The 57,176-nt window shown below is 56.5% G+C and carries 49 protein-coding genes and 2 tRNA genes (1 of these 51 running past the window's edge); 24 read left to right on the top strand and 27 right to left on the bottom strand.

Features of this window, described 5'->3' with window-relative positions; translation table 11 throughout:
- From FDK21_RS07170 to FDK21_RS07145, 6 genes are all read right to left on the bottom strand, one after another.
- Nucleotides 1-394, bottom strand: the 5' portion of a protein-coding gene (locus FDK21_RS07170; protein ID WP_138148012.1) for a rhomboid family intramembrane serine protease. 296 nt of this gene lie to the left of the window's left edge; 394 of the gene's 690 nt are visible here — the first part of the coding sequence; the start codon lies at nt 392-394; the stop codon falls past the left edge of the window.
- Nucleotides 395-448: 54 nt separating this feature from the next.
- Nucleotides 449-1,027, bottom strand: a complete 579-nt coding sequence (locus FDK21_RS07165) for a cob(I)yrinic acid a,c-diamide adenosyltransferase (RefSeq protein ID WP_138148011.1) — start codon at nt 1,025-1,027, stop codon at nt 449-451.
- A 253-nt stretch (nt 1,028-1,280) separates the two neighbouring features.
- The gene (locus FDK21_RS07160) at nt 1,281-1,469 is read right to left on the bottom strand and encodes a twin transmembrane helix small protein (protein ID WP_114008486.1); all 189 of its coding nucleotides are present in this window, start codon (nt 1,467-1,469) and stop codon (nt 1,281-1,283) included.
- 164 nt (nt 1,470-1,633) lie between these two features.
- Nucleotides 1,634-2,464, bottom strand: a complete 831-nt coding sequence (locus FDK21_RS07155) for an SDR family oxidoreductase (RefSeq protein ID WP_114008487.1) — start codon at nt 2,462-2,464, stop codon at nt 1,634-1,636.
- A 138-nt stretch (nt 2,465-2,602) separates the two neighbouring features.
- A complete protein-coding gene (locus FDK21_RS07150; RefSeq protein ID WP_138148010.1) occupies nt 2,603-4,279 on the bottom strand; it encodes an acyl-CoA dehydrogenase family protein in 1,677 nt (558 codons plus the stop codon).
- Between the two features lie 290 nt (nt 4,280-4,569).
- Complete coding sequence (locus tag FDK21_RS07145) at nt 4,570-5,454, bottom strand: DMT family transporter (protein WP_138148009.1); 885 nt, start codon at nt 5,452-5,454, stop codon at nt 4,570-4,572.
- A gap of 184 nt (nt 5,455-5,638) precedes the next feature.
- Here FDK21_RS07145 and FDK21_RS07140 point away from each other — a divergent pair, with 184 nt between their 5' ends.
- On the top strand, nt 5,639-6,565 hold the full coding sequence (locus FDK21_RS07140; RefSeq protein ID WP_138148008.1) for a YihY/virulence factor BrkB family protein: 927 nt from the start codon (nt 5,639-5,641) through the stop codon (nt 6,563-6,565).
- 108 nt (nt 6,566-6,673) lie between these two features.
- Here FDK21_RS07140 and ccrA read toward each other — a convergent pair whose 3' ends face one another.
- Nucleotides 6,674-7,966, bottom strand: a complete 1,293-nt coding sequence (gene ccrA, locus FDK21_RS07135) for a crotonyl-CoA carboxylase/reductase (protein ID WP_138148007.1) — start codon at nt 7,964-7,966, stop codon at nt 6,674-6,676.
- 404 nt (nt 7,967-8,370) lie between these two features.
- Between ccrA and FDK21_RS07130 the strand changes: the two genes are divergently transcribed.
- The gene (locus FDK21_RS07130; protein ID WP_138148337.1) at nt 8,371-10,326 is read left to right on the top strand and encodes a protein meaA; all 1,956 of its coding nucleotides are present in this window, start codon (nt 8,371-8,373) and stop codon (nt 10,324-10,326) included.
- 166 nt (nt 10,327-10,492) lie between these two features.
- Here FDK21_RS07130 and FDK21_RS07125 read toward each other — a convergent pair whose 3' ends face one another.
- Nucleotides 10,493-11,608: a hybrid sensor histidine kinase/response regulator gene (locus tag FDK21_RS07125; protein ID WP_138148006.1), complete on the bottom strand. Its 1,116-nt coding sequence runs from the start codon at nt 11,606-11,608 to the stop codon at nt 10,493-10,495.
- Between the two features lie 201 nt (nt 11,609-11,809).
- Between FDK21_RS07125 and FDK21_RS07120 the strand changes: the two genes are divergently transcribed.
- Complete coding sequence (locus FDK21_RS07120) at nt 11,810-12,766, top strand: AEC family transporter (protein WP_114008493.1); 957 nt, start codon at nt 11,810-11,812, stop codon at nt 12,764-12,766.
- Here the strand turns inward: FDK21_RS07120 and gluQRS are convergent.
- Nucleotides 12,760-13,653, bottom strand: coding sequence for a tRNA glutamyl-Q(34) synthetase GluQRS (gluQRS, locus tag FDK21_RS07115; protein WP_138148005.1), 894 nt, complete (start codon nt 13,651-13,653; stop codon nt 12,760-12,762). The two genes, FDK21_RS07120 and gluQRS, sit on opposite strands and share 7 nt — an antisense overlap.
- A gap of 96 nt (nt 13,654-13,749) precedes the next feature.
- Between gluQRS and FDK21_RS07110 the strand changes: the two genes are divergently transcribed.
- Entirely contained in the window at nt 13,750-14,391 is a 642-nt protein-coding gene (locus FDK21_RS07110; RefSeq protein WP_114008495.1) for a DNA-3-methyladenine glycosylase, read from the top strand.
- On the opposite strand, the gene FDK21_RS07105 is transcribed toward FDK21_RS07110, so the two are convergent.
- Both FDK21_RS07105 and FDK21_RS07100 read right to left on the bottom strand, forming a co-directional pair.
- A complete protein-coding gene (locus tag FDK21_RS07105) occupies nt 14,392-14,973 on the bottom strand; it encodes a disulfide bond formation protein B (protein WP_138148004.1) in 582 nt (193 codons plus the stop codon).
- Nucleotides 14,974-15,062: 89 nt separating this feature from the next.
- Nucleotides 15,063-15,650, bottom strand: coding sequence for a YqaA family protein (locus tag FDK21_RS07100; protein WP_138148003.1), 588 nt, complete (start codon nt 15,648-15,650; stop codon nt 15,063-15,065).
- Nucleotides 15,651-15,844: 194 nt separating this feature from the next.
- Between FDK21_RS07100 and FDK21_RS07095 the strand changes: the two genes are divergently transcribed.
- Nucleotides 15,845-15,931, top strand: a tRNA-Leu gene (locus FDK21_RS07095).
- A gap of 84 nt (nt 15,932-16,015) precedes the next feature.
- On the opposite strand, the gene FDK21_RS07090 is transcribed toward FDK21_RS07095, so the two are convergent.
- Complete coding sequence (locus FDK21_RS07090; RefSeq protein ID WP_138148002.1) at nt 16,016-16,783, bottom strand: sulfite exporter TauE/SafE family protein; 768 nt, start codon at nt 16,781-16,783, stop codon at nt 16,016-16,018.
- 44 nt (nt 16,784-16,827) lie between these two features.
- Entirely contained in the window at nt 16,828-17,994 is a 1,167-nt protein-coding gene (locus FDK21_RS07085) for a M20 aminoacylase family protein (RefSeq protein WP_138148001.1), read from the bottom strand.
- Nucleotides 17,995-18,279: 285 nt separating this feature from the next.
- Between FDK21_RS07085 and FDK21_RS07080 the strand changes: the two genes are divergently transcribed.
- Nucleotides 18,280-19,524: a D-alanyl-D-alanine carboxypeptidase family protein gene (locus FDK21_RS07080; RefSeq protein WP_246657519.1), complete on the top strand. Its 1,245-nt coding sequence runs from the start codon at nt 18,280-18,282 to the stop codon at nt 19,522-19,524.
- Between the two features lie 5 nt (nt 19,525-19,529).
- Here FDK21_RS07080 and FDK21_RS07075 read toward each other — a convergent pair whose 3' ends face one another.
- The gene (locus FDK21_RS07075; RefSeq protein WP_138148000.1) at nt 19,530-19,751 is read right to left on the bottom strand and encodes a sulfurtransferase TusA family protein; all 222 of its coding nucleotides are present in this window, start codon (nt 19,749-19,751) and stop codon (nt 19,530-19,532) included.
- 119 nt (nt 19,752-19,870) lie between these two features.
- Here FDK21_RS07075 and FDK21_RS07070 point away from each other — a divergent pair, with 119 nt between their 5' ends.
- Together FDK21_RS07070 and FDK21_RS07065 are read left to right on the top strand one after the other, a co-directional pair.
- Complete coding sequence (locus tag FDK21_RS07070) at nt 19,871-20,422, top strand: DUF924 family protein (RefSeq protein WP_138147999.1); 552 nt, start codon at nt 19,871-19,873, stop codon at nt 20,420-20,422.
- A gap of 419 nt (nt 20,423-20,841) precedes the next feature.
- Complete coding sequence (locus FDK21_RS07065) at nt 20,842-21,885, top strand: GNAT family N-acetyltransferase (RefSeq protein ID WP_171021989.1); 1,044 nt, start codon at nt 20,842-20,844, stop codon at nt 21,883-21,885.
- On the opposite strand, the gene FDK21_RS07060 is transcribed toward FDK21_RS07065, so the two are convergent.
- Together FDK21_RS07060 and FDK21_RS07055 are read right to left on the bottom strand one after the other, a co-directional pair.
- On the bottom strand, nt 21,852-22,508 hold the full coding sequence (locus FDK21_RS07060; protein ID WP_246657518.1) for a CAP domain-containing protein: 657 nt from the start codon (nt 22,506-22,508) through the stop codon (nt 21,852-21,854). The genes FDK21_RS07065 and FDK21_RS07060 overlap by 34 nt on opposite strands.
- Nucleotides 22,453-25,017 (bottom strand): DUF3772 domain-containing protein, encoded by a 2,565-nt coding sequence (locus tag FDK21_RS07055; RefSeq protein ID WP_138147997.1) that lies wholly within the window; start codon nt 25,015-25,017, stop codon nt 22,453-22,455. Before FDK21_RS07055 ends, FDK21_RS07060 begins: the two co-directional genes overlap by 56 nt.
- A gap of 224 nt (nt 25,018-25,241) precedes the next feature.
- Here FDK21_RS07055 and ppk2 point away from each other — a divergent pair, with 224 nt between their 5' ends.
- Complete coding sequence (ppk2, locus tag FDK21_RS07050; protein WP_114008504.1) at nt 25,242-26,084, top strand: polyphosphate kinase 2; 843 nt, start codon at nt 25,242-25,244, stop codon at nt 26,082-26,084.
- 72 nt (nt 26,085-26,156) lie between these two features.
- Here the strand turns inward: ppk2 and FDK21_RS07045 are convergent, their stop codons facing one another.
- Nucleotides 26,157-27,248 carry a zinc ABC transporter substrate-binding protein gene (locus tag FDK21_RS07045; protein WP_171021988.1) on the bottom strand — a complete coding sequence of 364 codons (1,092 nt, stop codon included), beginning with the start codon at nt 27,246-27,248 and terminating at the stop codon, nt 26,157-26,159.
- Nucleotides 27,249-27,545: 297 nt separating this feature from the next.
- On the opposite strand from FDK21_RS07045, the gene FDK21_RS07040 reads away from it, so the two are divergent.
- Entirely contained in the window at nt 27,546-29,042 is a 1,497-nt protein-coding gene (locus FDK21_RS07040) for a methyl-accepting chemotaxis protein (RefSeq protein ID WP_138147995.1), read from the top strand.
- 77 nt (nt 29,043-29,119) lie between these two features.
- Here FDK21_RS07040 and FDK21_RS07035 read toward each other — a convergent pair whose 3' ends face one another.
- The 4 genes from FDK21_RS07035 to FDK21_RS07020 form a co-directional block, all read right to left on the bottom strand.
- Complete coding sequence (locus FDK21_RS07035; RefSeq protein WP_138147994.1) at nt 29,120-30,319, bottom strand: murein L,D-transpeptidase family protein; 1,200 nt, start codon at nt 30,317-30,319, stop codon at nt 29,120-29,122.
- 440 nt (nt 30,320-30,759) lie between these two features.
- Nucleotides 30,760-31,713 carry an acetyl-CoA carboxylase carboxyltransferase subunit alpha gene (locus FDK21_RS07030; RefSeq protein WP_114008508.1) on the bottom strand — a complete coding sequence of 318 codons (954 nt, stop codon included), beginning with the start codon at nt 31,711-31,713 and terminating at the stop codon, nt 30,760-30,762.
- A 158-nt stretch (nt 31,714-31,871) separates the two neighbouring features.
- A complete protein-coding gene (locus FDK21_RS07025; protein ID WP_246657517.1) occupies nt 31,872-32,846 on the bottom strand; it encodes a site-specific tyrosine recombinase XerD in 975 nt (324 codons plus the stop codon).
- A 51-nt stretch (nt 32,847-32,897) separates the two neighbouring features.
- Nucleotides 32,898-33,038 (bottom strand): histidine kinase, encoded by a 141-nt coding sequence (locus FDK21_RS07020; RefSeq protein WP_114008509.1) that lies wholly within the window; start codon nt 33,036-33,038, stop codon nt 32,898-32,900.
- 227 nt (nt 33,039-33,265) lie between these two features.
- Between FDK21_RS07020 and FDK21_RS07015 the strand changes: the two genes are divergently transcribed.
- From FDK21_RS07015 to FDK21_RS07005, 3 genes are all read left to right on the top strand, one after another.
- Nucleotides 33,266-33,850, top strand: coding sequence for a shikimate kinase (locus FDK21_RS07015; protein ID WP_114008510.1), 585 nt, complete (start codon nt 33,266-33,268; stop codon nt 33,848-33,850).
- Between the two features lie 97 nt (nt 33,851-33,947).
- Nucleotides 33,948-35,084, top strand: a complete 1,137-nt coding sequence (aroB, locus tag FDK21_RS07010) for a 3-dehydroquinate synthase (protein WP_138147993.1) — start codon at nt 33,948-33,950, stop codon at nt 35,082-35,084.
- Entirely contained in the window at nt 35,084-36,346 is a 1,263-nt protein-coding gene (locus FDK21_RS07005) for an HlyC/CorC family transporter (RefSeq protein ID WP_171021987.1), read from the top strand. The genes aroB and FDK21_RS07005 overlap by 1 nt, the downstream gene beginning before the upstream one ends.
- A 38-nt stretch (nt 36,347-36,384) precedes the next feature.
- Here FDK21_RS07005 and FDK21_RS07000 read toward each other — a convergent pair whose 3' ends face one another.
- A complete protein-coding gene (locus FDK21_RS07000) occupies nt 36,385-36,648 on the bottom strand; it encodes a BolA family protein (RefSeq protein WP_114008513.1) in 264 nt (87 codons plus the stop codon).
- 200 nt (nt 36,649-36,848) lie between these two features.
- Here FDK21_RS07000 and FDK21_RS06995 point away from each other — a divergent pair, with 200 nt between their 5' ends.
- From FDK21_RS06995 to FDK21_RS06980, 4 genes are all read left to right on the top strand, one after another.
- Nucleotides 36,849-37,478: a J domain-containing protein gene (locus FDK21_RS06995; protein WP_157967569.1), complete on the top strand. Its 630-nt coding sequence runs from the start codon at nt 36,849-36,851 to the stop codon at nt 37,476-37,478.
- A gap of 362 nt (nt 37,479-37,840) precedes the next feature.
- The gene (gene cobS / locus FDK21_RS06990) at nt 37,841-38,818 is read left to right on the top strand and encodes a cobaltochelatase subunit CobS (protein ID WP_171021986.1); all 978 of its coding nucleotides are present in this window, start codon (nt 37,841-37,843) and stop codon (nt 38,816-38,818) included.
- Between the two features lie 45 nt (nt 38,819-38,863).
- Nucleotides 38,864-40,768, top strand: a complete 1,905-nt coding sequence (gene cobT / locus FDK21_RS06985; RefSeq protein WP_138147992.1) for a cobaltochelatase subunit CobT — start codon at nt 38,864-38,866, stop codon at nt 40,766-40,768.
- A 1-nt stretch (nt 40,769) separates the two neighbouring features.
- Entirely contained in the window at nt 40,770-41,876 is a 1,107-nt protein-coding gene (locus tag FDK21_RS06980) for an esterase-like activity of phytase family protein (protein ID WP_171021985.1), read from the top strand.
- A gap of 77 nt (nt 41,877-41,953) precedes the next feature.
- Here FDK21_RS06980 and FDK21_RS06975 read toward each other — a convergent pair whose 3' ends face one another.
- Both FDK21_RS06975 and rpmB read right to left on the bottom strand, forming a co-directional pair.
- Nucleotides 41,954-42,604, bottom strand: coding sequence for a queuosine precursor transporter (locus tag FDK21_RS06975; protein ID WP_171021984.1), 651 nt, complete (start codon nt 42,602-42,604; stop codon nt 41,954-41,956).
- 131 nt (nt 42,605-42,735) lie between these two features.
- Nucleotides 42,736-43,026, bottom strand: coding sequence for a 50S ribosomal protein L28 (gene rpmB / locus FDK21_RS06970; RefSeq protein ID WP_114008518.1), 291 nt, complete (start codon nt 43,024-43,026; stop codon nt 42,736-42,738).
- 549 nt (nt 43,027-43,575) lie between these two features.
- Here rpmB and FDK21_RS06965 point away from each other — a divergent pair.
- From FDK21_RS06965 to FDK21_RS06945, 5 genes are all read left to right on the top strand, one after another.
- The gene (locus FDK21_RS06965; protein ID WP_171021983.1) at nt 43,576-44,430 is read left to right on the top strand and encodes a DUF3108 domain-containing protein; all 855 of its coding nucleotides are present in this window, start codon (nt 43,576-43,578) and stop codon (nt 44,428-44,430) included.
- Between the two features lie 1,473 nt (nt 44,431-45,903).
- Nucleotides 45,904-48,780 carry a helicase-related protein gene (locus tag FDK21_RS06960; RefSeq protein ID WP_210238723.1) on the top strand — a complete coding sequence of 959 codons (2,877 nt, stop codon included), beginning with the start codon at nt 45,904-45,906 and terminating at the stop codon, nt 48,778-48,780.
- Nucleotides 48,781-48,808: 28 nt separating this feature from the next.
- Nucleotides 48,809-49,198, top strand: coding sequence for an RNA-binding S4 domain-containing protein (locus FDK21_RS06955; RefSeq protein WP_114008520.1), 390 nt, complete (start codon nt 48,809-48,811; stop codon nt 49,196-49,198).
- A 392-nt stretch (nt 49,199-49,590) separates the two neighbouring features.
- Nucleotides 49,591-49,926 carry a ferredoxin FdxA gene (gene fdxA, locus FDK21_RS06950; RefSeq protein WP_114008521.1) on the top strand — a complete coding sequence of 112 codons (336 nt, stop codon included), beginning with the start codon at nt 49,591-49,593 and terminating at the stop codon, nt 49,924-49,926.
- A 520-nt stretch (nt 49,927-50,446) separates the two neighbouring features.
- A complete protein-coding gene (locus tag FDK21_RS06945; RefSeq protein ID WP_114008522.1) occupies nt 50,447-51,004 on the top strand; it encodes a CarD family transcriptional regulator in 558 nt (185 codons plus the stop codon).
- A gap of 161 nt (nt 51,005-51,165) precedes the next feature.
- On the opposite strand, the gene FDK21_RS06940 is transcribed toward FDK21_RS06945, so the two are convergent.
- Together FDK21_RS06940 and FDK21_RS06935 are read right to left on the bottom strand one after the other, a co-directional pair.
- On the bottom strand, nt 51,166-52,644 hold the full coding sequence (locus FDK21_RS06940) for a M48 family metalloprotease (protein ID WP_210238705.1): 1,479 nt from the start codon (nt 52,642-52,644) through the stop codon (nt 51,166-51,168).
- Between the two features lie 90 nt (nt 52,645-52,734).
- Nucleotides 52,735-53,568 (bottom strand): thermonuclease family protein, encoded by an 834-nt coding sequence (locus FDK21_RS06935; RefSeq protein ID WP_171021982.1) that lies wholly within the window; start codon nt 53,566-53,568, stop codon nt 52,735-52,737.
- 170 nt (nt 53,569-53,738) lie between these two features.
- Between FDK21_RS06935 and FDK21_RS06930 the strand changes: the two genes are divergently transcribed.
- Together FDK21_RS06930 and FDK21_RS06925 are read left to right on the top strand one after the other, a co-directional pair.
- Nucleotides 53,739-53,815, top strand: a tRNA-Arg gene (locus FDK21_RS06930).
- 634 nt (nt 53,816-54,449) lie between these two features.
- Nucleotides 54,450-56,783 carry a nitrate- and nitrite sensing domain-containing protein gene (locus FDK21_RS06925; protein ID WP_171021981.1) on the top strand — a complete coding sequence of 778 codons (2,334 nt, stop codon included), beginning with the start codon at nt 54,450-54,452 and terminating at the stop codon, nt 56,781-56,783.
- A 197-nt stretch (nt 56,784-56,980) separates the two neighbouring features.
- On the opposite strand, the gene FDK21_RS20770 is transcribed toward FDK21_RS06925, so the two are convergent.
- On the bottom strand, nt 56,981-57,176 hold a 196-nt coding region (locus FDK21_RS20770), incomplete at its 5' end, for a hypothetical protein (protein ID WP_210238704.1).

The following is a 57,176-nucleotide window of genomic DNA, read 5'->3' as shown; positions in this document are numbered from 1 at the left end:
AATTGATCATCATGTGCAGGGCAGCAGCGCCCATGGCACACAGGCAATAGAAGAGCAAGAAGCGGCCATGGCCCATGGCGTCCTCGATATTGTCACCAAAGACCCAGAGAAAAGCCATGTTGCCGATCAGATGCATCCAGTCGGCATGAAGGAAGGCGTATGAGATGGGGGCAGTCAGCAGGATTGGCTCGGTGAGCGCAATTGCACTCAGATTTTGGCGGGCAAAGTCGCTGGGGATAAGGCCATAGGCCAGCGCATAATCCTGAAGCACAAGGCCGCCGGAGCCGGATGTGGTGATCACAAAGACCACCACATTGGCAAGGATCAGGCCAAGGGTTGCATACTGCCAGCGGACATGGGTGAGATCATTCTTGTCATGCAGCGGTATGAACATCTGGCGGTTCCATTCTGTCCCGGCCCTCGGGCTGAAGGCTGTTTCGGGATCAGTTTAGCGGTTTTGTCCCGGAACCCAAAGCACATCTTCCTTGCCCATATTGTTCGCCACCCGGGCTGCAACAAAGAAGAAGTCGGACAGACGGTTGACATACTGGATGCAGATGTTGGAAACCGGCTCGTCTTCCATGGCGGCCAAGGCGGTCATCAGACGCTCCGAACGACGTGAGACGGTGCGGGCCAGATGCAGATAGGCCGACGCACGGGAGCCGCCGGGCAGGATGAAGCTTCTGAGTGGTTCGAGATCAGCATTCAGCTGGTCGATCTGCTGTTCCAGACGCTCGACTTGTGCGGCGGTGATGCGCAGAGGCTCATATTTGAATTCCTGCCCCCGGTCCGGGGTGGTGAGGTCGGCGCCAAGATCGAACAGGTCATTCTGGATCTGCGACATCATGGCGTCCATTTCAGGCAGGTCCGCCAGTTCCAGCCGGACAAGACCGACGATGGAGTTGGTTTCGTCAACCGTGCCATAGGTTTCCACACGCAGGTCATGCTTGGCGACGCGGTCGCCACTGCCGAGCATCGTGGTGCCTTTGTCGCCGGTGCGGGTATAGATCTTGTTCAGGCGGACCATGGAGCAACTTTCCGTATTTTGCACCCGGACCCGATGCGGCGTTGGCCAATCCGGCGGGTGAGCAGTCAAGGGATGATGTCAGCCGTCCAGATGCGCGGCTGATGGGGCAAGAAGAATCATGCAATTGCGTTCGCACACCAGTGTAGATGGCACATGCGCGCATGCAACTTGTTCTTTTTACATAGCAAGCGCACGCGCCGATCAAGGCCGGTTGGACAAGCGGGACGGCGGTTTATGCGATCAATGGCAGGGGTCAGGTCATCACATAGAGGCTGGCCATGACCAGAATAATGGCCACGAACTGCAGGATCACCCGCCAGCGCATAAGGGATTGCGAGCGGCTGGGGCTGCCGCCGCGCAGCATATTGTAAAGCCCCAGTCCAAGAACAATGGCGACTGCGATGAGCGCGATCGGGACGAGAGTGGGCAGAAGGGCTGACATTCTTGGTGTTCCTTTTAAGGGAGATGCATCGGGCGATGCGCCGGGCCTGCCGCTATGCGCGATCAAGCGTCGCAGGCGGCTTCCTCCACTCTAGCAGGTTATACGGATAACGGAAAAGACCTCGGGCGCACGACTTTTGTCGATTGCCGCCTTAAGATGTCGGGTCAGTCGCCAGCAGCGCGCAGAAAGGTCTCAAGCGGTTTGCTTGGCAAAAGGCGCTTCAGGCAGGCCATCAGATAGGTCGGCACCGTGACCATGTAATAGGGCTTGGGGGAGGTGCTTTCGATCGCATGGATGAGTTTTTCGAACACCGCTTCAGGGGATTTCTCGAACCGGTCAGGCTGATCGGAATCCATTTTTTCCAGTCTGCTCTGGTAACGCTCCTTGTAAGGCGAGCGATTGATGTTGATCGAATCGATGAAGCGTCTGCGGGCGGTTTCGCGAAACTGGCTGGTGATCGGGCCGGGTTCGATGGTCGAGACATGGATGTTGGAGCCATGAAGCTCAAGGCGCATGGTGTCGGTGAGGCCTTCGAGTGCGTATTTCGAGGCGACATAGGCACCACGGAAAGCCAGCGGCACAAAGCCGAGCACCGAGGAACACTGGACAATGCGGCCATGGCCCTGGGCCCGCATCACCGGAATGATCTGGCGGGTCAGTTCATGCCAGCCAAAGAAGTTGGCTTCAAATTGCTGCCTGAGCACATCGGTGGGCAGATCTTCGACCGCGCCGGGCTGACCATAGGCCCCATTGTTGAACAGGGCATCAAGTTTGCCGCCGGTGTGATTGAGAACGGCTTCCTTGCAGGCGGAAATGGATTGCTGATCGGTATAGTCGAGATAAATGGCCGTCAGACCGGCGTCGCGCAGAGCTTCGAGATCCTCAACCTTGCGTGCGGTGGCAAAAACCTGCCAGCCTTTTTCCTTCAGGCGCAGCGCACAATGGTGTCCGATGCCGGTGGAGCATCCGGTGATGAGTATTGATCTTTGGGCCATTTCTTCCTGTCTCATACTTTTAGCTAATAGTGGTTTACCAGACATTGGCAAAAAGAAAAGGGTGCTTCTTGCCGAAACACCCTTTCTGTCGTCACGTCTTCGAGACATTTTACCAAAGCTTGCTAGGTTTCCTGCATCTTAGCCAAGCAGGCGACGGGCAATGACCTGGGCTTGAATTTCGCCTGCCCCTTCAAAAATATTCAGGATGCGTGCATCACACAGGACACGGGAAATCTCATATTCCAGTGCAAAGCCATTGCCACCGTGAATTTGCAGGGCATTGTCGGCCGCGGCCCAAGCGACGCGCGCGCCAAGCAGCTTGGCCATGCCTGCCTCGACATCGCAGCGTTTGTCATGGTCTTTCTGGCGGGCGGAGAAATAGGTCAACTGGCGGGCAATCATGATTTCAACAGCCATCATCACCAGCTTGTCGACGACGCGCGGGAAATTGATTAGCGATTTGCCGAACTGGGCTCGTTCCTGTGCATAGCGCAAGCCCAGATCCATAGCGCATTGGGCGACGCCAATGGCACGGGCTGCCGTCTGGATGCGGGCGGATTCAAAGGTCTGCATCAATTGCTTGAAGCCTTGCCCTTCGACGCCGCCCAGCAGGGCGTCTTTCTTGACCTCGAAATTGTCGAAGGAAATTTCATATTCCTTCATACCACGATAGCCGAGCACTTCGATCTCGCCGCCATCCATGCCGGCCGCCGGGAAGGGATTGGCATCGTCGCCGCGCGGTTTTTCTGCCAGCAGCATGGACAGGCCCTTATAGCCGGGTTCTTCGGGGTTGGTGCGGACCAACAGCGTCATCAGATCGGCGCGGACCGGATGGGTGATCCATGTTTTGTTGCCGGTCACCTTGTAGCTGTCGCCATCGCGCACGGCGCGGGTCTTCAGGCTGGCCAGATCAGAGCCGGTGTTGGGCTCGGTGAAGACGGCGGTTGGCAGGATTTCGCCCGCCGCGATGCGTGGCAGCCAGCTTTCTTTTTGTTCGTCATTGCCGCCGCAAATGATCAGTTCGGCGGCGATTTCCGAGCGGGTGCCAAGCGAGCCGACGCCGATATAGGCGCGGGACAATTCTTCCGACACCACGCACATGCTTTCCTTGCCAAGGCCCAGTCCGCCAAACTCTTCCGGGATGGTCAGGCCAAAAACACCCATTTCAGCCATCTTGTCGACAATGTCGAGGGGGATATAGGCATTGTCCAGATGCCATTGATGGGCATGGGGTTTGACTTCGCTGTCGGCAAAGCGGCGCATTTCCTCGCGAAACGCTTCCATGGTCTCATCAAGACCGGCATCGCCATAGGAAGCGGCCCCTTCTGCGGCTTCGATCAGCGCGATCAGGCGATTGCGGATGGTTGGTGTGTTGCCTTCTGTGATCAGGCGCACAATTTGCGGGCAATAGGCCTTCTGGATGGCCTCAAAGGGCAGGTTGAAATCTGCCAGACGGACAATTTCACCTTGAGTCATCGGGATGCCGCCAAAGATCTGGGCGAGATATTCGGCAAAGGCGATGCGGGTGATCAACATTTCCATTTCGCCAAAGCGGCCTTCGTCTGAAAGCGTGCTGGCATAGCCGCGCATTTCCTTGAGCGCTTCGACATAGGTGGCGAACCAAGCAAATCCGTGGGTGGCACGCTGTTCAGCCTCGATCCGTTCTGCGCTGATGCGATCCTCGACAACCACCTTGGCCCGCACTTCGGTCTTGATGGCTTCGAGCAGGGTTTCGATGGCGGTCAGGGCGGCACCTGTGTCGTCCATGAAGGTCTCTGGCGTCGGGATGGCTTGGGTCTGAATGGTCAGGGTCATGGATCTTCCTCCTCCTTTAAGACTGCGCGTCGGTCTGAGTGCCGCTTGGGTCGCGCGGTCGAAAATCCGTTTATGCTGCACTGCACAGTGAAGGGCGGGCCGTCACTTGGCAATTGGCCAATGGATTAATGGAAAGTCATGTTGCACTGCCGTTGAAGCGGGAGATGGGACGTGATTTGACGGGCTTGGCAATGGTGCCAAAGGAACCGGTGACTGCGCGCGGCATTTGGATGCAGGCAAGGCTGTGATGGAAAGAAGGAAAAGGTGCTTCTCTTCTATTGCCTGTCGCCTTATCTGGCTTTGCGGCTGGCGATCAATACACCAGTGGCGGTGATGATGATGCCAACGATCTGCATCAAGGTGATCGGCTCGTCGAACAGCAGATAGGAAATGACCGCAGTCACCGCCGGGATCATATAAAAAAGGGCGGCTATGTTGGAGACGGCGCCATGCTCGATGAGCCAGAGCAACAGGAAGATGGCACCGATGGATAGGACCAGAGTGAGCCAGCCAAGGGCAAAGATGAACTCGCCTGACCAGACAATCGTTTGGGTCTCGGTGGCAAAACTCAGTCCGGCACACAGGAGGCAGGCGGCGAGATATTGCCAGATGGTGGCGGCGCGCATGTCGAGATTGGCGGCAAAGCGTTTCTGATAGACGGTGCCAAAGGAAATGGACAGCATGGCAGCGCAAACCACGCCTATCTGGGGCGGGGTGACGGAAAAATCCCCACCGCTCAAGCGCGGATAAAGCACCAGGCAAATGCCGATCAATCCCAGTATGAAACCAAACAGGTGATTGCGCGTCAGGCGCTCGCCCAGAATGCCACGGGCAAAGAAGGCAGTCATGGCCGGTTGCAGACCCATCACGAGAGCCGCGAGCCCGGCAGGCATGCCATTGTCAATGGCCCAGAAGACACAAGGCAGATAGACGCCGTGGATCAGCAAGCCTGTTACAAACGCATGAAAGGCCTGTTTCGGAGTGGGCCATTTGGCACGCAGCATCAGGGAAATGGGCAAGAGAAGCGCAAGGACCAGCGAGAAACGCATGGCCAGAAAAGTCATCGGTTCGGAATAGGGCGCCCCCATCCGTGCGCCGATGAAGCCGGTCGACCACAAGACGACAAACAGGGCAGGGGTTGCTTGCGCAAGGCTTGGCTTTGTCTTGGTTGACATGGAAAGACCCTTTGATGGCAGGCCGAAGCGGGAAACAGAGCGGGCAGGTTTAGGATCCCTATCCGGTCAAACCCTAATTGTCCATCCATCCCTTGCGGTTTCGCGATTTTGTGACGGATTGCTTTTTATGATTGCAGCTTATAAGGATTGCGACGGATAGCGTCTTTGCGTCAGGGTGTCGGGAATGTCTCAGATTTGGGAATGGGTGTTGGTTCCGGTTCGGATCTTCTGGCGGTTTTCGGACAATCATGGTTTCGCGTTGGCCAGCAATATTGCCTTCTCTATTCTGCTATCGCTGTTTCCTTTCCTGCTGATCATCACCGGGGTGACCGTTTGGGCCGGTGGGCAGGAGCTGGGGAATATCCTTCAGGATTTGCTGCCCTTCCTGTTGCCTGATCCGATCGCCCATATCCTGCAACCGGATGTGGATGCGGTGATTGCCGAGCGAACGGGAAGCTTGTTGTCCCTGTCTCTTGTGATCTTTCTTGTGACGCTGACCTCGTTGGTCGAGAGCCTGCGCGAAGGACTGAACCGTGCCTATGGTTATTATGAGCGCCGGTCGATCCTGTCGCGCCGGGCGATGGGGCTGATTGCTGTCATCGGGGCGATTTTGGTGATGGTGTCGGTGGCGGCTGGTCTGTTCATGGCCCCGCTGGCATGGCAGATCGCCAAGCCGCATTTGCCGTGGCTGCAGGACTTTCAGGTGACGTTTGATGTGGTGCGCCTGAGTATTGCCCTGCCGATCCTGACGGCCTTTCTTGTCGCCAGCCATCGCTGGTTGCCGATGCGGGTAATCGAGTGGGATGATCTGTGGCCCGGGGTTTTGACCACGCTGGTTCTGTGGTGGATCACCGCAGAGGCCTACTCCTACTATTTGTCCCATTTTGCACAATATGCCAAGGTCTATGCGGGGCTTGCCGGGGTGGTGGCGACCCTCATCTTCCTGCACATTATTTCAATGATCTTTTTGTTCGGTGCAGAGGTGAATGCCTGGCGGATTCGCTGGCAGCGGCTCAATCGCAACCGAGTGACAAAAGCGGATCTTGAGCATCCCGACCCGAAGCAGCATGCGGAGGGCGTGACGGAAAAAGAAGATGACGAGCATGTCTGAGGATCTGCGCTATCAGACAAGCAATGCGTGACATGGGAAATGCGTGACATGGGATATGAAAAAGGCCGGTGTGACCGGCCTTTTTCCTGCGCTTTTGACAGGTAGAAATCAGATTTCTTCGCCACGGCTGGCCAGAATCACCTCTTCGGCGGAGCGCAAGCCGGTCCGGCTGGTGTTGACCAGACAGGACATGTTGCCCGGCTGATGGCGGTTGTTGAGCATCAGATCGTGGGCCTTGGGGATCTGGTCCCAAGTGAAGACCTCTGACATGCAAGGATCCACATGGCGGTCAATGACCATCTGGTTGGCGGCCATGGCCTGTTTGAGATGGGCAAAGTGTGAGCCCTGAACCCGCTTCTGGTGCATCCAGAGATAACGGGCATCCATGGTCAGGTTGAAGCCTGATGTGCCTGCGCAAATGACCACCATGCCGCCGCGTTTGACGATGAAGGTGGATACCGGCATGGTCGCTTCACCGGGATGCTCGAACACCATATCAACATTGTTGCCTTTGCCGGTAATGTCCCAGATGGCCTTGCCGAAATTGCGCACTTCCTTGAACCATTCGGCATATTCGGGCGAATTGACCTTGGGCAACTGGCCCCAGCACTTGAAATCCTTGCGGTTCAGCACGCCACGGGCACCCAGGCTCATGACGAAATCGCGCTTGGATTCGTCCGAGATCACACCGATGGCATTGGCTCCGGCGGCCGCTGCAATCTGGACGCCGAAAACGCCAAGACCGCCCGAGGCGCCCCAGATCAGCACATTCTGACCGGGTTTCAGCTCGTGGGGATTGTGGCCGAACATCATGCGGTAGGCGGTGGCCAGGGTCAGCACATAGCAGGCGCTTTCTTCCCAAGTCAGGTGTTTCGGACGAGGCAGCAACTGTTGCGCCTGAACGCGGGAAAATTGCGCAAAGGAGCCGTCCGGGGTCTCATAGCCCCAGATCCGCTGGGTGGGCGAGAACATCGGATCGCCGCCATTGCATTCCGCGTCGTCGCCATCATCCTGATTGCAGTGAATGACCACTTCGTCGCCGACCTTCCAGCTCTTCACCTTCGAGCCGACGGCCCAAACGATGCCCGAGGCATCGGAGCCGGCAATATGATAGGGATTTTTATGCACGTCGAGCGGCGAAATTGGCTCGCCAAGGCCTGCCCAGACGCCATTATAATTGACACCAGCGGCCATGTTGAGGACCAGCACTTCGTGACTGTCCAGCTCCCAGGTCGGGACGACCTCGATCTGGAAGGATTGTTCCGGTGGGCCGTGACGGTCCTGACGGATCGCCCAGGCATACATCTCTTTGGGCACATGTCCCAGTGGCGGGATTTCACCGATCTCATATAGATCTTTTTTTTCACCGGTGGTGCCCTGAGCAAGCAGTTCTTCAGCCATTTATGCTCCTCCTGACATAGAAAGCCATTGCATTGGTCATATTGCGCCGCAGCAACTTTGGACTGCGAACTGCGCTTTATGACGCACTTGCGAAACTATCCGAAATTATTTTGCGCAAAGATATACGTCTTATTGCCAATTTGCTTTTTGCGTGTGCGAAGAGACACTCTTGTTTGAACAAAAAGAAGTGACCAAGGGGAAGGGTGTGGAACGACGCCTATTGCCCTATGGAACAAAAGCTGAAGTGCCGTAGGGGGTTGCGGGTCCATCTGCCTTGCCATCGCGTTCGAAGGTGGATCAGAGAGACACGACCCTTGGCGGGTGATCGGGAGGAACCAGAGATGACCCATCAACACAGTGTGAACGAAAGTATGAAGGCTGACACCGGGCACGCGGCAAGCGAGATGCGGCAAAAGGACCGGCCCTGGCTGTTTCGGACCTATGCGGGCCATTCCACGGCCAAGGATTCCAATGCCCTTTATCGCACCAATCTGTCCAAGGGTCAGACCGGCCTGTCGGTGGCGTTCGATCTGCCAACCCAGACAGGGTATGACCCGGACCATGCGCTGGCGCGCGGCGAGGTGGGAAAGGTGGGGGTGCCAATTGCCCATATTGGTGACATGCGGGCCCTGTTCGATCAGATTCCGCTTGAGCAGATGAACACTTCGATGACCATCAATGCGACGGCGGCATGGCTGTTGGCGCTTTACATCGCGGTTGCTGATGAGCAGGGTGCGGATCGGGCCAAACTGGCTGGCACCACCCAGAATGATCTGATCAAGGAATATCTCTCGCGCGGCACCTATGTCTTTCCGCCCAAGCCATCCTTGCGGCTGACCACCGACATTATCGGCTTCACCTATCGCGAAATGCCGAAATTCAACCCGATGAATGTCTGCTCTTATCATTTGCAGGAAGCAGGCGCGACGCCTGTGCAGGAGTTGGCCTATGCCCTGTCGACGGCGATTGCCGTGCTGGATGCGGTCAAGGAAAGCGGCGTGATGAGCGAAGCTGACTTTCCGGAAGCGGTCGGGCGGATCTCCTTCTTTGTCAATGCGGGCATGCGGTTCGTGACCGAAATCTGCAAGATGCGGGCCTTTGTCGATCTGTGGGACGAGATTTGTCTTGAGCGGTATGGGGTCAAGGAAGAGAAATATCGTCGCTTCCGCTATGGGGTGCAGGTCAATTCCCTCGGCCTCACCGAGCAGCAGCCGGAGAATAATGTCTACCGCATCCTGATCGAGATGCTGGCGGTGGTTTTGTCGAAAAAGGCGCGGGCGCGGGCGGTGCAGTTGCCTGCCTGGAATGAGGCCCTTGGCTTGCCGCGTTCGTGGGATCAGCAATGGTCGCTGAGGATGCAGCAGATCATGGCGTATGAAACGGACTTGCTTGAATTTGGTGATCTGTTTGATGGCTCCAAGGAAGTCGATGCCAAGGTCGAAGCGCTGAAGGCAGAAGCGCGCGAGGAGATGGTTCGCATTCAGGAAATGGGCGGCGCGATCTCGGCGATTGAATCAAGCTATATGAAACAGAAGCTGGTGGAATCAAACGCCAAGCGGCTTGAAGGCATCGAGCGCGGCGATCAGACCCTTGTCGGGGTGAACCAGTTTCAGCAAAGCGAACCGTCGCCGCTATCTTCTGGCGATGGTGGTTCGATTCTGACCGTTGATCCTGCCGTTGAGCAGGAAGCGGTCGAGAAGATCAAGGCATGGCGCGAGGGCCGCGACAACGGGGCTGTTGAAGCGGCGCTGGCCGCGTTGAAGGATGCCGCTGTGAGCGGGACCAATATCATGGAGCCTTCCATTGCTTGCGCCAAGGCGGGGGTGACCACCGGTGAATGGGGTCAGGTCTTGCGCTCGGTCTTTGGCGAATATCGCGCCCCGACCGGGGTTGGCAAGGCGGCTTTGGCCACCAGCGAAGAGCTGGCTGGCGTGCGCGAGAAAGTGGATGCAGTGTCCGAGACGTTGGGGCGGCGCTTGAAAATTCTGGTCGGCAAGCCGGGCCTTGATGGCCATTCCAACGGAGCGGAGCAGATTGCCGTGCGGGCACGGGATTGCGGCATGGAGGTGGTCTATCAGGGCATTCGTCTGACACCGGAGCAGATCGTCAATACTGCGCTCGAAGAAGGGGTGCATGTGGTGGGGCTGTCGATCCTGTCCGGTTCGCATCTGGCGCTGGTTGACGATGTGATGGACCTGATGCGGGCATCCGGGCTGGATGATGTGCCCGTGGTGGTTGGCGGCATTATTCCGCCCGTAGACGCGGCGCATCTGTTGGAGCATGGGGTTGCCGCTGTCTATACGCCGAAAGACTTCCAGCTGAATGAAATCATGAAGAATATTGCCGAACTGGTTGCCTAACCAAACAGACTTGATCAGGCTTTGCGGTAGGTGCCCGACCGCATTCCTCTGTGCCCGCTGGTGGCTGAAACTCGTTGGTCGGTGGGCTAACTGGAAGCCCGCAATCTTACACGATTGCGGGCTTTTTTTCTTTCCACATTGGATGGAGAGGCGACGGCCAAGGCCATTAGCTCTTGACCAGATCGCTCAGCATGGATTGGAGCCTTTCGGGATCAATCGGCCGCTGCATCCAGCCATCAAAGGGAGCCAACGCTGCCGGGGTCGGGTCGGAGGAGACCGCGATCAGAGGCATCGCATCCCATGCCTTGTTGTCGCGGATGCGCCCGGCCAGTTCCCAACCATCCATGCCTTCCATACGGATGTCGAGCAGCATGAAGTCCGGCAGATCGGTTGCCTGTTCAGATGCCAAGCGTGTTAGCGCTTCTTCGCCGGAAGAGGCATGGCTGGTGGCGCAGCCCATGGCTTTGAGCAATTCGGAGATGATCAGCTGATTGGTGGCATTGTCGTCGACAATCAGCCCGGCAAAACCGAGGCCGTCTTCTGTTGTCGCTTTGGTGTCGCTGTCGTCTTTATCCTCTGGTAGTGGAGCGGTTGCGACCACATCAAGCGGCAGACGGACAAAGAAGACGGCACCCGTGGGCTTGTTGGCAGCCGCCCAGATCTTGCCATGCATCATTTCGACAATCGTCTTGACGCTCCACAGACCAAGACCTGACCCGGCGACCCCTTCGGAACTGGTGCCGCGCTGATAGGGTTCGAACAGCAGGCTTGGGTCTGCAACGCCAAAGCCGGGGCCATTGTCGGCGAAATCCAGCGCCAGCTCGTTGCCTTCCTTGATGGTGGCCGACAGGGTGATGGTCGAGTCGGGGGCATATTTGATGGCATTGTCGAGCAGCAGGGTGAAAAGCCGGTTGAAATAGGTCGGATCGGGGCTGGCAAAGGCGGTGGATTTGAGGGCCGGATCAAGCACCAGCCTGAAATGGGCACCGCGTGCCTCGGCAAGACCTGATGCCACTTGCTCAAAATCCTTAAGCAGTTTGACCAGCTGCATGCTGTCTGTCGGCAGGGCTTCATGCATGGCAGCGCCGTCTTCCATCATTGCCATGGCATTGTTGGCGGCCAGATGCAAAGCCTCAAGCAAAGCAGTGCAGTTGGCCGGATTTCGGGATTTCCGGATCAATGTGCTCAGGGAGACGATGGCGCTCAACTGGGTGCGCAGGTCATGGTGAAAGCTGTCGACTTCACGAGTCTGGTCAACATTTTCTTGATTCTTGTATTCCATTTTATGCTATAGGCACCCTTAGATGTGCATTTTCAAGAGGTTGTCGATCCGCATGATGCCTCTTTCCCTGCCAACTTGCCATCCTCAATTCGATTGAGACAGGTGTCAGTTTAATTGCCAAAGCATTGGCATCACAAGGACTTTGCTTCCTTGCGTCCGTGACCTGCCTCATGTCCCCGCCTGCCTGCCCCGGAGGTCTCCATGGCCGATATTCTCTTGATTGTTTTTCCCATCTTTGCGCTGATCGGTCTTGGTTATGGCGTGGTGATCATTGGCCTTGTGCCGCAGGATGTCGGGGCGGCCCTGTCGAAATTCGTTTTCACCATCCCACTGCCCTTGCTGTTGTTCCGAAATCTGGCGACCAATGATCTGGCCGGACAGGCGCCGTGGCCCTTGTGGGGGGCTTATTTCCCCTGTCTGTTTGCGGTTTGGATTTTGGGGATGATTTTGCTGGCGGTGGTCTTCAAGCGCGAGGGCAAGGCACTGGCCGTGGCCGGGATTTCCGCTGGCTTCTCCAATCTGGTGCTGCTTGGCATTCCAATGATCACCGGGGTCTATGGCGAAGAGGCGCTGTTTCCCTTGCTGATGCTGCTGACGGTGCATTTGCCTGCTGCGATGCTGGTCAGTTCCATTCTGGTGGAATGGTATGATCGGGAAGAGGGAAAGGCGCTGAATGTCGGCGCTGCTCTGCTCAATGTGGCCAAGGGGCTTGCGGCCAATCCGATCGTCGTTGGCATCGTGGCCGGGGGGCTGTGGAGCCTCACCGGTTTTGGCATCCCACAGGTGGCTTCGGTGGTGATTGACAAGATCGTGCCCGTGACCGTGCCTCTGGCCTTGATGTCGATGGGCATGGGGATGCGCAAATACGGGCTGAGTGGCGACATCCTGTCGGGCTTCCTGCTGGCGCTGATGAAGACTATGCTGCTGCCCGCTCTGTTCCTGCTGATCACCAGCACACTGATTCCGTTGCCAACTGAATGGGTGGCTGTGATCCTGATTGGTGCGGCCTGTCCGACCGGGGTTAATGCCTATTTGCTGGCCGAGCATTTTGGTGTCGGGCACCGGGTGGCGGCCAACACCATCACCCTGTCGGTGCTCTTGGGGCTGGTGACCCTGCCCTTCTGGATTTCCGTCTCGCACCAGATTCTGGGTCAATAGAGAAACGCAGCCAGATCGTCGTCGGAAAACGCAATCATGGTGCGGATGTCGGCGGGTGTCGCACCTTGCGCGCGCAACGTCTTCAAGCTCAGATCCCCACGGGATTTGGAGAGCTTTTGCCCTGCAATGTCAGTCAGCAACCGATGGTGATGATAGAGTGGGGCGGGTAGAGCGAGAAGTTGTTGCAACAGCCGGTGCAGGCCGGTGGCGTGGTAGAGATCTTGCCCTCGCACCACATGGGAAATCTTTTGCACGGCATCATCCACCACCACCGACAAATGATAGCTGGTCGGGCAGTCCTTGCGCGCCAATATCACATCGCCCCATGCCTTTGGCTGAGCAGGAATGGCGGACACTTGCGGATAGGATGGGCTGCGAGGGCCATTTTCCTGCCAGTTGAGGGGGGCGGACGCCACCAATTTCATTGCCTTTTCCATGTCGAGCCGCCAGGCACAGTCACCATTCGCATGCTCTTTCTCCTTGAGCAAATGGCGGGGGAACAGCGGTGCTCCATCCGGATCGCACGGATGCGGGTGCCCTGTTTGTTCTTCTGAGCGGGCGATGGCCTGCCGGATCTCTTTGCGGCTGGCGATGGAAGGATAGAGCAGGCCTCGCTGTTTCAATTGATCAATGCTTGCCGCATAGACGTCAAAACGGCTGGATTGCTGCACGACCGGTTCAGGCCAGTCGAGGCCCAGCCATCGCAGGTCATCGGTCATCTGGTTGACCTGGTTCGGGGTGCAGCGGATGGTGTCGATGTCCTCGATGCGGAGCAGAAACTGTCCCTGCATGCATTGTGCCGCTTCGAAATTGATCAGAGCCGAGAGGGCGTGGCCCAGATGAAGAGCGCCATTGGGGCTGGGGGCAAAGCGGAAAATCGGGCACATCGGGTCTTGTCCGGTTGCGGGAGGAGGCAATCTGGTGATTGATAGCCCCTTCGGGCAGGGAGTGTCTATAGGGACGCCAAGTGAGAAAGATCGATTATGGAACGCTTTAAGGATCAGTCAGATCTCGATGCGGCTTTGGTGCGGCTCGGTCAGTTGGACCGGCGCTGTGTGCCTTTCATCGAACTGTGCCAGCCGATCCCTTTGCGGCAACGGCCCGGAGGCCTTGGGGGTTTGTTGCGGATCCTGTTGGGGCAACAGGTCTCGGTTGCGTCGGCCAATGCCATTTGGCAGCGCTTTGAGGCGGCCTATCCGGGCATGGAGGCCAAAGCGTTGGCCGAGGCGAGCGAAGAGGATTTGCGTGCCTGCTCTCTGTCACGGCCGAAAATCAAGGCGGTGACAAGGATCGCCCAAGCCTTTGCAGATGGCTTTGATCCCGATGGGTTGCTGGAACAAGGCCTGTCTGTGGTGCGCACGGAATTGCTTGCGTTGCATGGGGTGGGACCATGGACAGCCGATATCTATCTGCTGTTCTGTCTTGGGGGGCGTGATGTGATGCCGTCCGGTGATCTGGCCTTGCAGGTGGCCGCCGCCCATCTGGTGGGGGCGGACGAGCGGCTCAGCGCCAAGCAATTGGAGGAGTTGGCGGCAAGCGCGTGGCAACCAGAGCGCAGCGCGGCTGCGCATTTGCTCTGGGCGATCTATCGCGACCTGAAAGCAGGGCGCGACGGAGTGATCTGATCAGGCCTGACCATAGAGCTTGTCGAGCCAGCCCTTGAGGAAGGGCAGCAGACGGAACACAAAGCCGAAGACACCATCCCGGCCAAATGCGCCGACGAGGCCAATGGCGCCGAGAATGCTGGACAGCACGGCATTCCAGCCGCCAAAGGAAAGACCGAGAATGCGCATCTGGGCGACCGAGCAACTGATCAGTTCGGTTTGTTGAAGTTGCTGCAGCAGATTGGCGGCATTGTTGGTGATTTCAACGGTGTTTGTGCAGTCGCTGGGACCCATCCAGAATTCCCACTCGGCACCGGCCTGATAGACGCCCACGCCCGCGCTGTAGAACATCAGGCCCGACAAGGCCAAAAGCATCAGCCGGACAAAAGGTGCGGGGGCCTTTAGACGGATCGCAAGCACCAAAATGGCTGCGAGCGGTACCATGGCGTAATGGGTGTGACGCTGGATGTAGCACAATTGGCACGGCTGGAAACCGCCAATATGTTCGAAGCCAAGGGAACATAGGGAAATGAAGGCAGATCCCAGAAAGAGCAGGAGGGCGCTCATGCGTTGGGTGTCGGAAAGCGGGGTCGTCAATGTCATTGTCTGTCATCCAAGGGACGGGATGCGGGCCGGGAGGGCCAAGCTTGGCAGGTGTCAGAGCTTTAGGGGGCAACCATGTCGAAAATTTGTCAGTGTGGAACCAGATATTTCGCCACAACGAAACCGCCGATCAAGACGATCAGCGACACGGTGAAAACCAGACCGAGCCTTTTCTCGATGAAATCGCGAATAGGAGGGCCGAGCCAATAGAGCAACGCTGCGACGGCTAAGAAGCGAATGCCCCGGGCGATGACGGAAGCGACCAGAAAGACCGGCATGGCCAGCCCTGTGGCGCCCGACGCAATGGTGATGACCTTGTAGGGAAAGGGTGTAAGACCGGCAATCAGCACGATCCAGACGCCCCATTCATTGTAGCGTTCTGTGAAAGAAGCGAATTTGTCCGCATAGCCATAGAAGCTGAGGATCGGCTGAGCCAACTGGTCAAACAGAAAGGCACCGATGATATAGCCCAGCAACCCACCGAGCACGGAAGCCGCCGTGCAAATGGCAGCGTAGAGCCATGCTTTTTCGCGCTTGGCGATGACCATCGGGATCAATAGCGCGTCTGGCGGGATGGGGAAGACCGAGCTTTCGATGAAGGAAACCGACCCGAGCGCCCAAGGGGCGCGGGGGCCTGATGCCAGACCCATTGTCCAATCATACAATTTGCGCAGCATCGGGGATCATCTCTCTCTTGTCTCTGCCGGAGGCGGAATGTCTCAGTTCAGATAGGGCACCTTTGTGCCTTGTTCCAGTGGCGCGAGCATAGGGGCCACTGGTTAAGGGGGTGTCAAATCGTGTTGACTATGGAAGAATTGTGACGCTTGTCTGTTGACGGGAGAATTTTTGCTTCTATATTCCCACCTCACGTGCCCCTGTGGCGGAACTGGTAGACGCGACGGATTCAAAATCCGTTTCCTTCACCGGAGTGCCCGTTCGAGTCGGGCCAGGGGCACCATTTCTCTTCCTGGTAAAATGTTCACATCCTTTCGCACGCACGGCCATCATTGCGCTTTGGCGCCCATTTGATGCGTCTTGTTGGCTATAGAAGCGTGCGGACGGCATTCAACAGCATCAGCAGTGCCAGACCGGTCAGCAGATATTTGAAGATTTTGCGGAACAGGCTTTCATCCATCATATGCAAGATCTTGCCGCCGGTGATGGTCCCCAGATAGCCGGACGCGATCATTGCCAGCAGCAAACCGATCCAAGCTTTAAACGCAAAGCCGACAAAGCCGAAGGCAATGATCTTCAAGCCATGTTGAAGGGTCATGGCGGTTGCATGGGTTGCAACGACCCCCTGACGGTCCGGGGCCTTGCCGGCCACGATGGCAGCGACAAGGGGGCCGGTTGCACCGACAAACATGCCGACAAGTGAGGAAAAGGCACCGCCAAATCCGATGGTTGCCGCGCCGCCTTGCATGAATTTGGGTCGCGGAGCCCAGACCAGAAACAACACGAACAGAGCAAGGATGATCTTCAACAGGGCATCGGGCAAGGCGATCACGATTTGCGATCCGACCGCCGTACCAAGGATCGCGCCGATGGCAAAGGCCAGCATGAAGGTCCATCGAATATGGGAACGCAAGTGCCATGCCCGCCCTGCATTGGAACCCATCTGGACGATGCCGTGGGCTGGAATGAGGGTTGCGACGGGAATGACCATGCTCATGATTGCCAACAACGCAACTCCGCCACCAATGCCAAAGGCGGCAGTCATGGCGGAGGTGGCATAAGCAGCGACAATCAGACCCCACAGAGCGAGCTCACTAAGGCCGGTGTCGGCAAAGATTGGCAGAGATTCTAACATGATCGCCCCCTTGCATCGGGCTTGCGGGATTGGGTTGTCTGGCCTCAGGCTGGCAGGGCAGCCTCGACAATCTTCACCCAATAGGATGCCCCGACCGGGATGAGGTCATCATTGAAGTCATAATCGGGATGATGCAGCGAGGCGCTGTCGCCATTGCCGACAAAAACAAACGCGCCGGGTCGTTCCTGTAGCATGAAGGAGAAATCCTCCGAGCCCATGGATGGCGTCATGGTGGCATCGACCTGGTCCTCACCGGCCAGTTCCTTGGCTACCTTTTCGGCGACTGCCACTGGTGCGCCATGATTGACAGTGACGGGGTAATCGCGCTGATAGGCCAATGTGGCCTTGGCACCATAAAGAGCTGCCGTGCCCTCGACAATTTCTTGCAAGCGCTGTTCGGCCATATCGCGGACTGCGGGGTCGAGGGTGCGGACCGTGCCTTCGATGAAACCGGTCTGGGGGACCACATTGTCCGTGAAACCAGCATGGATGTGGCAAAGAGAGACGACAATCGAGCTCTGCGGGTTGGTGTTGCGGCTGGCGATGGTCTGCACCGCCTGAATAATGGCGGCCATCACCACGACAGTGTCAATGCCTTCATGGGGCTTGGCGGCATGGCAGCCTTTGCCCTCGACATTGATCATGATGCGATCGGCTGAGGCCATGATCGGGCCATCCTTCATACAAAAGGCCCCGAGCGGCACACCGGGCCAGTTGTGCATGCCATAGACTTCATCGATCGACCAGCGATCCATCAGGCCGTCTGCGACCATTTCGCGCGCGCCGCCCCCGCCTTCTTCAGCTGGTTGGAAGATCAGCGCGACGCGACCATCAAAATTGCGGGTTTCCTGAAGATACTTGGCCGCTGCCAGAAGCATGGTGGTGTGGCCATCATGACCGCAGGCATGCATTTTGCCTTCGACCTTGGAGGCATAGGGCTTGCCGGATGTCTCAACCAGCGGCAGAGCGTCCATGTCGGCGCGCAGCCCTACAGTCTTGCCGGATATGTTGCTCTTGCCTTCGATCACGGCGACGACGCCGGTTCTGCCAATGCCAGTGGTGATGTCCGTGATGCCATAGGCTGTCAGTTCCTTGACGACCCGCTTGGCGGTTTCATGGACGTCGAACTGAAGCTCTGGTTGTTGGTGCAAATCGCGCCGGACTTGAGTGAGTTCGTCGTGAAAGTCGGCAATACGATTGATGATTGGCATGAATGGAGGCCTTGCTTGGAAAGGTTTGTTTGAACAGGACGGGCTCTGTTGAGCTTCCATCGCACGAGACCGTGCTGTCTCGTGATTGCGTTGAGATTAGTGGGGGCATCAAGCAAGGGCAAGGGCTTTGTCTCTGCGGCCCATGTTGGAATGCGCCTTCTCGCGATTGGGGCTTGTTCGCCGTCGGTGCATCCGCTAGAGAGGGGTGGGTCTTTAAGGTCAGAACCCTACCCGACTGATCTGAGAATCAGTCTCGAACTGCCTATCTTCGGAGAGTTTCGGATCATGCGTCCAGCCTTTGTCGTCAAAGCCAGTCACACCAAACAAGACCGTCTGGTCAAATCCAGCAGACGTTTGACGGCGCTATCGTTGGTCGGTCTTGGCCTTGTCGCGCTGATGGGATCAATGCTGGCGACGGGCGGGTCGGCGCAGGCGGCGCAAAAGGCCAAACCTGCGGAAAAGCAGGATCTGGTTCTGTCTGCCAATCCGCTGTTGCTGATGGATGTGGCGAGCGGCAAGGTGCTGTATCATCAAAAAGCCAACCAGAAATGGTATCCGGCATCGCTGACCAAGCTGATGACGGCCTATGTCACCTTTCGGGCGATCGCGTCTGGCGAATTGTCCGAAGATAGTGTGGTGACCATTTCCGAGCATGCACTGGCCTATCCTGCATCTAAAATGGGGTTCAAGGTCGGCACACGGCTGACGGTCGACAATGCACTGAAGATGGTGTTGGTCAAATCGGCCAACGACATTGCCGCCGCTTTGGGTGAACGGGTTGCGGGCAGTGAACCTGCCTTTGCCGAGCGGATGAACCGGGAGGCGGCGCGTCTGGGTATGACTGCGACCCATTTTGTCAATGCCAATGGTCTTTTCCATCCGGATCAAACCAGCTCGGCCCGTGACATGGCTGTGCTGACCCGGCAGATCCTGCTGGAATTTCCGCAATATCGCCCGTTGTTCCAGATCCCGGCCATTCGCCATGGCAAGCGGGTCCTTCGCTCCTACAACAAGCTGCTCGAAACCTTTCGCGGTGCCAACGGTATGAAAACCGGGTTTGTTTGTTCCTCCGGTTACAACATCGTTTCGTCTGCAACGCGCAATGGCCGGCAACTGGTGGCGGTGGTGCTGGGGGCTTCCAACACACAAGTGCGTTCCGAGACAGCCGCTTTCCTGCTGACCCAAGGCTTCGTGCGGCAGGATATGGCGCCGGGCGCCGGGGCATCGATTGCCAATGGGACCCAGTTTGGAGCGATCACTCGACCCCATGACATGCGGCCGGAAATCTGCCCCAATGGCGGGCCGAAATGGACGCCACATGTGGCCTACAAGGTCAGCTTTCTTGAGCCGCGCTTCAAGGTAATGGAGCCGGTGCGGGTGTATGCCGGGGTGAAAAAAAGGCCGATCAAGCTGCCGCTGAAAATGGCGCAATTGCCCCTAGCCAGCCCGTTCGAAAAGCCGGTCCAGCCGCTAAAGGCGCAGAAGGGTGATGTGGTTCGTCTGGCCTATTTGCCACGCCCGAAGCCCTGAGGCGCTCACGCTTTTTCAATCAGAAAACGCATCTTACCGTCTTGGTGCTGGTCGCTTGCCAGCAGTCGGTGACCATGCTCGTTGCAATAATGAGGCAAGTCGATCATCGACATCGGATCGGTGGTGGTGACCTCTATGCAGTCGCCTGCCTTCATGGTCGACAATGCCTTTTGGGTCCGCAGGACGGGCAGGGGACATTTGAGGCCGCTTAAGTCCATCTCTTGCATGAGGCGCGTTCCGTCTTACGTTAAATCCAGTATAAATCAGTATATGGGGTGATCTCGGTTTCTAACGGTTCGCTGACAATGTCGCAAGCGGGGAAACCGGACAATAAGGGGAGATGATGATGCAAGCCAATCACGTACAGCCACAAGAAGTGTTGGATTTCTGGTTCGGGGCCGATCCGAAATACTGGTTTGCCAAGGATGACGGGTTCGATGCGGAGATCCGCGAAAGATTCGGTCCTGTGCTTGAGGCGGCCCGTGCCGGTCAGCTCAGCGCTTGGCGGGAAAGCCTGCACGGAACATTGGCTCTGATCATCGTGCTGGATCAGTTTTCTCGCAATCTCTATCGCGACTCGGCCGAAGCTTTTGCCCATGATGATGAAGCTTTACGGCTCTCTTCAATGCTGGTCGCGCATCCGGACTGGAATCAGCTCAGCTATGATGAAAAGACCTTTGCGGTGATGCCGATGATGCATGCGGAAGATTTGCAGGCACAAGAGGATTGCATCGCCTGGATGAAGCGGATCGGCAACGACAATTCCGAGCGCTTTGCGATCATCCATCGCGATATCATTGCCCGCTTCGGTCGCTTCCCGCACCGCAATGCGGTTCTGGGTCGTGAGACAACACCAGAGGAGCAGGCCTTTCTTGATGAAGGTGGCTTTGCCGGGTGAGACTTGAGGTGAGACTTGAGGTGAGACTTGAGGTGAGACTTGGCCTTCGATGGGGGCGTTGAAGGCCGCTCGGAAGCACGCGATACTGGAATTCTGTTGTCAGGGTTAATGATCCGTTAAAACGTGCAAGCTGGTAATTTTGCTTCGTTTCTTGATCAAATCGTTCAATTTTTAGCGATTCTAGCGTAGCGCGGCGCTCAATCCCTTGAAGGTGAAGGGAAAAGGTGATGGAAATCGCGTGCTGCTTGCGCGATCGATTAACCTAAAGCTGAAACTATGCCGTCTTGTATCGGAAAAACTGCTTATACTGGATGCAGTGCACCGAAACCGCATTGCGCGGTCTGATGGGCAGGGCAACGGATATGGGACCGGGCAGGATGTTGTTGAAAGCAGACAGGATGTTGAATGTGGAGGACAGAATGGATCTGTTTGACAGCCCATTCGTGCACCCTGCTTTCATTGAGGCTGCCGACGGGCGCATTTGTGCCGGACCGGTTCAGCAAGTCCATCAGGGTGGCTACCGGTTTCACTATGAAAACAAGCGCTCCGCTCCGTCTCTGGGGGCCAGTTACGCAACCCTTTGGGGGCATGGCTACGGTCCGATCGGTGGCTGTTTCCTTGATCTGGATGGCAGGCATCAGCGCAATGAGGCGGATTTTAGATCCGGGCTTAAGGCGTTGATCGACAAAGCCGGCGCGGACTTTCTGATATGGCCCTATTTCCCGATTGAAGCGCGAGAATTTCAGTGGCTTCGCGCTTTTTTGGTCGATCACTTTGGTCCCTCTGCCTCGATGCTGATGCGTCGCGCGCACCAACGGGGCTTTCTTGATTGTCGCACTGCACAGGATGCCGGTCTGACCTTGAGTCGGAACAAACGCAAACTGATGGGCCGTCAAAGGCGTCGGCTTGAGGAAATGGGCGCGGTGCGTTTCGTTTCAACCCGGGATGGTCTAGATGATGGGGAAGCCCTGGAGGCTTTTCTGAAGGTCGAGGCCTCGGGCTGGAAGGCCCGTAAAGGCACGGCCTTGTCGGTGGTGCCTGCGCTCAATGCGTTTGCCCATGACTTTCTGCCGCCACTGCTGGCAGAAGGGCGTGCCCGGATCGATCTGATGATGCTTGATGATCATTGCATCGCGGGACTGGTGTCTTTGCAAGCGGGGCGTGGTCTTTTCTCTTGGAAAACCGGGATGGATGAAGTCTATAAACGCTTTTCTCCCGGCGTGCATATCCTGCATCATCTCAGCCTTCAGGCCTTGGCAGATCCCGATATCGATTATGTCGACAGCTTGGCGGATGCGGGCCACCCGGTGGCCGAGCACATCTGGGGCGGACATCGGGCCTATGCGCAGCTATTTGTTCCGCTCAGTGCTTATGGCAGAGTGGGTTCCCTCAGCCACAGTGCGGCGGCAGATGGTAAGCAGCAGGCTCGTTATTGGGCGAAGAGGCTGTTGGGCCGCATCTGAGACATCGTGTCCGGCTCTTTGATTTCTGACGGCTTGGCCAGAATAAGGGTCCAGAAAACCTTGTATTTGGCATCCGGACGATAGCTCGTCGCAATCCCCATTTCCGTGACACCCTTGCGCAGCATATTGGCATTGTGGCCGCGCGAATCGCGCCAACCGGAAAAGGCCTCGGCCAGAGTCCAATAGCCGGCGCTGATATTCTCTACTGCAATATCTGGCTCATAACTGGCCTTGTTGAGGCGCTTGATCAGGGTTCGATCGCGTCCCAATGTGTGGCTGACCTTGTCGGCCGCCGCCATGGCGTTGGCCTGCTCCTGCGCAGCCATCGTGAGCTTGTCACTCAGAACCAACTGGCTCAGTCCCTGTCGGCTGCGATAGGCATTGAGCATGCTGAGCGCTTCCTGCGGGTTAACCGAGGCTCCGGTGCGGTTGAGATTGTCATACATGACCGGCTGGTCAAAGCCTGGCCCCTGACTGCAGCTGGCAAGGCCAAATGGCAATGCAGTGGCAAGCCCCATTGCCAGAAGGCGTGCCAAGCGGGTTTTTCGACCCGCCCATGTTCCGATATTATGCGGTTGCCGCGGCATCGCCGTCCCCTTCTCCAGAATCATTGTCATTGCCATCGTTCAACTCATATTCGGCATTTTGATGACCGTCGGACTTGGGACTTGTCTGTTCGGTTTGTTGGGTGGGCGGTGTTTCCGGCGGCAGTTCTGGTGGTATCGGCTTGTTCGGGGCTGCCATCGAGCGGATATAGACATCCTGCTGCGGGAATGGAATTTCGATATTGGCTTCTTTCAAAGCCTTAAAGATGGCAAAGCGCAGGTCGCTCTTGGCGCTTAGCGAGCTGTTGATGTCGTGAATGAAGCAACGCAGTTCGAAATCCAGGGAGGATGCGCCAAATTCCATGAAATAGACACTCGGGCTGGGGTAGGAGGACACCTGATCGGACTGACTGGCCACGCGCATCAGAATGTCGCGGACCTGTTCCGGGTCGGAATCGTAGGAAACCCCGACAGGCACAATGATCCGCCCCATGGAGCCGTTATGCATCCAGTTCATCACCCGGTTGGAGATCAGGTCCGAGTTGGGAACGATGACGGTGGCGCGGTCGAAGGTTTCGATCTTGGTGGCGCGGACGGAAATCTTGCTGACATAGCCCTGATCGTTGCCCACCACGACCCAGTCACCGGTCTTGATGGGGCGTTCGACGAGCAGAATGAGGCCGGAGACGAAGTTGTTGACAATGCTCTGAAGGCCAAAACCGATACCGACTGAAAGCGCACCAGCCACCAGCGCGATGTTGGAGAGATTGACGCCCATATAGGAGAAGGCCAGCATCGCGGCAAGGATGAAACCGACATACCCAATGCTGGTCTGAATGGAATTTTTGAGGCCCGTATCAAGGTCAGTTGCAGGCATCAGGCGCTGTTCCATCCAGCGCTGGATGCTCTTGACCAGCACCAGAGTGACGATGAAGACCGCCAGTGCCCCGACAATGTTGATCGGGGAAATGCTCAGATCACCGATCTGGATATTGAAGATGGCCTTTTCGAGCGAAGAGAAGAAGCCGGTCGATTCCACACCCCATGGCGTGAAAATCAGCAGGGCTGCGCCAACATAGAGCAGGATACGCATCAGGCCATTGAACAGCACGCTGAACTGATTGACCGTCTTTGGCGTGATGCCCATAGCGCGCGAGATTTTCTGGGCTGCGGTGTTGCCGGTTTCGAGCTCTTCATTGAGGAAATTGTCGATCAGGGCCGAGAAAATGCCAAGCAGGCCAAGGATGATGAAGGTGCGTCCCAGCTGCATGGCAAGGAAGCTGCCAAGTGATACAAATCCAAGGATCGGGGCAAGGCCGATCACAAGACAGGCAATCCAGATGAAGGGCTGCAACAGACGCAGGAAGCCGGGCAGATTGAAACCGGATGGCAGTGTCAGGGACTCATCGACCGGGGTCTCGTGCTGTGGCGTGGTGTTGATCATCACGCGTTGACCGGTCCAGATCAGGATGGCCGTCAGGATCGAGGCGATGCCGCTGAGCAGGATCGTGGTTTCAAGCGGGGTCAACAGGGTCTGGTCTGTTTCGTCAAGGGTGATTTCAAAGCCATAGATGGCCAGCAGGGTCAGCGCGATGCCATAGAGTTTGTTGGCGTCGGAATCTGAGATATTGAGCAGTCGATAGGTGGGACGGCTTGGGGCCAGCAGAACCCTGATCAAGCCATAGCTCAAGGACAGGGTGAAGACCACGGAGCCGAGTTCGGACATCAGGGCTTCAACGCGGCGTGGCATCAGGTCGGCATTGTCGAGGATGAGGATGACCGCAAGGAAGATCAGAACAGGCACGATGGTATAGACAAACACGGCCCAGCAGGCATAGAGGCTGCGTTGCAGTGCCGTGGGGTCTTCCAGATTGGACAGGCGTCGCAAGCCGGAGAAGAGCAGGAACCGCAAGGGACCAACGATCACCACCGCGACAATCAGGATCACTCCGATCACCTGCCAGATGTGATCGGCGGCGCGGGTTATCAGATAGCGCCCCCAATCGGAAAAGAGCGTGGTGACCGCTTGCCACGTGGTGACGCTGCCGGACAGGCCATTGAGCCACAGGGCCGGGTTGAGGATGGTGCCACTGCGCTCGAACAATTGCCGGGTGAACCGGTCCTGACGGGCAAGGGTGATGCGGTTGTTCAACTGCTCGGCACGAACAAGACTGGAGGAGATCAGCTTGAGCTGGGCGTCGATCTGGGTAACTTGTTCCTGAAGTTCCTCACGCCGTGTCTTAAGGCTGTCGGCTTCGGTTGCAGCTTCCTCACCTTCCTTTGTTTCTGCCGGTTTCAGCGCTTCGAGGCGCGCCTTGGCTTCCTGTAGCAGAGGTTGGACCTGACTTTTCTGCGCTGTCGCCTTGGCCTCAATGTCGCTGAGGCTGCTGCGTAGTTCGGAGAAGGTGTCTTCGGACAGGCCGTCACGGTTGAGTGTGGCTTCGATCTGATCGAGCTGCACAAGCAGGGTATCCGCAACATTCGGGGCTTCGGTTGTCTGCGCCCGAGCGCCTGAAACCGCACCTGCTGCAAGCGTGGTGATCAGAAGCAAGACAAGGCCAAAAGAGCGGAGGGCTTTGTGCAACATTGAAGAGAATTTCCTTGTTCGAGCGACAATCAGCAAAGTGTTTGACAGGGATAGGTCTAATCGAATTGCAACCTGAAAACAATTCCTTGCTACACCATCTTGCTCAAAGGGCTGCGGCTGGGATGGCGTTTCAGGGTGTCCAGAGCGGGAGTGGCTGGCCTTCCCTTCGAATTGGCGTTAGCATCGCCATCACCCGTTTGACATAGAAGCCGGAGCAAATTGTGATGCCTGTCCCATTTGATATCAACAATCCCGATTTTCCAGACGCTCTGAATGACGTTGCCATGCGCAGTGGCAACTATCCCCATGGTAAGAAATTGAAGCGGTCAAAATATGAAGAGGAGCTTGAAAAGCTTCAGATCGAACTGGTCAAGGTTCAGGAATGGGTGCGCCAGACTGACCAGCGGATTGTTGTTGTTTTCGAGGGACGGGATGCCGCTGGCAAGGGCGGCTCGATCAAGCGACTGACTGAATATACCAATCCGCGTCATGTCCGGGTCGTCGCCTTGTCCAAGCCAAGCGATGTGGAGCAGGGGCAATGGTATTTCCAACGCTATGCGGCCCAATTGCCGACGCAAGGGGAGATCGTGCTGTTTGACCGTTCCTGGTACAACCGGGCCGGGGTCGAGCCGGTGATGGGCTTCTGCACGCCGGAGCAGGCTGACAAATTTCTCGATGATGCACCACGGTTCGAAAAGATGATTCAGGATAGCGGCACGCGGCTGTTCAAATTTTGGCTCAATGTGGGACGTGAAATGCAGCTCAAGCGCTTTCATGATCGCCGCCACAGTCTGCTCAAGCATTGGAAATTGTCGCCGATCGATTTGAAGTCGCTGGATCTGTGGGATGCCTATACGGATGCGCGCAACCGGATGATGGAGGCAACCCATACCAAACATGCGCCGTGGGTGGTGATCCGCTATAATGACAAACGACGCGGACGGCTGAACATGCTGCGCTATCTGCTGGCCAATCTGCACTATCCGGGCAAGGATGCTTCGGTCATTGCGCCAACCGATCCCCAAATTCTGGGGCTTGGGCCATCCATTCTGGATGATACTGAGTAAGAAAAAAGCGGGCCTTTGCGCCCGCTTTTTCATGTGTTGTTGGCAAGGCTAAGATCGCTGCCTCACCCCTGATCATGCGCCCTTCAGGCAACCGGCCAGTTGGCGGGCATTGTAGCGGATCAGCTCTGGATAGAGGGTGGGGCCCTCGGTTAGCTCCTTGCCGATCGGGTCGAGCAGGCCCTGTCTGGTCTTGGTGCCCTCAACCAGAATCGTGGTGATTCTGGAGGAGAATTGCGGTTCGGACATCAGGCAGGCTACGCCCAGATGGTCGAGCTTTTCCTTTATTTCCTTGATCCGAGCGGCGCCGGGATTGACGCCGGGCGTGAGGGTGATGGAGCCGATGGCTGACACATCAAACGCTGCTTCGAAATATTGATAGGCATCGTGAAAGACCATGAAGGGGGCCGTTTTGTGGTCGGCGAGCAGGCTCTTGGCTTCCTCTGATGCCGCTTTGATCTCTGCGGTCAAAGCCTTGCTGTTGGCGGCATAGATCTGGGCATTGTCAGGGTCGGCTTCGGACAGGGCTTTGGTTATGGCAGCTGCCATCGCCAGTCCGTTGTCCGGGGAGAGCCAGATGTGATTGTCCATGACGCTGGCTTCGTCATGGTCGTGATCATGGGCGTCATGGTCATGCTCTTCGGCCGCATGTTCATGACCCTCCTTGTCATGATCTTCATGCTCGTGACCTTCATGCTCGTGACCTTCATGCTCGTGATCATCATGATCCTCATGCTCATGCTCATGCTCATGTTCGTGATCATCATCATGGGCGTGGGTGTGTTTTTCCCAGTTGCTGCCAGAGCGGACCGGCAGCAATGTCATGCCTTCGGCATCGATCATCGGGATGGCTTTTGCGTTCGCTGCCAGTGTGTTCAGGGGTTTGACAAGGAAGGCCTCAATGCGTGGGCCAACCCAGAAGACCAAATCCGCATCCTGCAGCGCCCGTGCACCGGATGGGCGAAGATCTGCGCTGTGTGGAGACGCGGAAGAGGGTATGAGCAGGTGAGGCGTCCCAACGCCCTTCATGATGGCTGCAGCGATTGAATGAACCGGTGCAACGGATGCCACCACGTCAGGGGCGGCCAGAGCGGGAAGGGTGGAAACCAAAGAAAATACGGAGAGGGCGGCCAAGTGCCGGGATAGGTTTTTCACAGTAGAAGCCATGGTGAAACTTTTTGCCATTTCTTGGGTGGGGTCGGGGAGTGTACAGAAAAATCCGATGATTTAAGTTACGTTATAACATAACAAAAATCAAAAACAAGAGGTCAACGGAAGCCGGCTTAATCCGGGCTGACACGTATGTCTTTGTTTACGCTTTGCCGAGAATATCGGCAAAGTGACCCGGAAACAGGCCAAAACAGGCCAAAAATAGCGCAAAACGGGCGCTTCTTTTGTCTTTGTTAACCCGCACTATCAAATGATAGACCGATCACAGATTCTAACGCTAGTGACGAGTGGGACATGTTCAAATTTTCAAAATCTTCGCGTGCTGTGCATATGGACACAGACCACGAAGCGTTCGATCGCGGTTCGGGGGACACCGAGAGCGAACTTGACAATCCTGACAGCTCAGTATCTCCGATTGATCAACAATTGATCAGCGATGTTGTCCATGATCTTGGCGATCTAGGGCAGGATATGGCCGAGTTGGCCGGTGAGATTGAACTGATCAACAAGGAAACATCTGATTGCTTCCAGTCCCTGTCCGATTTGGTGAAAGCCTCTGGCGAGGTCAAGGCTTCGAATGACCAGATCATGAATGCGGCCAGCCGGTCGTTTGAAATTGCCCAGACAACATCGCAGGAAGTGGTGCAAAGCCGCGAGATGATCGATGTCACATTGGGCAAGGTCAGCGAGCTGGTGGAGTCGGTGACAGGCATCAACTCCCAGCTTCAAGGGCTTCAGAGCGCCTTTTCTTCCGTGCGCGATGTGGCTGCCGCGATTGATGCCATTGCGCGGCAGACCAATCTGTTGGCGCTGAATGCGACGATTGAGGCGGCACGGGCCGGGGAAGCCGGCAAAGGGTTTGCGGTGGTTGCTGCGGAAGTCAAGGAACTGGCCGCCCAGACCAGCAAGGCCACCGAGACCATCGGGTCCACATTGTCCGATCTGGATCAGGAAGCCGAAGCCCTGATCGATCTCAGCGGTCGAGCAACGGGCTACATGGATGAGGTCGAGAAAAGCACCGCGTCGGTGCACGGGCTGATTACCGGTCTGGACGAAGCTTTTCAGACGATCCGGGAATCGTCGGAGTCCATTGAAGGGCAGGTATCTGAAGCCAATGGTACGATCGAGACGCTGGTTGGTGATGTGGATTCGGTGCACAAGGCATTTGATGCCACCCATTCCGGGCTCAACAGGGCCAGCGAGCGGATGATTAAATCGGTCGCTGCAGCAGACCGCATGGTAGCGCGGTCCTCGATCAGCGGCATCGAGACGGATGATACCTTCTGTATCAAGACCATACAGACGCTGGCCAATCAGGTGGCGGACGCCTTTGAGGCAGAGGTGCAGGCCGGGCGGATCAGTGAGACCGATCTGTTCGACATGACCTATACACCGATTGTCGGGACGGATCCGGAACAGGTGATGGCACCTTTCACCACCATGACGGATCGCGTCATGCCAGCCATTCAGGAACCTGTTGTGGCTGAGAATGACGTCATTGTCTTTGTTGCCGCGATCGATCGGAACGGGTATCTGCCAACCCACAACAAGATCTTCTCGAAGCCACAAGGCGATGACCCGATCTGGAATGCTGCCAATTGCCGTAACCGGCGGATTTTCAATGATCGTGTCGGTCTGTCGGCCGGGCAGAATACCGAGCCTTTCCTGTTGCAGACCTACCGTCGGGATATGGGTGGCGGCACCTTTGTGTTGATGAAGGATGTGTCTGCACCGGTTTATGTCCGGGGGCGCCACTGGGGTGGTGTTCGGATGGGCTATCGGGTGACCTAGGGCACAATCGATCCCAGGATTATCAAAAGGCAATCAGGATAAGCAGAAGGCCCGGTCACAAGCCGGGCCTTTGTGCATTACTGGCGGGCCTTTGGCAGGGTCAGCAGGCTTGGCTCTGACGTTTGCTGTGGCTGAGTGGGCTCTGATGCCGAGCGCTTGAAGGGGCTTGCGACAGCGCTGCGCAGACGGGAGAAGAAACTGCCAGACTGTTCCGTCTGGGGCCGGTTGATCTCGGATTGGGCCAGAGCCTGCTGCTGCGAGGCTTGGCCTTGGCCTTGGGCTTGGGTTGGGGCTGGGGCTGGGGCCGCGCTTGGTGCGTTTGCGGATGGCGTGGTCGGATTGCCATTGATCAGACCTGCAAGGAAGCCATCCGGATTTTTGCCCTCCGCGATGCGTTGCTTGCGTTTGAGCAGATCGAGCTGGGAATCAACCATCGCGTCGGCGGTTTTGATTTCTTTTTCCTTGGCCTGTTGTTCAAGCTCCAGCACGGCTTGCTGGAAGCGGACATTTTCCTTGGCTCTGAGTTTTTTCAGCGAGGCCAGCAAAGACGGCTCGAGGGCGTAATCCGGGCAGGGGCCCGTGGCATCGAAATGGCCACCACCAACGGGATCGAAGATGTAGGTTCGGTTACAGACCTCGACCTTGGGTGGCTTCCGGGTGATCTGGAAATGGTCGTAACCATTCTTGAGATTCTGCCAGAAGGCGAAATGTTCGCTGTCCCGGTATCTGGCCATATTTTCCGGCGTCATGCGGAAAGGAAAGGCATGCACTTCAAAAGTTCGCTGGCCACCGGCAAAAGACTCGCGCCCCAGAGCATAAATTTCGGCAATCGGGGCGTCTTCCATGGCATAGCATCCACGGGATGAACAGGAGCCGTGGACCATCAAATGCTTGCCAGTGCGCCCATAGGCCCGGTCGAACTTGTTCGGATAGCCCAGATTGAAGGAAAGATAATAGCTTGAACGCGGATTCATCTGACCACGGGTGATGGAGTAAAAGCCCTCGGGGGCCTGCCGGTCGCCTTCGCGTTTTTTCGGGCCGAATTCACCGGAATAGGCGCAGATCGGATAGGTCTTGAGCAGCGCATAGGTGCCGTCCTTGCGCTGCTTCCATGCCTCAAGCACCGATTCCTTCTTGAAAATACGAATATAGAGCGGGGCCTGCTCTGTGGAATCAAGCTTGCGAATCTCGTCCTTCAGTTTGGCCGAAATGGGCTGCAAATGCTTGCCATCTTCAAGAAGTTCAGGATTGCAGCCGGTCAGCATAAGCACTGCCATGGATGCCGCCAAGAAATGTGAAGCTTTGATCATTTGCTGTTACTTGCCTGTTCGCGCGTGCCAATCTGACCCCATCCTACCGTCGGTATGGTCAACGATCCGTAACCAGAACTGGTTGACAGATGGTTACCGGACAAGTCTCTTGGCAAGCCCCGGAAATGGACACGCTATTGGCGGGCCATCGAGGCTGGCTGTTTTCAGTCGTTGCTGCTTTGCGCCCTGTCTTCCTTAAGTCAAATATCGGGAAACGGGCCCAGAATGCAATTCAAAAAAATAGGAGGATTGGTGCGGCAAGAATAGGGCAGCTTGCCGTCTTCAAGAAAAAATGAACCAGATGGTTGGTCTGGATGGCTCAAGGCGCGATCAAACGGCCATGAAAAAGGGAGGGGCGAGCCCTCCCTTCATACGTGTCGCAATCCTGGGCATAAGAGCCAGACAAGTCAGAGGCTTCTGCCGATGGCGAGGAACTTTTCACGCCGGGCCTTGCGCACTTCTTCTGGTGTCATGCCGTCAAACTCGGACAGGCAATCGGCAATCATGTTGCCAGCGCGTTCAAGCACGGTGTCCGGTGCACGATGCGCACCGCCCACAGGCTCGGACACGATCCGGTCGATGACGCCGAGCTGCAACAGATCCTGCGCGGTGATTTTCATGTTGGTCGCCGCGTCTTTGGCCCGGGTGGAATCACGCCACAGGATCGAGGCTGCCCCTTCAGGCGAGATCACGCTGTAGATGGAATGTTCGAGCATCAGAACCCGGTTGGCTGCCGCAATTGCGATGGCGCCACCAGACCCTCCTTCGCCGATGATCAGCGCGACATTGGGCATGCCCATGGCAAGGCAGGCGTCGGTGGAGCGGGCAATGGCTTCCGACTGGCCGCGCTCTTCCGCGCCAATGCCGGGATAGGCCCCTGCCGTGTCCACAAAGGTGATCAGAGGCATCTTGAAGCGCTCGGCCAGTTCCATGATGCGGACGGCTTTGCGGTAGCCTTCCGGACGGGCCATGCCAAAATTATGCTTGATGCGGCTTTCGGTGTCCGAGCCCTTTTCCTGACCGATCACCGCGACGGGACGACCACGGAATCGGCCGAAACCGGCCTGAATGGCTTCATCGTCGGCAAACTTGCGGTCACCGCTCAGAGGGGTAAATTCATCGATCAGGGCGCCGACATAATCGACGAAATGTGGCCGGTCCGGATGCCGGGCGACCATGGTCTTGTGCCATGGTGTCAGGTTGGCATAGATATCCTTCAGTGCGCTATCGGCCTTGCTCTGCAAGCGGGCAATTTCGTCACCCACATCGACCGCTTCGCCCTTGTCCTGCATGACGAGCAGTTCCTGCACCTTGCCCTCAAGGTCGGCAACCGGTTTTTCAAATTCCAGATAACTATGCATAAGTGGTTCGATCCGCGTTTTCTTGTGTTTCTGGTCTATCTGACAAGTTGGCGGCACGTTGGACGCATAAAGCAAGCGTGTCAAGCAATGGCGCACTTATCGCTGAGCGCATGGGGTTTTTCCCAAGCTTCTCTTAAATGGGGTGTCCCTAGGGAAGGTCAATTGCCCCTTTTGGATGTGTTTTTGTTCGCCAGATCGGACAGGGGGTGATGCTGTTCAACCAGTTCGATCAGTCGCTCATCCAGAATATGGGTATAAATCTGGGTGGTTGAAATATCGCTATGGCCGAGCAGCTTCTGAACGGCCCGCAAATGGGCACCATTTTGCAGCAGATGCGAGGCGAAAGCATGGCGCAGCACATGAGGGGAGATGGATGCGGCATCCAGCTCGACATCATCGGCCAATGACTTCAAATCCCGTCCAAAGGCCTGACGGGTGAAATGTCCCGATTGGCCCGATGAGGGAAACAGCCATTGGCGGTTCTTGAGCTGGTTGCGGGTGGGATCTTCACCCAGCATCGTTCGATAGGCCTGCATGGCTTCCTTGGCCCGGTCTGACAGGGGTACCAGCCGTTCTTTGCTGCCTTTGCCGACCACTGCGAGGAACTGTCCATCCTGATGGGCCGCCGAGGCTGGCAATGACACCAGTTCAGACACGCGCAAGCCCGTGGCGTACAGCAATTCGAGCAGCACATAAAGCCGCATTGCACGGATCTGACGTTTCGGGGTCGGGCCTTGAAGGCTGGCATTGAAACGGGCTGCTTCGATCAGCCGGTCGACTTCCTGCTCGGTCAGGATCCGGGGCAAGGGGCGCTGGCGCTTGGGGGCTTTCAAGGTGGTCGAGGGGTCATCGTTGCGAAAGCCGTCGCGATAAAGAAAGCGGAACAATTGCCGGATCGAAGATATTTTGCGCGCGATGGACGAGGCGGCGAGGCCCTGATCGGACAGATCGGCGACATAACTGCGCAATGCATCGACGTCGATTTGTTCAAAGCGCATCTTCTGACGGCTGCAGGCACTATCGAGATCGTCCAGATCCCGGCGATAAGCCTCCAGTGTGTTGGCAGACGCCCCTTTTTCTGCGCTGAGGGAATCAAGAAAGAGGTCGATTGCTCGGGGGTTGCTCAGGGCCACAATATGCTCTTTGTCGCGGGGCGGATGGATGGGGCTGGTGAGGATGAAGGGCTAGCGCAGATCCTTGGACGGGATGCGAATGACGGTTTCCTTCGGGGTCGGCTCAACGAAATTGGCGAGATAGAACATGCCACCCGCAGCAAGGCCGCCCAGAATAAGAAGAAATACCAAGGCTTTGATCAAACTAGGCATAATGGTTCCGATTGCTTGTCAGTCTGGTTTTGTATCAATGCGAGCTAACCTAGCACCGATTTCCGACCGTTGTCATTTGCGGCTGTGTCTTTTCCAGTCAATTTGTCAGCCTTTGCGGGCATTTGGGGACGGGATGCCGGGTTTTTTGGGCAAAATGCAAAGCTGGCTTGACAGCTCGTGCCAATCGCGGTCAAACGAGAAACAGACAAAAAGAGATTAGGAAATCCATGGCGAAGTCTGAAAAAAGTGATGGTGGCGAACGCGAAAAGCGTCTGGTGTCGGCTCTCAATGGGCGGCCCATCATCATGGTGGGCCTGATGGGTGCAGGCAAGACGACCATTGGTCGTCGACTGGCCAACCGGCTTTCCATCCCGTTTCGTGATGCGGACCACGAGATTGAGGCCGCTGCCAACATGTCGGTCGCCGACATTTTTGCCGAACATGGGGAAACTCACTTTCGCGAAGGCGAGAAACGGGTAATTGCCCGATTGATGGAGCAAGGCGATCAGGTGCTCGCCACCGGTGGTGGCGCCTGGATGAATGAGGAAACCCGGGCGCTGGTCAATGGCAAGGGGATTTCGGTCTGGTTGAAGGCCGAGTTTGATATTCTGATGTCGCGGGTGCGCAGGCGCTCCCATCGACCCTTGCTGAAGGATCCAGATCCCGAAGGGGTCATGCGTCGCCTGATGGACGAACGTTATCCGGTCTATGCGCAAGCCGATGTGACGGTGGACTCCATTGACGTGCCCCATGAGAAGATCGTGACTTTTGTGATTGAGGCCTTGGAAGACTATCTCGGTCTCCCCCGTTGATCGGGCAAGCTGACTTGAAACGCGGGTCCAGCGTGATGCCCGGTCTGCCTTTCGGCCTTTGTTTGGCAGACTGCATAACAAGAAAAGTGAGATGAGGATGGCTCCGCAAGCTTCTGAACAAATGGCCGACGAGACCAAGGTCCGCGTTGCGCTCGGAGATCGCTCTTATGACATTGTGATCGGTCGCTCGGTCCTGGGGTCACTTGGGGGGCGGTTTGCAGCGCAGTTTCCCGGTGCTCGTGCTGTCATTATCACTGATCGGACAGTGGCGGGTTTGCATCTGGCAGCCGCCGAAGAGAGCCTTTCCGCCCATGGCATTGAGCATCATGTGCTGGTGATGGAACCGGGCGAGAAGACCAAGAGCTATGACGGACTGATCAAGGCGTGTGACGGGGTGCTGGACACACGGCTTGAACGTGGTGATCTGGTGATTGCGCTGGGTGGTGGCGTGATTGGTGATTTGGCGGGCTTTGTTGCCGGGGTCGTGCGGCGGGGCATGCGGTTTGTGCAGGTTCCGACCACTCTGCTCTCGCAGGTGGATTCCTCGGTCGGTGGCAAGACCGGCATCAACACGGCGCACGGCAAGAATTTGCTCGGCCTGTTCAATCAACCGCATCTGGTGCTGGCGGATACGGCGGTGCTTGATACGCTTAGCCCACGGGAGTTCCGGGCCGGTTATGCGGAAGTGGCCAAATATGGTCTGATCAACCAACCGGATTTCTTTGAATGGCTGGAGCGGAACTGGCAGGGCATCTTTGCCGGAGGTCCTGAGCGCGAAGAAGCTGTTGCGCGCTCCTGTCAGGCCAAGGCCGATGTGGTGGCCGCCGATGAGAAAGAGGCCGACCAGCGGGCGCTGCTCAATCTTGGCCATACCTTTGGTCATGCCCTTGAAGGGATGGCGGAATATGACGCCGAACGACTGGTGCACGGGGAAGGGGTGGCAATCGGCATGGTGCTGGCCCATGAATTCTCCGCTCGTCTTGGCCTGTGTGATCCGGCTGTGACCGATCGTGTGGTTGCCCACTTGCAAGCGGTTGGGTTGCCTACCCATATAGGAGCTATCCCCGGTCAGTTGCCCAAAGTGGATCTGCTGATGGATTTCATCGCGCAAGACAAGAAAGTCTCGCGCGGCAATCTGACCTTCATTCTGACGCGCGGGTTGGGTCAGTCCTTTGTTGAAAAGGGTGTTGATCCGGTTCAACTGCGCGCCTTTCTTGAGGAGAAAGTGGCCTGATGCTTGGTTCGCTCTGGTTGACCGCTCTGGCGATTTTTTGCCTGATCGCCCTGTCTGGCTTCTTTTCCGGCTCGGAAACCGCGCTGACGGCGGCGTCGCGCGCCCGTATGTTGCAAAAGGAAAAGAATGGCGAGCCGGGTGCTTTGGCCGTCAATGAGCTGTTGCAGATTCGCGAGCGCCTGATCGGGTCGCTGCTGCTGGGCAACAATCTGGTCAATATTCTGGCGTCGGCGCTGGCAACCAGCCTGTTCATCACCCTGTTTGGCGAAGCGGGTGTTGTTTATGCCACGCTGGTCATGACGCTGGTGGTGCTGGTCTTTGCCGAAGTGTTCCCAAAGACATGGGCGATTTCCAACCCGGACAGCTTTGCCTTGCGGGTTGGACCCTATGTGCGGGTGATTACCAAATTGTTCGGACCATTCGTTGTGGCGGTGGAATGGTTGGTGGTTGGCCTGTTGCGTCTGGTCGGGGTCGACACCAAGGGGGCTCAGATCCTGTCTGGTCAGGATGAATTGCGTGGCGCGGTTGATCTGCTGCATATGGAAGGCAGTGTGGTCAAAGCGGACCGTGACCGGTTCGGTGGCCTGTTGGATCTGGGGGAGCTTGATGTCTCTGACGTGATGGTTCACCGCACCAATGTCAGCTCTTTCAATATTGATGACGGCCCGGTCGCGATTGTCGAGCAGGCGCTCGAAAGCCCCTATACCCGTATTCCTTTGTGGCAGGGCGAGCAGGACAATTTCATTGGCATTCTGCATGCCAAGGATTTGCTCAGGGCTCTGGCAGGCGTCAAGGGGGATCCGGACAAGCTTGATTTGATGTCGGTGGTCAATGAGCCGTGGTTTGTGCCCGATACAACCAGCCTCAAGGCCCAGCTCAATGCCTTCCTCAAGCGCAAGAGCCATTTTGCGCTGGTGGTGGATGAATATGGCGAAGTGATGGGACTGGTGACGCTTGAAGATATTCTCGAGGAGATCGTCGGCGACATTTCGGACGAGCATGATATTGACGTCAAGGGTGTCAAGGTCGAGCCGGACGGGTCCGTTCTGGTGGATGGTTCCGTGCCGATCCGTGACCTTAATCGGGCGTTTGACTGGTCCTTGCCGGATGATGAGGCAACGACCATAGCCGGTCTGGTCATCCATGAAGCCCGACAAATTCCCGAGCCGGGACAGGGTTTCACCTTCTATGATTTCCGTTTCCGCGTGTTGCGCAAGGAGCGTAACCGGATCACGTCGCTGAGAATCACTCCGGTTCGATAGGTCCGGATATTGGCTGGGGTTGACAGCTCGTTTTCAGCTCAGGCCGGCTTGATTGTCTCAAGGGCCAAAGCATGGATTGGACCTGCGAGCTCTTCTTTGATAATATCATGCACCATTCTGTGTGCATCGATCCGGGACAGCTCGGCAAAAGCCGGGCTGGAGACGCGAATCCGAAAGTGGGTTTCGCCTTCCGGGCGAGCGCCAGCATGGCCGGCATGCCGATCGGAGTCATCAAAGACCTCCAACAATGTGGGTTGAAGGTGTTTGTTCAGTTTTTTCTCAATCGTGTTCTTGACGGTCATGGCGAAGAATGTTGAATTGTTGCACTTCAAATTTAGGGGTGATTTGAGCAGATCTGCTTTTCCATTGTCCCGCAGGTAGGGTTTTTACCCTGTCTGTGCAAGGGGTGATGTCGAATAGCATGACCAAAGGCTTACAGCAATCGATCTGTTCTGCGCCATGTAAGAGCGATAACCAAGCGTTCGGAGACAAACAAAAATCAATGAAACTCGACTCGAAACTTTTTGATTCCATTCGCATCAAACCAGATGTTGACCGCAAGAAGAAGAAGCAGCAGCAAGAGCAGTGCGAATGGCCTGGCTGCGAGAAGGTTGGGGGCTGCAAGGCGCCCAAGCGTGGTACGGCGCGTCGTGAGTATCACAATTTCTGTGAAGTGCATGCCCGTGAGTTCAATCAGAACTACAATTACTTCACTGGTATGGATGACGACGAGGCGGACAGCGTCAAGGCCAGCACCGCGACCGGCGACCGTCCGACCTGGGCAATGGGCGTCAATGCCTGGGGTGACGCCACCCATAAGGCTGGTGAAGCGCGGGGACGGAGCTGGGAAGGCAGCGGCTTTTCCGATGGGCGGTCCCAGCGTGCGGCCGAACGGGCCAAACGTCGCTCACGCCACCAGAACCAGACCCGCAAGTTGCGGCCTCTGGAAGCAAAGGCGTTCGAGACCCTCGGGTTGAGCCTGCCAGCGACCGCAGATGACGTGAAACGCGCCTATAAACGGCTGTTGAAAGAAAACCATCCTGACCTCAATAAGGGGGATCGGGCCTGCGAGGAGCGTCTGCAGGACGTTATCGCCGCCTACAATACCTTGCGCGCCGGTGGCTATTGCTGATCGCGTGCCTATCGGTGAGGGCGCGAGCGTTGCCGCGCCAAGAAAAGAATGTTGCAGGCGGCTTGGCCGCCTGTTTTTCTGAGGGGATTGCCAACCCGTTGCCGACGGTCCCTTTGCACCTCTAATGCCCGTCTTATGACGGGCCAGAGATGCAGGCCGTCACGTTAGAGTGATCCGCTCTCTCCCTCCTGACATAAAAAAGCGCAAATCTACCTTTTCTTTTCGGTCTCGATTGCTTTAAGTTGCGATTTCGAATGACCGAGCTTTCAATCGGGCCCCTGTCCCATAGGGAACGCGTTTCCCAGACGCCCCTGCGGCCAAGGCAAGTGATGGGCCCCATCCTGAGCAGTGCAGTGAATGATATGAGCAACGAACTTTCCCAATTGCCGGATACCGAAGTATCCGTGCGCGAAACCTTTGGCATCGACGCGGACTGGATGGTGCCAGCCTTCAGTGAAGCGAATGAATATGTGCCGGATCTGGATCCGGACTATCTGTTCGACAAGCAGACAACGCTCGCCATTCTTGCCGGCTTTGCTCACAATCGTCGGGTGATGATTTCGGGCTATCATGGCACGGGCAAGTCTTCTCATATCGAACAGGTCGCAGCCCGGCTGAACTGGCCTTGTGTGCGCGTCAACCTCGATAGTCATATTTCGCGTATCGATCTGATCGGCAAGGACGCCATCGTGCTCAAAGAAGGCAAGCAGATCACCGAATTCCGCGATGGCATCCTGCCATGGGCGCTGCAAAACAATGTGGCGCTGGTGTTTGACGAATATGATGCGGGTCGTCCGGATGTGATGTTTGTCATTCAGCGCGTGCTGGAAGTGGCCGGTCGCCTGACTCTGCTTGACCAGAACCGCGTCATCCGTCCGCATCCATCCTTCCGCCTGTTTGCCACCGCCAACACGGTTGGTCTTGGGGATACGTCGGGCCTGTATCACGGCACCCAGCAGATCAACCAGGGCCAGATGGACCGCTGGTCGATTGTCACTACGCTCAACTATTTGCCGCATGACAATGAAGTGGGCATCGTTTGCGCCAAAGTGAAATCGCTCAAGGGCGATGAAGGCAAGGTGACCGCCGGCAAGATGGTGCGTGTTGCCGATCTGACCCGCAATGCTTTCATGAATGGCGATCTGTCGACCGTCATGAGCCCGCGTTCGGTGATCACCTGGGCCGAAAATGCCGACATTTTCGCGGATATTGGCTTTGCCTTCCGGGTAACCTTCCTCAACAAATGCGATGAGCTGGAGCAGCCGCTTGTGGCAGAGTTCTACCAGCGTTGCTTTGGCGAGGAACTGCCGGAAAGCTCCGTGAATGTCGCTGTGAGCTAAGGCTCACAGCATCCTGTTGCAAGTTGGTGGACGAAGAAGAAGCCCATGTCGAGCAAGTCACCCTCAAAGCTGCACGGTCATGTTGACCCGAATGAACGGTTCAAGCATTCGGTCAGCGGCACCCTGAAAGCCATTGCCGGTCATGTGGAGCTGGATGTGCATTTCTCTGCCGATCGACCCATGCTGGTGTCCGGTCAGGCGCGTCTGCCGGAACCGCCGCGTGCGCTCACTGCTGAGAAAGCCGCGATTCTGCGCGGGCAGGCCGACAGTCTTGCTTTGCGGGTAGCCTGTCATGATCCGCGTGTTCACGCAAAGCATGCGCCGGACGGCGCGCGGGCGCGTGGGGTCTTTGATGCGGTCGAGCAGGCACGGGTGGAAGCCATTGGCGCACGCCAGATGGAAGGTCTGGCGGGCAACCTCTCGGCGATGCTCGAAGATCGCTATAGCCGCTATGTGGCAGGGGATTCGAGCCGCATTGAAGAAGCGCCGCTTGATCATGTGCTATCTCTTATCGTGCGCGAGAAACTGACCGGCAAACCGATCCCCGACAGCGCTCATGCGCTGGTCGAGCAATGGCGCGGCTGGGTCGAGCAGACCGCCGAAGGCAGTCTTGACGGTCTGGCCGAGGATATTCAGGATCAGGCGAAATTTGCCCGCCGCTTGCGTCGGGTGCTGGCGGATCTCGACGTTGCCGATGACATGGGCGGAGAAGCCGAAGACAGCGAAGAAAATGCTGACGATAGCGAATCCGGCAATAATGACGATGTCGAGAATGATCGCGAAACCGAGGAATCTTCCGAGGGCGAGCAGCAGCAGGATCAGGAAGCCCAAGCAAGCGCTGAAGAGCAGGATGAGGGCGATTCCGAGGCTGATGAACAGACCAGTCAGGACATGGTCGATTATGAGGATTTCGATGGTGAGGAATCCGGCGAGACCATGTCCCAGAAGGATTATGGCCGCAACGAGCCGGACACCCGCTATCGCGTCTTCACCCAGAGCTTTGACGAAATCATCCATGCCGAGGATTTGTGCGAGACGGCCGAGCTTGATCGGTTGCGGGCCCAACTCGACAAGCAGCTGCAGAACTTGCATCAGGTCGTGGCCCGTCTGGCCAACCGGCTGCAACGTCGCCTGTTGGCGCAGCAGAATCGTGGCTGGGATTTCGATCTCGAAGAAGGATTGCTTGATACCGCCCGCCTGACCCGCGTGGTGACGGATCCAATGCGGCCGCTGTCTTTCAAATGGGAGCAGGACACTGAATTCCGCGATACGGTCGTCACGTTGCTGATTGACAATTCCGGCTCGATGCGCGGGCGACCGATTTCCATTGCCGCGACCTGTGCCGACATTCTGGCCCGGACGCTGGAGCGGTGCAACGTCAAGGTCGAGATTCTTGGCTTTACCACCAAGGCCTGGAAGGGCGGTCAGTCGCGCGAAGCGTGGCTGAAGGCTGAAAAGCCACTCAACCCGGGACGCCTGAACGACCTTCGGCATATCATTTATAAATCTGCAGATAGTCCGTGGCGTCGGGCCCGGCGCAATCTTGGCTTGATGATGCGCGAAGGACTGCTGAAAGAGAATATCGATGGGGAGGCGCTCGATTGGGCGCATAAGCGCCTGTTGGCGCGGCCCGAACAGCGCAAGATCCTGATGATGATTTCGGATGGTGCGCCGGTTGATGACAGCACCTTGTCGGTCAATCCGGGCAATTATCTTGAAAAGCACCTGCGCGAAGTGATCGAGGAGATCGAAACCCGTTCACCGGTCAATCTGCTGGCCATCGGCATCGGCCATGATGTGACGCGCTATTATCAGCGGGCCCTGACGATCATTGATGCGGAAGAGTTGGGTGGGGCGATGACCGAGAAGCTGGCCGAACTGTTTGATGAGAATGCCCAGCCAACCATTGACCCCCGCAAGGCGGCGCGGCGCAAGATGCGGAGACGCTAGCATGCCTGCGCACGACCCTTTGAGAGGCCGGACTATCCGGCCTTTTGGTCGTTTGCTGGCCTGCACCGCCCTGCTGGGCTTTTCCCTGTTTGTTTCGCCGCAAGGCTTGCCCCTCGCTGTTGTGCCTGTGAAGGCGGCTGAGCCTGTTCGCTTGCCACCCGTGCGGTTGCCGATGGCGGCACCGAAATTTGAATCTCTCTCCATTCAGGCGACCCCCATCCGTTCCTTTGGCGGTTATGGCACCGATGACAATGTCTATGGCAAGCTTCATTGGCTGGGCGGGCTGGAGCTTGAAAGCGATCATGACAGGTTTGGTGGCTTCTCCGGGCTGGCCTTTCTTGATTCGCAAACCTTTCTGGCTGTTGGTGACAAGGGAACGGTGTTGAAAGCGCGTTTGCTGCTCAAGGATGGCAGGCCAGATGGTGTGGAGGCGGGGCAGATGCGCCACTTGCCGCAGCTGTCGGAGCGGATGGAAGGCTGGCAGCGGGATAGCGAAGGCTTGGCGCTGCACGATAAGGCTGCTTATGTCAGCTTTGAAGGGGATGCGCGGGTCGTACGCTACGGGCTCACCAAGGAGGGAACCTTTACCCGCCAGAGCCGCTCTTTGCCATTGCCACGCTCTGTGTTGCGCGGGGCCAAGGCCAATACAGGCTTTGAGGCGATTGCCTTTTCACCGGAAGGCACGCGCCACGACGGTTCGTTCATTCTGATCAGCGAGCGTTTTGCGGGGGATCAGATACAGGGCTGGATTGTGCGCAATGGCAAGGCGCAGGCCTTTACCGTGCCGGAGCAGGGCGGGTTGGCGGTCACCGACGCCGCCTTCACAAGGGCGGGGGATTTGCTGATTCTGGAGCGGAAAGTCTCGCTGTTTGGCGGCTTGCAGATTCGCATCCGTCGGGTGCGGGCTGCGGATTTTGGTGCGGGGGCGATCGAGCGCACGGATATCCTGCTGACAGGCAATCTGTCCCATGCGCTTGACAATATGGAAGGCATGGCGGTCCAGCCGCAGCCGGATGGCTCTCACCTGATCACGCTGATCTCTGACGACAATTTCAATCCCCTGCAACGTACCTTACTGTTGCAGTTCCTGTTGCCTGCGGGGCAATGAAAAACCGGCCAGATCGGGTCTGGCCGGTTTCTTCTATTCTTTGCAATTCTGGCTTTGGATGATCGAGTGCCAATCCCTCAGGCAGACGGGGCCAGCGCGTCAACGCGACCGCGCAGGACTTTGTAGGGGGCCAGCATGATCAGCGAAACCAGCATTTTCACCAGATAGTCGCCAATGGCCCAACTGATCCAGCGTGGGGCTTCAGCCGTGGCTACACCCAGCAGCGGCGCATGGTCGGTCGGGAAACCATCGGGCGTCATGCCAAAGCCGGTGTCGAGTATGGCGAACTGAACCGAGAAGGCGATGCCGAAAAAGATGATCGTATCGAGGGTCGAGCCGAGGAAGGAGGATGTCAGCGGGGCTTTCCACCATGCATCCTGACGCAGACGGTTGAAGATGAAGACATCCAGCATCTGGGCAACCATGAAGGCAGTGCCAGAGGCAATGGCAATGCGTGGGGTGGCGAGCCAGATTGACAGGACCACAGCCAGCGCAAAACCGACCAGCACGATCAGGCGGGCCACTTTGGGGCCAAATTTGCGATTGGTCAGGTCGGTAACAAGGAAAGCCATCGGATAGGTGAAGGCGCCCCAGGTCAGGAGATCCTGCAGACCGAATGGATGGAAGGGAAACTGAACCAGATAGTTCGAGGCGGCGACAACGCCAACCATAGCCAGAATGGCGAGGCCCAGAGCAGCTGAGCCAGCTTTTTCATGAGTAGCAACCATGTGTCACTCTCCTATGTTGGCCGCAAATGGGAGAATAGCCCAAAGCGGATTAAGATACAAAAACAGCGCCCGTGAGGCGCTGCTTTCTTGTCGTGTCAAAGGCAGCCTGCGCTTGGCAGACCTACCGCTGCTTAGGAAGCAACAGTCTGTGCCTTCTGGATCTTGCGTTTGATCTGCAGAGCGTTGCTCGACAGTTCAGAGTCTTTGGCTTTAGCCAAGAAAGCATCAAGGCCGCCACGATGCTCAACAGACCGCAGGGCGTGAGCGCTAACGCGCATCTTAACGCCGGTGCCGAGGGTTTCGCTCAGCAGAGTCACATTCACCAGGTTTGGCAAAAAGCGACGACGGGTTCTGTTTTTTGCGTGGCTGACATTGTTACCGGACTGAACGCCTTTACCGGTCAGTTCACAGCGACGTGCCATGGAAAATCCCTCACAAATTATTAGGACGCCACCGGGCGCCCGCTCATTTCATATTCTGTGTTCGGCCAGTCTGACAGAGCAGATTGGCTGAAAAGTCGCCCCGGTATAGTGATCCTGAAAGGCTACGTCAAGCATTTCTGAGCCTTTGCGCCGTTTCTTTTCCCATTTCCTGCCTGAAGCCATGAGAAAGAGGGGGCGCTTTTCCACGCGACTGGATGAATTGTGAAGAATCTGTCGACTGAAGGCCTGTTTTGCAACTCTGTTTTCAGCCCCAGGCCGCCAAGAGCCTTCAATTTGCCTCAATTGTTTCGGACTACGGGTTTGTCGCAATTTGTTAACCATATTCAGAGACAGTGATAGTCTAGTGGTCGTGCTGGTTGGGATGTGGCCACGCATGGCACGCATGGAATGTGTCACAGTTCTGTGGAACTCACTGTGCGCTGTTTGGGAAATTGCACTTCCTTTTGCCAATCTGTTGCCGTTTACATCAGGCCACTCGTTTGCGTTTTGGGGATTAGAATGCTGAGCGCGATGCAAGATATCTTGAAAATGCCCATTGTCCGCACCTGCGGGGGCGCAGTCCAGACCCGCTCTGTAAGGGCCGGTTTGCTGGGGGCATGTTTTTGTGCGGGCCTGACGGGTGGGGTTGTCCTCACCCCGGTTTTGGCCGATGCCACGGAAATCGAGGCCACCTTTGGTATTTCGATTGCCGGAATTCCGGTTGGTAAGGGGTCGGCAAAAGCCAGCGTCAACGGGCGCAAATATGAAATTGATGCTTTCGCCAAGACATCCGGGGTGTCCAAACTGTTTATCGACAGCAAGGGACGTGCGATCAGCAAGGGGCGCTTTAACAGCAAGACCATGCTGCCAACGATGTATGCCCTGAATTCCAAGGAAGACAAAATCCACAATGTGGTTCAGATCGCCATGCGGTCGGGCAATGTCAGTGATTTTTCGGCCTCCCCACCGGTTTCAAAGCACAAAGACCGGATTCCGCTGAAACGGGTGCATACCCGGGGTATCATTGACCCGCTATCCAGTCTGTTGATGTCCGTCCGTTCCCCCAAGGATCGCGTTGGCAAGACGGTCTGCGATCGGACGATCCGGATGTTTGATGGGCGCTGGCGCTACAATATCGAGCTTTATTACAAGAGCACCGACACGGTGAAGGGCAGCTATCATGGGGCCTATAGCGGACCGGTCACCAAATGCGGGGCGCGATTCCGATTCGTCGCCGGTCATCGGCCCAACAAGGCCAGCACCAAGTTTATGGAGAGCAACAAGGATCTGGAGGCCTGGTTTATTCCCGTGGCGGATGAACCCGTGGTCGCGGTCTATCGCATCCAAATGGGAACGAATATCGGCCGTTTCGTGTTGCAGGCCAGAGAGATCCAATTCAACTGATCCTGTGGTCATGAACTGATTACTTACCGGAAAAAGGGGGCATGTGCCCCCTTTTTGTTTGTCTTGTCTGGTCAACAGGACAGGCGGGGTCAAACGCCTTGGCTGCGCTTGAGACGCTCACCGATTGGTTGTCCAGCGCCTGCCTCCTGTCCCTACTGCCTTCCCTTTCGATATATGAGATGGATCTGTCTCCATGCACACCAGATGGGGAAGTGTGCCGCTTGCGTGATGTGTCAAATCGGGACGGTTCGTTAATGATCAAAGTTTGAGCATCAGTAGGGATTTGGTTCGTTATACTTATATCACCTAGATATTGATGGTGGGGGTAAATTTATGGGTATATCTGGCGGGAACATTTTGAGAACATGGCGAAAGAAGCGATTCGTGCAGAGTTTGTTCTCTCTGCGTTCAAAGGGTTAACGCGAAGCGCTCTGTTGTGGGGAAATTGTTAACCAATTGAAAATATGGCTTTGTTTCGAATTGATGCGAAGTGATTAAAAAATAAACAGGCCGCGCTGCGATTTTGGGCAGATTGTTTCCAAATGGTTTATGAGCTGCCACGAGATCTTGTGTCTGTCACGCTATTGTCATCTATATCGAGATAGAACAATATAGGAACATGTGAAAGTCATCGATTCGGGCATGATTCGTTCCAGACTCGTTCTTTTCGTTAATACTGGTGCGGTTGCGCGGCTTTGGGTTGAATGTTGCAAGGATGTCGTGGCCGACGGGAAAAAGAGCAAGTGGTCCGATTGTTGCTTGCAAGCATGGAGCCGCTTTTGAGATAAGGAGGGCACGAACAGGCATCCGCCATTGTGTGAAAGATTTCGCACATTCGAAGAAAGACACCAGAGACGAGCCGACCTTGATGAGATGCCGGCTCTCAGACAGGCCATCGGCACGTCCATGACCAAGAAGAAACATACCGATTCCCCTTTTGCCTCGCTGGCCGGGTTGGCGGACAGCCTGAAGGGTGAGGCCGAGGCGAAGGCGCGCGCCGAGGCTGAAGACCGTTTGCGGGTCAAGCGGGCCGAGACTATCGCCGCAGGGCGGCCCGATGCCTTTGCGGGAATTGAAGCAGAGCTGATGCGCCGTGCGCAAGATCAAGGTCTGCCGGATGAGCGTGCATCGCGGCCCAAAACCGATCAGCCTTTTGCGGGCGCGCATCTCAAAGACAAGCCTTCTGCCGATGAGCCTTCCATGGAAGCGCAAATGGCCGCGCTGCTGAGCGCCAGCGATCCTGTTGTTGAGGATCGTCAGGCAGCCCCACGCACAAAACCGAAAGCCAAGTTCAAATCCAAGGCGGCCCCGAAAGCCAAAAGGTCTGCGGACCAAGGTGCGCGGGCGCATATCCATCGTCTGAGCGAACAGGCGCCCGGCTGGGCGGACAATGTGGGTTTTGAGAGACGGGGCAATCCGGCTCTCGGGCATGTTCATGCGATTCTGGGGCCAACCAATACGGGCAAGACCCATATGGCGATTGAGCGGATGGTGGCCCATTCGTCGGGTATCATCGGTCTGCCGTTGCGGCTTTTGGCGCGGGAGGTCTATGGCAAGCTGGTGGCCAAGGTCGGGCCTGAGGCCGTCGCGCTGCATACGGGAGAAGAGCGGATCGTGCCGCAAGGGGCGCGCTATCATGTCTGCACGGTGGAAGCGATGCCTGCGCATGCCGATGTCGCCTTTGTCGCCATCGACGAGGTGCAGTTGGCGTCCGATTTCGAGCGCGGTCATGTCTTCACCGACCGGATGCTGCATTTGCGCGGCCGTGAAGAAACCCTGTTGCTCGGCGCGGCGACGATGCAGCCGATGGTCGAGCAGTTGCTGCCCGGAGCGACGATCACCAGCCGCCCGCGGATGTCGCAGCTGACCTATGAGGGACAGAAGAAGCTGTCGCGTCTGCCGCGCCGGTCTGCGGTGGTGACTTTCTCGGTCAACGATGTCTATGCGATTGCCGAATTGGTTCGCCGCCAGAAGGGCGGCGCAGCGGTGGTGATGGGCAGTCTGTCTCCCCGCACCCGCAATGCGCAGGTCGAGCTGTTCCAGAATGGCGATGTGGACCATCTGATCGCGACGGATGCGATCGGCATGGGGCTCAATCTCGATGTGGATCATGTGGCCTTTGCGGCGGAGAAAAAGTTTGACGGCTTTCAGCATCGCCGCCTGACGGCTGCCGAGCTGGCGCAGATTGCCGGGCGCGCCGGGCGTCACACCCGCGACGGGACCTTCGGGGTCACGGGGCGGGTCAGCCCGTTCGAAGATGAACTGGTTGAGCAGCTTGAATGCCACGTCTTCCAGCCTGTCAAAATGCTGCAATGGCGCAATCGTATGCTGGATTTTTCCAGCTATGGCGATCTGATTGCCTCGCTGGAGGTCGCACCCAGCCAGCCGGGCCTGACCAAGGCCTTGCCCGCAAGTGATGTGCAGGCTCTTGAATTGCTCTACAAGGATCGCGACATTCAGCGACGGGCGGACAGCTCGGACTGTTTGCGATTGTTATGGGATGTCTGTCAGGTGCCGGACTATCGCAAGATTGCCCCGGCCAACCATGCAGAACTGATTGGCGTGCTGTTTCAGCAGCTCGAAGAACGGGGGACTTTGTCCAATGACTGGCTAACGGCACAGATTGCCTACGCGGATAGGATTGATGGCGATATTGACACACTCGCCAATAGAATTGCACATATCCGCACATGGACCTTTGTTGCCAATAAAAAGGGGTGGCTAGATGAACCCCTTTTGTGGCAAGAGAAAACCAGAGCCGTTGAGGACCGCTTGTCGGATGCCTTGCATGAGCGGCTCACCAAGCGCTTCATTGATAGGCGCACAAGTGTACTGATGAAACGTCTGAGAGAAAAAGCAATGCTCGAAGCGGAAATTACTCCTGCCGGTGACGTGCTGGTGGAAGGCCAGCATGTTGGTCAATTGCAAGGATTTCGCTTTGCGCCCGATGTGAGTGCTGAAGGCAATGATGCCAAAGCTATTCATGCCGCCGCGCAGAAAGTCCTTTCTGTCGAATTCGAAAACAGATCGGAGAAAATCGCTGGCGCAGCCAATGATCAGTTCTTGTTATCCGGGGATGGAATCCTTCGGTGGCAGGGTGCGCCGATTGCCAAGCTGGTGGCTGGCGATGTGGTCCTGAAGCCGCGCCTGATGGTGTTGGCTGATGAGGGTCTGAGCGGTGTCGCGCTGGAGAATGTCCAGTCGCGAATCAATCTTTGGTTGAGCAATCACATCAATCTGCTTTTGCAGCCTTTGGTGGATCTCTCGACAGTCGAAGAACTGGAAGGCATCGCCAAAGGGCTTGCGTTCCAACTCGTTGAAAATCTTGGTATTCTAGATCGTCGATCGGTCTCGGAAGATGTGCGTTCGCTCGATCAGGATGCCCGTGCCTCGTTGCGCAAGTTCGGTGTCCGGTTCGGTGCCTATCACATCTATATTCCGGCTCTTTTGAAGCCGGCACCAAGCACGATGCTGGTGATGATGTGGGCCCTTCACAATGGTGGTCTGGATCAGGAAGGCATTCAGGATGTGCCGGCTCTGTCGGCTTCCGGCCGTACCTCTATTCCGATCAATGAGGCGATTGCACCGCAGCTCTACAAGACCGTCGGCTTCGGTGTTTATGGCAAGCGCGCGGTGCGAATCGACATTCTCGAGCGTCTGGCCGATCTCATTCGCCCGCTGCTCAGCTGGCGTCCAACCGAGGAAGCGCCCGAGCCGCCGGAAGGGGCTGTCGAGCGCGGTTTCACCGTGACGGTGGCCATGACCTCGCTGCTGGGATGTGCCGGGGAAGACTTCTCAACGATTCTCAAATCGCTTGGCTATCGGGTCGAGCGGCGCCGAATCGAGCCGGAGCAGCCAGCCGAAAAACCTGCCGAGACAGAGGCTGCCGCCCCGGTTGAAGGGGAAACCGCAGTCGCTGAAGCGGTGGATGCAGAGGACAAATCCGGGGACGCTTCTGCTGATGCAGACACTTCTCCACAGGAAGCTGCACCTGCTGACGCCGTTGTTGAAGCAGGGGCGGAAGAGGCGAAGGCTGAAGCCGATAGCGAGCCGGAAGAACAGTGGCTTGAAATCTGGCGTCCGGGTGGGCGTGGGGATCGCCGTCCACAACGCTCTGGTCAGCGCAACGCCAAGCCGGGTCAGAAAGACGCCCGTGGCAAAGGCGGCAAACGCGGTGGTCCGCGCAATCAGGATGGTGGCCATAAAGGTCAGGATCGGTCGCGCAACAATGACAAGGGTCGCGGCAAGCCTCGCGATCAGGCCTCGCGCAAACCGGAAAAAGTTGCGGATCCTGATTCCCCATTCGCGGCACTTGCTGCTCTGAAAGCAAATCTGGACAAGGGCAAATAGCCCTTGTTCGCGACTGCCATGGTGCCGCATGAGTGAGGCGACCTCCAAGCTCCGGATTGACAAGTGGCTGTGGTTTGCGCGTGTTGCCAAGACGCGCAGTCTGGCTGCTAAGCTTGTTACATCCGGTGCCGTGCGGCTCAACAAGGACAAGGTCAGTGCAGCCAGCCAGGCCGTCAAGGTGGGTGACGTGCTGACCATTGTTCGGGGCAATCTGGTGCTGGTCTACAAGGTTGAGGCGCTCGGTTCGCGTCGCGGCCCTGCCAGCGAAGCCCAGTTGCTGTTTGAAGACCTCTCTCCCAAACCCGTCAAATCGGATCAATCCGCAATGGATGTTGCCCCCGGTGCTGGTCAGCCGCGTCCGTCCAAGAAAGACAGGCGTGAATTGATGCGGCTCAAACGCAGTTACGGCGATGAGTGACGGGCGTATCTAGAACTTTCGATAATAGGTATATTTTTTACCTGTTTTTTTCTGGCGATTTGTGTTTGATCAAGGAACCTGAATTCCAACGATTGTTTTCTCTTTTGGGCAGTCCATTTGCCGTGGGGGAAAATATGGCCCCGAAAGCAGCGGCTGTCGCAAAATGGTTCTGGTTTGCGGGCTCCATTTGCAATGAATAGCGCTTGAATCCCCGGGGTAAAAGCGATAGCAAATTGGGAATGAATTTATGGTCTGGTCGGCGTTGACCGATGGCTTGATCAGGCTTGCGGAAAAGGACTGGCGCTCGCGCCATATGTAAGCAAAAGGGATGTCTGCCCGTATCATCGCATGATGAATGGGCCTGAGATCGGCATCCAAATGCGGAGAAGGCAATGACCTATATCGTCCTGGATAATTGCATCAAGTGCAAATATACCGATTGTGTTGAAGTCTGTCCGGTCGATTGTTTTTACGAGGGTGAAAACTTCCTCGTTATTCATCCCGACGAGTGCATTGACTGTGGCGTATGCGAGCCGGAATGCCCGGCGGAAGCGATTAAGCCGGATACCGAACCGGGCCTTGAAGACTGGCTCAAGATCAATGCGGAATATGCCGAGAAGTGGCCCAACATCACCGCCTCCAAGCCGCCGATGGCAGATGCGAAGAAGTGGGATGGTGTCGAGAACAAGCTGCAATATCTCTCCCCGAACCCGGGTGAGGGTGATTGAGCATTGCTGCCATGCAGTATAATGACAGCTGGTCCGGATGTTAAAAAGCGCATATCCGGGCCATTTTTTATGGTCGCAGAAAACTAATTTTATGCTGAGTCGATGTGGATTTTGGGTGATTTAACGGCAGAGATCTGCGGATTGTGTCATATCAATGAGGCTGCGCAGGCGCGATTTGGGCGCACCATGAAAGTTTGATCACAATCAAATCTTGGAAATATAACAAAAATATGCTATTCTCCCGTAATCAGCTGATCAAGGAAGGTATGCAACACTCCTGTTCTGGGAGTTTTTTTATGCGCATTTAATGCTTCATGCAATGTTAAAGTGCGCAATACACACAGACGTGCCAAATTCAGTTCTGATGCACTGCAAAAGGATGCCCTTCTTCACTGGATCGATGATTTCTTGAAGTGGCGGCATTTTGCGTTTTGTGACCGAAAACGCGGGTTTCCGGTTTATTAAAGAGATTGGGGCGGGTAATGGATCCGCTCTCAAGCGACGCGGGAGTTTCTAGCGTATGGCCATCAAAAAAGCCACCCAACGTCAGGGCTTTAAAATCAACGAATTCATCGTCTATCCAGCTCACGGTGTGGGCCAAATTGTCAATATCGAAGAGCAGGAAGTCGCAGGCCTGAGCCTGGAGCTTTTCGTGATCAACTTCGAGCAAGACAAAATGACCTTGCGCGTTCCGATTGGCAAAGTCGCTTCTGTAGGCATGCGGAAGCTGTCCGATGAAGATGCTGTTGACAAGGCGCTGGTGACGGTGACAGGGCGCGCTCGTATCAAGCGCACCATGTGGAGCCGCCGCGCGCAGGAATATGAGGCAAAAATCAATTCCGGTGATCTGCAGTCAATCGCAGAAGTCGTGCGCGATCTGTATCGCTCCGACACCCAGCCGGAACAATCCTATTCCGAACGCCAGCTTTATGAGGCTGCTCTGGATCGTATGGCTCGTGAAGTGGCTGCGATTCGCAAGCTGTCCGGCACGGAAGCGGTTCAGTTGATCGAGAAGAATCTGGCCAAAGGGCCGCGCCGTGGCGCTGCCAAGACCGAGCAGGAAGAAGCTGCTGCCTGATTGTGTCCCTGATGGGATGACATTTAAAAACCCCGGTGAGCGCTGTTCACCGGGGTTTTTTATTTGTCCTTCAAAAGCCTTGTGCGGCTGTTGGTGACATTTGCATGCCTCGTGCCGAAAGTAGAGCGTTGGACTGCGGGCCGGTCCGAGGGCTGCAGGCCTTAGTTCAAGGAGCGGATCACTTTGATCTGTTGGCCACGTTTGAGGCGCGCCCCTGAATCGATGTCGTTGAGAATGCGAAACAGGCGTAATTTGTTCTCCGTGCCTTCCATGCGCTCCGCCACGCGTTGCGGGCTGTCTCCACCTCCTGCCGTGACAATATTAATGGTCAGGGGTTTGTAGGACTGCGCCTGCTGGAAGGAGAGGGTGCGGAAGCTGTTGACGGTTTCGGCGACCGCACTTTCATAGGCAGAGTTCGGATTTGTGGTGGCAAATACAAAGCGATAGGTGGCGGATTGTACCCGGATGATGGCGATCCGGAAGGTCCAGCCCTTGGCCTTGGCCGCAGCGAGTACTGCGGGTTGGCCATCAATCATCTGCTCGCGAATCGAACCGGTCAGCAGACCGGTGACCCAGCCGGACGTCAGATAGCTGGTCAGAGGCACGTCAGGGCTGACACTCACCCCATCAAAGCGCATCGCGGTGCCGTCCGGGGCCACCGCGAGCACCGCTTTGGTGGTGTTCTCCAGACGATAGCCCGTTGGCAGAGAGAAACGGATCCGCAGATGCGGGTGAATGTAGGAGTTGCCGCGCACGAAGCCTTCATCCGGCGCGTCGCCAAACAGCATGCCGTCGATCGCTTCGAGATAGTCCTCGCGTTCACGTGCACCGACGCTCGGACCGCCATAGCGTCTGGCGGTGAATATCGCGGTCTGGATGCGTTGGGGGGTGGTGGGGTGCGATGACAGGAAGTTGGCCTTCGGATCATTGTCGGCGCGGCCTGTGAGAAATTCTGCATACTGGCCCATCGTGCTGAGGAACCGGCTGGCCGCGAAGGGGTCAAGTCCTGCGCGAAAGGCGGTCTCGATGCCCTGCTTGTCGGCCTCGAGTTCCTGAACCTGCGAGAAGCTGGCCAGTGTCACCAGATTGCGGGTCTTGATCGATGCTTTGCGTGCATTGTCATCGCCGACCATGTTGTCCATCACCTTGGCGGTCAGCTCCGTATCCCGACGGGCTCTGGCGCGTTCCAGCGCATGGCGGGCTGTGACATGGGCCATTTCGTGGGCGAGGACTGCAGCCAGTTCAGACTTGTCATTGGCCAGAGCGATCAGGCCGCGTGTGACATAGAGATAGCCGCCGGGCAGGGCAAAGGCATTGACCGTCGGGCTGTTGAGAATGGTCACCCGATAAGGGCGATTGGGCTCGGTGGAGGCCGCAACGAGCCTGCCAACCAGCTTTGCCACCATCACTTCGAGGCGCGGATTGCTATAGACACCACCATAGGCCTTGACGATTTTGGGATGTTCCTTGCGGCCGATTTCCCGCTCGACGGCATCAATGGCCGAACTGTTGGCAGGGGCGACGCCGGAGATGCTCGGTTCGTTGCCGCTGGTCAATACGCTCTTGCAGCCAGCCAGCAGCATAAGGGTCGCGCCAAGGATGGCAGCGTTTCTAAGACGGGTCAGGCGCTGTTTGCTCAAATATTCGTCCCCACATCAATTCTCAGAGCAATTCGTTTGAAGGTCTGGACCATTCAGCTTGCTTTTATCCTTTGCTTGCATCCGCCCGGCTCACCTGGGTGGCTTTTCCTGCCACAGTTGCTCCGGGTGGTGCACTCGAATCAGCGGCCCCCCGCGTGTTTCGACCCATCCTCGAACATATATATAGGCATTTTTCAGGGCATCCAGCGATTTGTTTTCGGCTTCCCATCGGGTCAGGCTTTTTTCACTGAGTGTGACTGTAAAGTCCTTTTTCCAGTTGGGGCCGAAATTCAGATAGCTGGTGCTGTGATCCATGCGAGAGACCGTGCGCACCCTGCCATAAACAAGCTGATAGGTGGAGACGATGGCAGAAAGGTGGAGGCGGTTGGATGGCTTTGGCTGATACTGCGCCTCTTTCCACAATCCAAGTTTGGCCTGTCGAGCCTTTTGTTCCGCATTCAGCAAGCGTTTGGCACAGGCATTCGACACTGTGTCGACATCGATACGCACGAGGCCCATCGCTGCAAGTTGCTCCTGCAACAGGTGTGGTTGGTGAGTTGCTTCGGGAGTGGACTGAATAAAGGCGGGCCGTCTGCCCCGGCGATCCGGTTTTGCCTTTTTGCTGACATGGATGGTGGGTCGTGCTGACTTCAGGACTTTGGTGATCTCGGCCTGCTTTTGCTGTGCAAGGCTTGCGGGTTTGAGATGTTCTACAAGGATGCCATCCAACAGCCAGATGTTGCCAGCAGGCGTTATAATGTCAGCTGGAGCGCTGAAGCGGCTGGTGCCCGTCGGTGCCAAGGGGGACAAGGCTTCAAGGCACGGATGGGTGGCCGCGCGCTCATCTGCCTGAGATGACGCCAGTGAGAGTGCGGTGCCACATAAGCCGATCAAGACGAAGAGCAAGAGCTGATGGGTGCGCATCCATAGGGCCTTTGGTTCAATCCTGCGAGGCAGGCAATCGAAAGCGTACAGGGCAGGTTGATCTGCCATAGGCGAAATGATAGAGAGCTTTGACATTGCGGTCGAATTGTTTTCGCTGCTAGCGACTGCCATTGTTTCAAGAAGGCAGTTTTTCATGCAATGGCTCAAATGGCCCCGTAGCTCAGATGGATAGAGCAACCGCCTCCTAAGCGGTAGGTCGCGCGTTCGACTCGCGCCGGGGTCACCATTTCTTGATTTTCCACTTGTTTTGCTGGCTGGTTTGCCTTGTGCCATAAATGGTCGGGTGGGGTCTGTTTCGTGCGAATCAGATTGGCGTTTGGCCGAAATCCGGTGTGTCAGCGCAGATCAATTGCGTTGGATGTGTCTGGAAATTTCCAGTCTGGAGGCCGGCCATGCCAAGTGCCCGTGGCCAGCGATTGCTGAACCTTCTCTCAGAACCTTCTCTCAATGGCATGGCTAGTTGGAAGCCGAAATGTGTCAGCTGGTGGGTCTGGTTGGTTTTCACTCCTTCAGTCTCCTCTTGATGGCTAATAACGAAGAAGGAGGCGTCAGGGAATTTTCCCTAAAGGCCTTTGTTGTAAAGTCTTTTCATTTGCTGAAATGGCCTGAACACCTCTGCTAGGTGCAGGGGCTTATGTCTGTGGTCATTTCAATCACAAAGAATGTGTCGGCTCCCCTGGGTCCTGAATCGCCTCCCCGCAAACTGTATAAGATGCGTTCATTGTGCCGATCCTTGCCCTTGTCAGGTGAAACGCATCATCTGGACGGAGGGCAAATCTCCCAGTCCGCTGTGTTTTGGTAAGTTAATGTTAAGTTACTTATCACTACTCTATCCGGAGTTGCACCTGATGGGGTTCTACATGACTGTTTCCTTGAAGAACAAGAATATGCCGATTTCGGTTCGAATTGCACTTTTGGCCTTCGTTCCCTTGTTCGCACTTGTTGCGCTTGCCGGGTTTGAACTGGTGACCAAGCGACAACAACTGGTGGAGGCGGAGGCCGTTGTCCAAGTTGCCCGGATTGCGCCGTCTATTTCCGGGCTTGTGCATGAGTTGCAAAAGGAACGCGGAACCTCGGCTGGCTATATCGGATCCAAGGGTGAGAAATTCGCTGACACGATCGGCGCACGGCGCAAAGATACGGATCGGGCGTTGCGGGCCTTTTATGATGTGATTCCGGCGGCAACCGGCAAGTTGGCTTTTGATGGCTTCAAGACACCTTATGAGGCTGCCCGGGCCGAGTTGGAGAAGCTCGCTGCGGTGCGTGGAGACGTCGATGGGTTCCGCCGGACGGTGCCTCAAATGGCTGGCTATTATACGCCGCTGATCGCCAAACTGCTCGCTTCGGTCGAAAGCATTGCCCTTGTGACGAACGAGGGTGAGACCGTTCGATCCCTTGTGGCCTATATGGCGTTCCTGCAGGCAAAGGAGCGCGCAGGCATTGAACGCGCCATGGGGGCCGCCGGTTTCGGGTCAGGTGCCTTTGCCGAAGGTGTCTATCGCAACTTTGTAGGTCTGGGTGCGATGCAGACTTCGTTCCACTCCATTTTTAATCGCTTTGCATCTGAAGAAGAGCAGGCGGCATTGACTGGTGTCCTGGCCAGTGCCGAGCAGCAAGAGGTGGATCGCTTGCGGGCGCTCGCAAACAAGGGGCCGTTTGGAGGGGACATCTCCTCTGTGAGCGGACCTGACTGGTTTGCCGCCAGCACCAAGCGTATTGATTTGCTGAAGGGGGTCGAGGACAAGGTTGCTGCTGATGTTGTCTCCCAGGCAGAGCGTGTCGCGTCAGAGGTCAATAAGGAATTCTGGGGGGTGCTGGGGCTTCTGGCCGTCATGTGCGCCTTCATGGTGGTCTTGTCGTTCAAAATCGCCCGGTCGATCACCGTGCCACTTATGATAATGGTGAAAGATATGGAGTGTCTGGCGCAAGATGATACCAATATTGAAATCATTGGCGCCGACAGAGGTGACGAGATTGGCAATATGGCGCGGGCGATTCAGGTCTTCCGCGAGAATGCGGTTGAGCGTCAGCGCCTGGAAAAAGAGGCAATGCAAGAGCGGGAGCGTGAGGTGCACCGCCAGAACCATCTCGACAAGCTGGTCGGGAGCTTCCGTCATATGATTGACAATACCCTACAGGCTGTTGAAGGCCAGACTGTTGCCATGAAGGATACGGCTGGCACTCTGACAAAGGTTGCCAATTCGGCGACGTCAGACGCCAATGCGGCCGGGCAGGCATCTGCCGGTGCTTCGGGCAATGTGCAAACGGTGGCTTCCGCAACAGATCAGATGGTGATTTCGGTCAGGGAAATTTCCGAACAGGCGGTTCATGCAAACAAAATGGTGGGGGCTGCGACTGAGCTTGCTCGCAGCACCAACAAGGATGTCGCCTCATTGGCAGAAGCAGCTGAGCGGATCGGCACAGTTGTGGGAATCATTCGTGACATCGCGGATCAGACCAATCTGCTGGCATTGAATGCGACGATCGAGGCGGCAAGGGCCGGGGAAATGGGCAAGGGATTTGCCGTGGTGGCGTCCGAGGTGAAGGAGCTTGCGAGCCAGACCTCCAAGGCAACGGAAGAGATTTCGGGTCAGATTACTTCGGTCCAGACTCTGACTGAAAATGCCGTCAATGCGATTGGCCGTATTACCTCCACCGTTGATGATATTAGCGGTGTGACGGCCACAATAGCGTCGGCCGTGGAAGAACAAGAAGCCTCGACGCAGGAAATTGCCGGTTCGATTCAGAAAGTTTCTGCCGACACCCAGAATGCGATGAACAGCGCTCAAGGGGTCGCGGCCGTGATTGGAGAGACGGCCACAGAAGCGCAAAGTGTGGAAGCGGCGTCAGACAAGCTGAGTGTAGCAGCGCGTCAGCTGGCGCAAGATGTTGAAGGCTTCCTCAACGATGTCCGACAAGATGTGCGTGAAAGACGCAATAGCCTGCGGGTGAAAATGAGAGAAGTTGTTGCGCTGCTTCATAACGGCAATCGGGTCAATGCCGTGATTGTTGATGCAAGTGAACAGGGATGCAAGCTGTCCAACGCTCAGGCGTTTAAACCAAACGAGACTATACAGCTTGAACTGGCGACGGGGAAAGTGGTCGCGGCGCGCGTTGCCTGGCAGGACGGTGAATTTGCCGGCTTGGAATTTGCTGAACGTATAGAAGACTTGGTGCTGCTGAAGGCTGCCTAAGGAATCTGGCTTCACAAACACCCAATAAGTCGCCCCGTGAGAGCAATCTTGCGGGGTTCTTTGATGCAGAAGTCAGGTGCTGACGATCTAATTTCGAGACCAATTGACAGGAATGAAAAGCGAAGTGAAGTTATCCTTGCGCTTTGTTGCTGGCTGCGAGGTATGGGGATATTTATTGCCTCTCTAAGTCATTGAAATTACTTAATTTTTGATTTATCCTGAATTGTTGTCATAAAAATGTATTTTAGTGTTTGACTCTGGTTAGGGGTGGGTCTATAACCCGGTTCATCGACAGCGGCGGCGCTGCTGGCGGCGGGGCGGTTTGCTCCAAAATTCAGAGTTTGCGGTCTGAGGCTTTGGTCTTTGTTGGTTGCATAACTTTTTGAAAAAGCA

The organism is Cohaesibacter sp. CAU 1516 (assembly GCF_005771485.1).
Classification (GTDB): domain Bacteria; phylum Pseudomonadota; class Alphaproteobacteria; order Rhizobiales; family Cohaesibacteraceae; genus Cohaesibacter; species Cohaesibacter intestini.
Note: the sequence above shows the minus strand (reverse complement) of the source record. Positions and strands in the feature narration are given on the sequence as shown.

Bases quoted from the DNA above. Each gene is read 5' to 3' on its own strand.
- FDK21_RS07165 (WP_138148011.1), bottom strand. From the start codon at position 1,027: ATGGTCCGCCTGAACAAGATCTATACCCGCACCGGCGACAAAGGCACC.
- FDK21_RS07160 (WP_114008486.1), bottom strand. From the start codon at position 1,469: ATGTCAGCCCTTCTGCCCACTCTCGTCCCGATCGCGCTCATCGCAGTC.
- FDK21_RS07155 (WP_114008487.1), bottom strand. From the start codon at position 2,464: ATGGCCCAAAGATCAATACTCATCACCGGATGCTCCACCGGCATCGGA.
- FDK21_RS07150 (WP_138148010.1), bottom strand. From the start codon at position 4,279: ATGACCCTGACCATTCAGACCCAAGCCATCCCGACGCCAGAGACCTTC.
- FDK21_RS07145 (WP_138148009.1), bottom strand. From the start codon at position 5,454: ATGTCAACCAAGACAAAGCCAAGCCTTGCGCAAGCAACCCCTGCCCTG.
- FDK21_RS07140 (WP_138148008.1), top strand. From the start codon at position 5,639: ATGTCTCAGATTTGGGAATGGGTGTTGGTTCCGGTTCGGATCTTCTGG.
- ccrA (WP_138148007.1), bottom strand. From the start codon at position 7,966: ATGGCTGAAGAACTGCTTGCTCAGGGCACCACCGGTGAAAAAAAAGAT.
- FDK21_RS07130 (WP_138148337.1), top strand. From the start codon at position 8,371: ATGCGGCAAAAGGACCGGCCCTGGCTGTTTCGGACCTATGCGGGCCAT.
- FDK21_RS07125 (WP_138148006.1), bottom strand. From the start codon at position 11,608: ATGGAATACAAGAATCAAGAAAATGTTGACCAGACTCGTGAAGTCGAC.
- FDK21_RS07120 (WP_114008493.1), top strand. From the start codon at position 11,810: ATGGCCGATATTCTCTTGATTGTTTTTCCCATCTTTGCGCTGATCGGT.
- gluQRS (WP_138148005.1), bottom strand. From the start codon at position 13,653: ATGTGCCCGATTTTCCGCTTTGCCCCCAGCCCCAATGGCGCTCTTCAT.
- FDK21_RS07110 (WP_114008495.1), top strand. From the start codon at position 13,750: ATGGAACGCTTTAAGGATCAGTCAGATCTCGATGCGGCTTTGGTGCGG.
- FDK21_RS07105 (WP_138148004.1), bottom strand. From the start codon at position 14,973: ATGACATTGACGACCCCGCTTTCCGACACCCAACGCATGAGCGCCCTC.
- FDK21_RS07100 (WP_138148003.1), bottom strand. From the start codon at position 15,650: ATGCTGCGCAAATTGTATGATTGGACAATGGGTCTGGCATCAGGCCCC.
- FDK21_RS07090 (WP_138148002.1), bottom strand. From the start codon at position 16,783: ATGTTAGAATCTCTGCCAATCTTTGCCGACACCGGCCTTAGTGAGCTC.
- FDK21_RS07085 (WP_138148001.1), bottom strand. From the start codon at position 17,994: ATGCCAATCATCAATCGTATTGCCGACTTTCACGACGAACTCACTCAA.
- FDK21_RS07080 (WP_246657519.1), top strand. From the start codon at position 18,280: ATGCGTCCAGCCTTTGTCGTCAAAGCCAGTCACACCAAACAAGACCGT.
- FDK21_RS07075 (WP_138148000.1), bottom strand. From the start codon at position 19,751: ATGCAAGAGATGGACTTAAGCGGCCTCAAATGTCCCCTGCCCGTCCTG.
- FDK21_RS07070 (WP_138147999.1), top strand. From the start codon at position 19,871: ATGCAAGCCAATCACGTACAGCCACAAGAAGTGTTGGATTTCTGGTTC.
- FDK21_RS07065 (WP_171021989.1), top strand. From the start codon at position 20,842: ATGGATCTGTTTGACAGCCCATTCGTGCACCCTGCTTTCATTGAGGCT.
- FDK21_RS07060 (WP_246657518.1), bottom strand. From the start codon at position 22,508: ATGGCAATGACAATGATTCTGGAGAAGGGGACGGCGATGCCGCGGCAA.
- FDK21_RS07055 (WP_138147997.1), bottom strand. From the start codon at position 25,017: ATGTTGCACAAAGCCCTCCGCTCTTTTGGCCTTGTCTTGCTTCTGATC.
- ppk2 (WP_114008504.1), top strand. From the start codon at position 25,242: ATGCCTGTCCCATTTGATATCAACAATCCCGATTTTCCAGACGCTCTG.
- FDK21_RS07045 (WP_171021988.1), bottom strand. From the start codon at position 27,248: ATGGCTTCTACTGTGAAAAACCTATCCCGGCACTTGGCCGCCCTCTCC.
- FDK21_RS07040 (WP_138147995.1), top strand. From the start codon at position 27,546: ATGTTCAAATTTTCAAAATCTTCGCGTGCTGTGCATATGGACACAGAC.
- FDK21_RS07035 (WP_138147994.1), bottom strand. From the start codon at position 30,319: ATGGCAGTGCTTATGCTGACCGGCTGCAATCCTGAACTTCTTGAAGAT.
- FDK21_RS07030 (WP_114008508.1), bottom strand. From the start codon at position 31,713: ATGCATAGTTATCTGGAATTTGAAAAACCGGTTGCCGACCTTGAGGGC.
- FDK21_RS07020 (WP_114008509.1), bottom strand. From the start codon at position 33,038: ATGCCTAGTTTGATCAAAGCCTTGGTATTTCTTCTTATTCTGGGCGGC.
- FDK21_RS07015 (WP_114008510.1), top strand. From the start codon at position 33,266: ATGGCGAAGTCTGAAAAAAGTGATGGTGGCGAACGCGAAAAGCGTCTG.
- aroB (WP_138147993.1), top strand. From the start codon at position 33,948: ATGGCTCCGCAAGCTTCTGAACAAATGGCCGACGAGACCAAGGTCCGC.
- FDK21_RS07005 (WP_171021987.1), top strand. From the start codon at position 35,084: ATGCTTGGTTCGCTCTGGTTGACCGCTCTGGCGATTTTTTGCCTGATC.
- FDK21_RS07000 (WP_114008513.1), bottom strand. From the start codon at position 36,648: ATGACCGTCAAGAACACGATTGAGAAAAAACTGAACAAACACCTTCAA.
- FDK21_RS06995 (WP_157967569.1), top strand. From the start codon at position 36,849: ATGAAACTCGACTCGAAACTTTTTGATTCCATTCGCATCAAACCAGAT.
- cobS (WP_171021986.1), top strand. From the start codon at position 37,841: ATGAGCAACGAACTTTCCCAATTGCCGGATACCGAAGTATCCGTGCGC.
- cobT (WP_138147992.1), top strand. From the start codon at position 38,864: ATGTCGAGCAAGTCACCCTCAAAGCTGCACGGTCATGTTGACCCGAAT.
- FDK21_RS06980 (WP_171021985.1), top strand. From the start codon at position 40,770: ATGCCTGCGCACGACCCTTTGAGAGGCCGGACTATCCGGCCTTTTGGT.
- FDK21_RS06975 (WP_171021984.1), bottom strand. From the start codon at position 42,604: ATGGTTGCTACTCATGAAAAAGCTGGCTCAGCTGCTCTGGGCCTCGCC.
- rpmB (WP_114008518.1), bottom strand. From the start codon at position 43,026: ATGGCACGTCGCTGTGAACTGACCGGTAAAGGCGTTCAGTCCGGTAAC.
- FDK21_RS06965 (WP_171021983.1), top strand. From the start codon at position 43,576: ATGCCCATTGTCCGCACCTGCGGGGGCGCAGTCCAGACCCGCTCTGTA.
- FDK21_RS06960 (WP_210238723.1), top strand. From the start codon at position 45,904: ATGGCGATTGAGCGGATGGTGGCCCATTCGTCGGGTATCATCGGTCTG.
- FDK21_RS06955 (WP_114008520.1), top strand. From the start codon at position 48,809: ATGAGTGAGGCGACCTCCAAGCTCCGGATTGACAAGTGGCTGTGGTTT.
- fdxA (WP_114008521.1), top strand. From the start codon at position 49,591: ATGACCTATATCGTCCTGGATAATTGCATCAAGTGCAAATATACCGAT.
- FDK21_RS06945 (WP_114008522.1), top strand. From the start codon at position 50,447: ATGGCCATCAAAAAAGCCACCCAACGTCAGGGCTTTAAAATCAACGAA.
- FDK21_RS06935 (WP_171021982.1), bottom strand. From the start codon at position 53,568: ATGCGCACCCATCAGCTCTTGCTCTTCGTCTTGATCGGCTTATGTGGC.
- FDK21_RS06925 (WP_171021981.1), top strand. From the start codon at position 54,450: ATGACTGTTTCCTTGAAGAACAAGAATATGCCGATTTCGGTTCGAATT.